General features: G+C 30.1%; 50 protein-coding genes, 2 tRNA genes and 1 pseudogene (2 of these 53 cut by a window edge). 22 read left to right on the top strand and 31 right to left on the bottom strand.

Features of this window, described 5'->3' with window-relative positions:
• The 3 genes from IPK06_15925 to IPK06_15915 form a co-directional block, all read right to left on the bottom strand.
• Nucleotides 1-288, bottom strand: the start of a protein-coding gene (locus tag IPK06_15925) for an aspartate carbamoyltransferase catalytic subunit (protein MBK7981460.1). 636 nt of this gene lie to the left of the window's left edge; only the first 288 of its 924 coding nucleotides appear in the window; its start codon is at nucleotides 286-288; its stop codon lies beyond the left edge, outside the window.
• A 19-nt stretch (nucleotides 289-307) separates the two neighbouring features.
• On the bottom strand, nucleotides 308-850 hold the full coding sequence (gene pyrR, locus IPK06_15920) for a bifunctional pyr operon transcriptional regulator/uracil phosphoribosyltransferase PyrR (GenBank protein ID MBK7981459.1): 543 nt from the start codon (nucleotides 848-850) through the stop codon (nucleotides 308-310).
• Between the two features lie 175 nt (nucleotides 851-1,025).
• A complete protein-coding gene (locus IPK06_15915) occupies nucleotides 1,026-1,307 on the bottom strand; it encodes a hypothetical protein (GenBank protein ID MBK7981458.1) in 282 nt (93 codons plus the stop codon).
• Between the two features lie 305 nt (nucleotides 1,308-1,612).
• Between IPK06_15915 and IPK06_15910 the strand changes: the two genes are divergently transcribed.
• Nucleotides 1,613-1,894 carry a hypothetical protein gene (locus IPK06_15910; protein ID MBK7981457.1) on the top strand — a complete coding sequence of 94 codons (282 nt, stop codon included), beginning with the start codon at nucleotides 1,613-1,615 and terminating at the stop codon, nucleotides 1,892-1,894.
• Nucleotides 1,895-1,956: 62 nt separating this feature from the next.
• Nucleotides 1,957-2,253 carry a hypothetical protein gene (locus IPK06_15905; protein ID MBK7981456.1) on the top strand — a complete coding sequence of 99 codons (297 nt, stop codon included), beginning with the start codon at nucleotides 1,957-1,959 and terminating at the stop codon, nucleotides 2,251-2,253.
• 307 nt (nucleotides 2,254-2,560) lie between these two features.
• Here the strand turns inward: IPK06_15905 and IPK06_15900 are convergent, their stop codons facing one another.
• Nucleotides 2,561-3,418, bottom strand: a complete 858-nt coding sequence (locus IPK06_15900) for an HDOD domain-containing protein (GenBank protein ID MBK7981455.1) — start codon at nucleotides 3,416-3,418, stop codon at nucleotides 2,561-2,563.
• A gap of 112 nt (nucleotides 3,419-3,530) precedes the next feature.
• On the opposite strand from IPK06_15900, the gene IPK06_15895 reads away from it, so the two are divergent.
• Nucleotides 3,531-3,604, top strand: a tRNA-Pro gene (locus IPK06_15895).
• A gap of 333 nt (nucleotides 3,605-3,937) precedes the next feature.
• Nucleotides 3,938-4,435, top strand: a complete 498-nt coding sequence (locus IPK06_15890; protein MBK7981454.1) for a YajQ family cyclic di-GMP-binding protein — start codon at nucleotides 3,938-3,940, stop codon at nucleotides 4,433-4,435.
• Here IPK06_15890 and IPK06_15885 read toward each other — a convergent pair whose 3' ends face one another.
• Genes IPK06_15885 through IPK06_15875 form a run of 3 tightly spaced genes read right to left on the bottom strand, consistent with a single transcriptional unit; the run spans nucleotide 4,436 to nucleotide 9,495 of the window.
• Nucleotides 4,436-5,704 (bottom strand): insulinase family protein, encoded by a 1,269-nt coding sequence (locus IPK06_15885; GenBank protein ID MBK7981453.1) that lies wholly within the window; start codon nucleotides 5,702-5,704, stop codon nucleotides 4,436-4,438.
• An 8-nt stretch (nucleotides 5,705-5,712) separates the two neighbouring features.
• Entirely contained in the window at nucleotides 5,713-6,927 is a 1,215-nt protein-coding gene (locus IPK06_15880; GenBank protein ID MBK7981452.1) for an alkaline phosphatase family protein, read from the bottom strand.
• A gap of 18 nt (nucleotides 6,928-6,945) precedes the next feature.
• Nucleotides 6,946-9,495, bottom strand: a complete 2,550-nt coding sequence (locus tag IPK06_15875) for a TonB-dependent receptor (GenBank protein ID MBK7981451.1) — start codon at nucleotides 9,493-9,495, stop codon at nucleotides 6,946-6,948.
• Between the two features lie 283 nt (nucleotides 9,496-9,778).
• Here IPK06_15875 and IPK06_15870 point away from each other — a divergent pair, with 283 nt between their 5' ends.
• The 5 genes from IPK06_15870 (at nucleotide 9,779) to IPK06_15850 (ending at nucleotide 19,115) form a co-directional block, all read left to right on the top strand.
• The gene (locus IPK06_15870; protein MBK7981450.1) at nucleotides 9,779-13,075 is read left to right on the top strand and encodes a TonB-dependent receptor; all 3,297 of its coding nucleotides are present in this window, start codon (nucleotides 9,779-9,781) and stop codon (nucleotides 13,073-13,075) included.
• Nucleotides 13,076-13,173: 98 nt separating this feature from the next.
• Complete coding sequence (locus IPK06_15865; protein ID MBK7981449.1) at nucleotides 13,174-13,659, top strand: HAD hydrolase family protein; 486 nt, start codon at nucleotides 13,174-13,176, stop codon at nucleotides 13,657-13,659.
• Nucleotides 13,660-13,937: 278 nt separating this feature from the next.
• A complete protein-coding gene (locus IPK06_15860; protein ID MBK7981448.1) occupies nucleotides 13,938-15,908 on the top strand; it encodes an OmpA family protein in 1,971 nt (656 codons plus the stop codon).
• Between the two features lie 236 nt (nucleotides 15,909-16,144).
• Nucleotides 16,145-17,704, top strand: coding sequence for an OmpA family protein (locus IPK06_15855; GenBank protein MBK7981447.1), 1,560 nt, complete (start codon nucleotides 16,145-16,147; stop codon nucleotides 17,702-17,704).
• Nucleotides 17,705-17,780: 76 nt separating this feature from the next.
• Complete coding sequence (locus IPK06_15850; protein MBK7981446.1) at nucleotides 17,781-19,115, top strand: insulinase family protein; 1,335 nt, start codon at nucleotides 17,781-17,783, stop codon at nucleotides 19,113-19,115.
• Here IPK06_15850 and IPK06_15845 read toward each other — a convergent pair.
• The 13 genes and pseudogenes from IPK06_15845 to IPK06_15785 all read right to left on the bottom strand — a co-directional run bounded on the left by IPK06_15845 (nucleotide 19,110) and on the right by IPK06_15785 (nucleotide 32,906).
• Entirely contained in the window at nucleotides 19,110-20,111 is a 1,002-nt protein-coding gene (locus IPK06_15845) for a hypothetical protein (protein ID MBK7981445.1), read from the bottom strand. The genes IPK06_15850 and IPK06_15845 overlap by 6 nt on opposite strands.
• Before the next feature lie 26 nt (nucleotides 20,112-20,137).
• Entirely contained in the window at nucleotides 20,138-20,917 is a 780-nt protein-coding gene (locus tag IPK06_15840) for an enoyl-CoA hydratase/isomerase family protein (GenBank protein MBK7981444.1), read from the bottom strand.
• Between the two features lie 11 nt (nucleotides 20,918-20,928).
• Complete coding sequence (locus IPK06_15835) at nucleotides 20,929-21,525, bottom strand: hypothetical protein (protein ID MBK7981443.1); 597 nt, start codon at nucleotides 21,523-21,525, stop codon at nucleotides 20,929-20,931.
• A gap of 11 nt (nucleotides 21,526-21,536) precedes the next feature.
• Nucleotides 21,537-21,992: a DUF2231 domain-containing protein gene (locus IPK06_15830; protein ID MBK7981442.1), complete on the bottom strand. Its 456-nt coding sequence runs from the start codon at nucleotides 21,990-21,992 to the stop codon at nucleotides 21,537-21,539.
• A 32-nt stretch (nucleotides 21,993-22,024) separates the two neighbouring features.
• A pseudogene (truA, locus tag IPK06_15825) lies at nucleotides 22,025-22,759 on the bottom strand (tRNA pseudouridine(38-40) synthase TruA).
• A gap of 18 nt (nucleotides 22,760-22,777) precedes the next feature.
• A complete protein-coding gene (locus IPK06_15820) occupies nucleotides 22,778-23,872 on the bottom strand; it encodes a DUF4837 family protein (GenBank protein MBK7981441.1) in 1,095 nt (364 codons plus the stop codon).
• Between the two features lie 58 nt (nucleotides 23,873-23,930).
• On the bottom strand, nucleotides 23,931-24,581 hold the full coding sequence (locus IPK06_15815) for a phosphatidate cytidylyltransferase (GenBank protein MBK7981440.1): 651 nt from the start codon (nucleotides 24,579-24,581) through the stop codon (nucleotides 23,931-23,933).
• Nucleotides 24,568-26,637, bottom strand: coding sequence for an ATP-dependent zinc metalloprotease FtsH (ftsH, locus tag IPK06_15810; GenBank protein MBK7981439.1), 2,070 nt, complete (start codon nucleotides 26,635-26,637; stop codon nucleotides 24,568-24,570). The genes IPK06_15815 and ftsH overlap by 14 nt, the downstream gene beginning before the upstream one ends.
• Nucleotides 26,638-26,675: 38 nt before the next feature.
• Nucleotides 26,676-27,239, bottom strand: a complete 564-nt coding sequence (hpt, locus tag IPK06_15805) for a hypoxanthine phosphoribosyltransferase (GenBank protein MBK7981438.1) — start codon at nucleotides 27,237-27,239, stop codon at nucleotides 26,676-26,678.
• Nucleotides 27,227-28,597 (bottom strand): tRNA lysidine(34) synthetase TilS, encoded by a 1,371-nt coding sequence (gene tilS / locus IPK06_15800; GenBank protein ID MBK7981437.1) that lies wholly within the window; start codon nucleotides 28,595-28,597, stop codon nucleotides 27,227-27,229. The genes hpt and tilS overlap by 13 nt, the downstream gene beginning before the upstream one ends.
• 18 nt (nucleotides 28,598-28,615) lie before the next feature.
• Nucleotides 28,616-29,086 (bottom strand): transcription elongation factor GreA, encoded by a 471-nt coding sequence (gene greA, locus IPK06_15795; protein ID MBK7981436.1) that lies wholly within the window; start codon nucleotides 29,084-29,086, stop codon nucleotides 28,616-28,618.
• A 109-nt stretch (nucleotides 29,087-29,195) separates the two neighbouring features.
• Nucleotides 29,196-32,339: a PD-(D/E)XK nuclease family protein gene (locus tag IPK06_15790; GenBank protein ID MBK7981435.1), complete on the bottom strand. Its 3,144-nt coding sequence runs from the start codon at nucleotides 32,337-32,339 to the stop codon at nucleotides 29,196-29,198.
• A 12-nt stretch (nucleotides 32,340-32,351) separates the two neighbouring features.
• Nucleotides 32,352-32,906, bottom strand: coding sequence for a DUF192 domain-containing protein (locus tag IPK06_15785; GenBank protein ID MBK7981434.1), 555 nt, complete (start codon nucleotides 32,904-32,906; stop codon nucleotides 32,352-32,354).
• A 76-nt stretch (nucleotides 32,907-32,982) separates the two neighbouring features.
• On the opposite strand from IPK06_15785, the gene IPK06_15780 reads away from it, so the two are divergent.
• The 3 genes from IPK06_15780 (at nucleotide 32,983) to IPK06_15770 (ending at nucleotide 35,842) form a co-directional block, all read left to right on the top strand.
• Nucleotides 32,983-33,825, top strand: a complete 843-nt coding sequence (locus IPK06_15780; protein MBK7981433.1) for a prolyl oligopeptidase family serine peptidase — start codon at nucleotides 32,983-32,985, stop codon at nucleotides 33,823-33,825.
• The gene (locus IPK06_15775) at nucleotides 33,825-34,301 is read left to right on the top strand and encodes an EVE domain-containing protein (GenBank protein ID MBK7981432.1); all 477 of its coding nucleotides are present in this window, start codon (nucleotides 33,825-33,827) and stop codon (nucleotides 34,299-34,301) included. The genes IPK06_15780 and IPK06_15775 overlap by 1 nt, the downstream gene beginning before the upstream one ends.
• A 176-nt stretch (nucleotides 34,302-34,477) precedes the next feature.
• A complete protein-coding gene (locus IPK06_15770; GenBank protein ID MBK7981431.1) occupies nucleotides 34,478-35,842 on the top strand; it encodes a PQQ-dependent sugar dehydrogenase in 1,365 nt (454 codons plus the stop codon).
• Here the strand turns inward: IPK06_15770 and ypdA are convergent.
• The gene (gene ypdA, locus IPK06_15765; GenBank protein MBK7981430.1) at nucleotides 35,839-36,807 is read right to left on the bottom strand and encodes a YpdA family putative bacillithiol disulfide reductase; all 969 of its coding nucleotides are present in this window, start codon (nucleotides 36,805-36,807) and stop codon (nucleotides 35,839-35,841) included. The genes IPK06_15770 and ypdA overlap by 4 nt on opposite strands.
• An 85-nt stretch (nucleotides 36,808-36,892) precedes the next feature.
• Here ypdA and IPK06_15760 point away from each other — a divergent pair, with 85 nt between their 5' ends.
• Nucleotides 36,893-37,393, top strand: a complete 501-nt coding sequence (locus IPK06_15760) for a hypothetical protein (protein ID MBK7981429.1) — start codon at nucleotides 36,893-36,895, stop codon at nucleotides 37,391-37,393.
• A 60-nt stretch (nucleotides 37,394-37,453) separates the two neighbouring features.
• On the opposite strand, the gene IPK06_15755 is transcribed toward IPK06_15760, so the two are convergent.
• The gene (locus IPK06_15755; protein ID MBK7981428.1) at nucleotides 37,454-37,702 is read right to left on the bottom strand and encodes an HU family DNA-binding protein; all 249 of its coding nucleotides are present in this window, start codon (nucleotides 37,700-37,702) and stop codon (nucleotides 37,454-37,456) included.
• 795 nt (nucleotides 37,703-38,497) lie between these two features.
• Between IPK06_15755 and IPK06_15750 the strand changes: the two genes are divergently transcribed.
• From IPK06_15750 to IPK06_15740, 3 genes are read left to right on the top strand one after another with little or no spacing between them, the layout of a single operon-like run.
• Entirely contained in the window at nucleotides 38,498-40,528 is a 2,031-nt protein-coding gene (locus tag IPK06_15750; protein MBK7981427.1) for a hypothetical protein, read from the top strand.
• 32 nt (nucleotides 40,529-40,560) lie between these two features.
• Nucleotides 40,561-43,371, top strand: a complete 2,811-nt coding sequence (locus IPK06_15745; protein MBK7981426.1) for a T9SS type A sorting domain-containing protein — start codon at nucleotides 40,561-40,563, stop codon at nucleotides 43,369-43,371.
• A gap of 3 nt (nucleotides 43,372-43,374) precedes the next feature.
• Nucleotides 43,375-43,842, top strand: coding sequence for a DinB family protein (locus IPK06_15740; GenBank protein MBK7981425.1), 468 nt, complete (start codon nucleotides 43,375-43,377; stop codon nucleotides 43,840-43,842).
• On the opposite strand, the gene IPK06_15735 is transcribed toward IPK06_15740, so the two are convergent.
• A complete protein-coding gene (locus IPK06_15735) occupies nucleotides 43,831-44,577 on the bottom strand; it encodes an RNA methyltransferase (protein ID MBK7981424.1) in 747 nt (248 codons plus the stop codon). The genes IPK06_15740 and IPK06_15735 overlap by 12 nt on opposite strands.
• Before the next feature lie 86 nt (nucleotides 44,578-44,663).
• Between IPK06_15735 and IPK06_15730 the strand changes: the two genes are divergently transcribed.
• A tRNA-Thr gene (locus IPK06_15730) sits at nucleotides 44,664-44,736 on the top strand.
• 51 nt (nucleotides 44,737-44,787) lie between these two features.
• On the opposite strand, the gene IPK06_15725 is transcribed toward IPK06_15730, so the two are convergent.
• Together IPK06_15725 and IPK06_15720 are read right to left on the bottom strand one after the other, a co-directional pair.
• Complete coding sequence (locus tag IPK06_15725; protein ID MBK7981423.1) at nucleotides 44,788-47,898, bottom strand: efflux RND transporter permease subunit; 3,111 nt, start codon at nucleotides 47,896-47,898, stop codon at nucleotides 44,788-44,790.
• Nucleotides 47,899-47,918: 20 nt separating this feature from the next.
• Nucleotides 47,919-48,983, bottom strand: a complete 1,065-nt coding sequence (locus IPK06_15720; GenBank protein MBK7981422.1) for an efflux RND transporter periplasmic adaptor subunit — start codon at nucleotides 48,981-48,983, stop codon at nucleotides 47,919-47,921.
• A 194-nt stretch (nucleotides 48,984-49,177) separates the two neighbouring features.
• On the opposite strand from IPK06_15720, the gene IPK06_15715 reads away from it, so the two are divergent.
• From IPK06_15715 to IPK06_15700, 4 genes are read left to right on the top strand one after another with little or no spacing between them, the layout of a single operon-like run.
• The gene (locus IPK06_15715; protein ID MBK7981421.1) at nucleotides 49,178-49,612 is read left to right on the top strand and encodes a PAS domain S-box protein; all 435 of its coding nucleotides are present in this window, start codon (nucleotides 49,178-49,180) and stop codon (nucleotides 49,610-49,612) included.
• Nucleotides 49,600-52,695 carry a PAS domain S-box protein gene (locus IPK06_15710; protein ID MBK7981420.1) on the top strand — a complete coding sequence of 1,032 codons (3,096 nt, stop codon included), beginning with the start codon at nucleotides 49,600-49,602 and terminating at the stop codon, nucleotides 52,693-52,695. Before IPK06_15715 ends, IPK06_15710 begins: the two co-directional genes overlap by 13 nt.
• The gene (locus IPK06_15705) at nucleotides 52,692-53,045 is read left to right on the top strand and encodes a response regulator transcription factor (protein ID MBK7981419.1); all 354 of its coding nucleotides are present in this window, start codon (nucleotides 52,692-52,694) and stop codon (nucleotides 53,043-53,045) included. Before IPK06_15710 ends, IPK06_15705 begins: the two co-directional genes overlap by 4 nt.
• Nucleotides 53,042-53,308: a response regulator transcription factor gene (locus IPK06_15700; protein MBK7981418.1), complete on the top strand. Its 267-nt coding sequence runs from the start codon at nucleotides 53,042-53,044 to the stop codon at nucleotides 53,306-53,308. The genes IPK06_15705 and IPK06_15700 overlap by 4 nt, the downstream gene beginning before the upstream one ends.
• 152 nt (nucleotides 53,309-53,460) lie before the next feature.
• On the opposite strand, the gene IPK06_15695 is transcribed toward IPK06_15700, so the two are convergent.
• Both IPK06_15695 and IPK06_15690 read right to left on the bottom strand, forming a co-directional pair.
• Entirely contained in the window at nucleotides 53,461-53,889 is a 429-nt protein-coding gene (locus tag IPK06_15695; protein MBK7981417.1) for a hypothetical protein, read from the bottom strand.
• 101 nt (nucleotides 53,890-53,990) lie between these two features.
• Nucleotides 53,991-54,866 (bottom strand): helix-turn-helix domain-containing protein, encoded by an 876-nt coding sequence (locus IPK06_15690; GenBank protein MBK7981416.1) that lies wholly within the window; start codon nucleotides 54,864-54,866, stop codon nucleotides 53,991-53,993.
• Between the two features lie 167 nt (nucleotides 54,867-55,033).
• Here IPK06_15690 and IPK06_15685 point away from each other — a divergent pair, with 167 nt between their 5' ends.
• On the top strand, nucleotides 55,034-55,498 hold the full coding sequence (locus IPK06_15685; GenBank protein MBK7981415.1) for a HEAT repeat domain-containing protein: 465 nt from the start codon (nucleotides 55,034-55,036) through the stop codon (nucleotides 55,496-55,498).
• Between the two features lie 64 nt (nucleotides 55,499-55,562).
• Here the strand turns inward: IPK06_15685 and IPK06_15680 are convergent, their stop codons facing one another.
• The 4 genes from IPK06_15680 to IPK06_15665 all read right to left on the bottom strand — a co-directional run.
• Complete coding sequence (locus tag IPK06_15680) at nucleotides 55,563-56,108, bottom strand: hypothetical protein (protein ID MBK7981414.1); 546 nt, start codon at nucleotides 56,106-56,108, stop codon at nucleotides 55,563-55,565.
• A gap of 78 nt (nucleotides 56,109-56,186) precedes the next feature.
• Nucleotides 56,187-56,570: a hypothetical protein gene (locus IPK06_15675; protein MBK7981413.1), complete on the bottom strand. Its 384-nt coding sequence runs from the start codon at nucleotides 56,568-56,570 to the stop codon at nucleotides 56,187-56,189.
• 11 nt (nucleotides 56,571-56,581) lie between these two features.
• Nucleotides 56,582-56,857, bottom strand: coding sequence for a DUF134 domain-containing protein (locus IPK06_15670; protein ID MBK7981412.1), 276 nt, complete (start codon nucleotides 56,855-56,857; stop codon nucleotides 56,582-56,584).
• A gap of 55 nt (nucleotides 56,858-56,912) precedes the next feature.
• Nucleotides 56,913-57,671, bottom strand: partial view of an HAD-IIA family hydrolase gene (locus tag IPK06_15665; protein ID MBK7981411.1) — the 3' portion only. Its footprint extends 21 nt past the window's final position; the window shows 759 of its 780 coding nt (coding positions 22-780); the start codon falls outside the window, past its right edge — the gene reads right to left on this strand; its stop codon occupies nucleotides 56,913-56,915.

The following is a 57,671-nucleotide window of genomic DNA, read 5'->3' as shown; positions in this document are numbered from 1 at the left end:
ATTTCTAACGGTATCTTTAAATGTTTCACCTTTTTTAGCGCTGCTCGTAGAAGTGGAAAAATTTAATGTATCCGCTGAAAGTCTTTTTTCTGCCAGTTCAAAAGAAATTCTTGTTCGAGTAGAATTTTCATAAAACAAATTTACAACTGTTGTTCCCTGCAATGTCGGAACTCTTTTAATCGGTCTTTCCAAAACTTCCCTAAAGGTTGTTGCGGTATCTAAAATCAATTGGATATCGTTTTTAGAAACGTCCTGCAAACCTAAAAGGTGTTTAATTTTTAATGACATTTTCCCTCTATAAAAAAAATTATTTTGGTGATTCTATTAAATAAACCGCGTCTTCATCGTCTATTTCTTTCATTTTCACTTTTACTTCTTCATTTAGCGAAGTTGGAATATTTTTCCCGACAAAGTCAGCTTTAATTGGCATTTCTCTATGACCTCTATCTACAAGAACACAAAATTGAATTGAGCTTGGTCTGCCTAAATCCATCAATGCATCTAAAGCGGCACGAGTTGTTCTGCCAGTATATAAAACATCGTCAATTAGTATTACATTTTTTTCTGAAATGTCAAAAGTTATATTTGTTACGGAAACTTCGGGCTGTTTTAATCTTGTTCTAAAATCATCTCTATATAAAGTAGCATCTAAAATTCCTAAGGGAGGTGTTTTTACGTCAATTTCAGAGATTTTATTTAATATTCTTTTGGCTAAAAATTCTCCTCGAGTTCTCATTCCAATTAAAACAATATTTTCAGAACCTTTATTTCGTTCTAATATTTCATGAGCTAATCTTGTTATTGTTCTGTTCAATCCAGATTCATCTATTACTTTTGCTTTAATATTCATATAAAAAAAATCCCCATTGACTAAAGTCGCTGAGGTCTCCTAAGTTTATGTTATTTATATTTTTCATTCCTTGGTTATCTCGCCGGATAATGTTAAAGGATTTATTTGTAAAAATAATACAAAATTTATTTTCTACAAAGCGGAATGAAATTTAAAATAAAATTTAAATTTTAAACTACCTTGATAATATTTTTTTAACTTGTCTTGTAAATTCGGTTAAAAAACCAATCCCAAATCCAATAAGTGAAAAAAATAAATCGTAAATATTGAATCCAAAGATTAATGTTGAACCAATGAAGTATGTTGAGAGTTTTGTAATAAGTATTACAGAAAAAAATATTGAAAAAAAGAAAACACCTACCAATATTGGCTTAACGAAAAATGTTTTAAATCTGCCTTTTAATTGAAAACTATCTCCAATTAAATCAAATTCAACAGTATTGCTATTTTTTTTCATTATTATGCTCCATTTTTCAGCAGAATCTTAAAAGTTAAGTAAAATTATAATCATAAAAACCAATACAAAATAAAAATATGCCAAATATCTTTTTGCATTTGTATTAGTTACTGTATTCATTTGATGTAAATCATAATATAAATTCTATAACTTACGTTAAAATAATAATTTACAAATTAAAAACAAATTTTTTTAAATATATTTTTCAAATTGAGAGAACATTATGAGAATTGCTTGTTGCGCATCACAATTTTTAATTTTTGTTACTACATATTTGGTATAGTAATAAAAACAAAAGGGAAAAAATGAACACTGAATTAGTATTTGATAGATTTGGAATGAAGTCAGCAGAAAATATTGAAGAAAAAGTAAGACTTTTCAAAAAAGTCTGCAATGATAGTTTTTTCTATTTTGGTATTTTCCTAAGTGCGTTTTTTATTATGAAACTAATTCCTTTCTTATATGGCATAATTGCAAATATTGATTTCGGTATAAATGAGGTAGTTGTTAGCTTATTAGGATTTGCTAACGTTTTCTTTATGTTTTTGATAAATAAAGTATTCCACAAAAAAACTTATGATAATTAATAATTTAATTTCCATATATTATAGAAGTTTAAAAAAAAACGGAAATATTTAAGAAACGGCTTATGCATAAACAAAATACAAAAACACAAAAAATAAATTCTGAAGGTAATTCATCTGCTACTAATCAAATAGAAAAATTTAAAACTACTAATTCCTTAAGATCTTTTTTAATTGATCATTTATCCTACGGTTTATTGGGCTTCTCTTTATTTTTTCTTTTCGCATTGTTAATAAAATTCATTTCATTTATTTTCAATTCATCGGTAAAATTTGAGATCAACTTACTTACAATTTTAATTGGCGTTGCAGGTTTTGCGCTGGCATTTGGCTTCAGTTATTTAGATTCTTTCAAAAAATAACCTGAATTTACCAGATATACTAAACTATTCACTTTATAAAACAAATAATACAATGTGTATTTTTTTATTTGAAGTTATATTTTTAATTAATTAACTTCTTTTAGAATTAATTAATTTTTCTCAAAAAGATACATTTAGTAAAAGATGAATGAAAGGTATTTAAAACAGCATGCTCTTTTTAGTTATTTTGTGATGTTATTGAAATTACATCCGGAAATTTCTAAAAGCAATTCTTTGCTGAAATTACTTTTAAACTCACTTTACTTAATAACATTAGGTCATTTTATTTTGAAACTAATTTGAATAACTAAATTCGAATTGAATCTACAGTGTCCGAAACCAAATCTGAATATTCTGAATAAAAATTAACTAAATCGTTGTGTGAATCGAAACCTAACGCGTCGCAATTATGGGTATCGAGTTGAATTCCCTGATCCCAATAACCTTTTGCGCTTCTAAATTCATTTGTTATAAAATCCGCAAGATGAACGATTGCTACTAATTCTTTATTTTCATTACTGTTATGAGGATGATGGTGATATAAAACACAATCTGTTATTGAATTTGGCAGGTTCCATTTTTTAAGCAGAAAAGCTCCAATTTCTTGATGCGATATACCAAGAGTATTTATTTCACATTCAAGAAATTTTTTATCTTCTCTTAGATTTGAAAACATAAGTTCAAATTCTTGTGGAAAATATTTTACGATTAGCTGAATTCCAATATCATGGAGTATTCCGCCGATAAATGCGTCGCCGGCTATTTCAGGAAATCCTAATCTTCTCGAAATATCTTTTGCAATTAAACCAACAGCCATTGTATGCTTCCAGTATTCTTGTTCATTAAAATTTGGAATTGGTTTAAATCTAATAGCATTAGTTAATGAAATTGCAGTAACTATTTTTTCCAGTTCACTCGAACCCATTATCATAATAGCAAATTCAAGCGTAGATACTTTTCTCAACATTCCATAAAGCGGTGAATTTGCGACCGATAATATTTTCGTTGCCATTCCTTGGTCTTTACCAATAATTTCTGAAATTTTTAAAATATTACCGGGTTGAGTCTTTATTGCACTAATTGCGTCAAACATTATTTCCGGAATTGTGGGTAAATTTTGGATATTGTTAAGTTTTGAATAAATTTGCTCTGTATTTACTTGCATTATCTCCTCTAAAATTTCTCACATCAAAATTAATTTCATTATCGTTTCAATTTTCATTTATTTTAATAAAATTAAGTCCTAAATTTCAAATGTTGATTTTAATCATATTGATCGGGGTGTGGCGCAGTCCGGTAGCGCGCTTCGTTCGGGACGAAGAAGTCGTAGGTTCAAATCCTATCACCCCGACATGAATTATGTTTTTCCATTAAATATTCTTAAAAGCTATATTGTTGGCAGGTTTTATTTGGTTACACTAATAATTTAGTTCGTGGATTTGCTGAACATAATTTCGGGCAAACTAAATCTATTGTTCTATGGAATATTATTTTTACTAAAGATTTTTTTCTAAACATGATGCTCAAAAAACTGAGTTGTTTATGAAAAAGAAAAAAATGAAATTTTCATTATTAAGTTAAATAACGGTGATTTTCAACTACCGTATTTATAATTACGGGTAACGCGTCCCAATCGAAGATCGGGAAAGTCGTAGGTTCAAAAAGAATTAAAAAGACAATAACTATGGCACAAAACTTTTCATTTGATATAGTTTCTGAAGTTGATTTTCAAGAAATTGACAACGCAATAAATCAGGCAAAAAAAGAAATTATTCAACGATATGATTTGAAAGATTCAAACACTTCTATTGATTTAAGTAAAAGTGATAAAACCATTACTTTAAACTCTAAAGATGAATACGGAATTAAAACTTCGGTTGATATTCTTCAATCAAAATTTATTAAAAGAAAAATTTCATTAAAAGTAATGAAGCTTAATGAAATTGAAAGTGCTAGCGGTGGAAGAGTAAAGCAGATAATACAACTTCAAAACGGTATTAGCAAAGAAAACGCAAAACACATTACTAAACTGATTAAGGATTTGAAACTAAAAGTTAATGCTCAAATTATGGATGAACAAGTCAGAGTTCAAGGTGCAAAAAAAGATGAATTGCAAGCTGTAATAAATTTTATACGAGATACTGACTTAGATTTTCCGATTCAATTTGTTAATTATAAATAACTATTTCTGTTTAGGAACTATTTGAAGTTCGACATAGTTATTTTCCAAAAATAATTTTGCAGCACTTCGAATATCATCACAATTCAATTTCAAATATCTATTCATATCATATTTAAATGAATTTGGTTCACCTAAATTACAGTTATAACTATTTATTTGATTTACAAGATTATCTAAATTTTGCAAAGAATATATATATGATGATTTATAACTATTAACAGCTCTTTCAAGTTCCAGTTCAGTAATTCCTTCATTAATAATCTTATTAATTTCATTAAATGTTTCTTTTTTAAGTAATTCTAAATCACAATTTAATTGAGCCGTGATTGTAATAAAAAATGCGCCGTCGTATTTTGCCGAATATTGGAATGTTGAAACATCTTGAGCAATTTGCAAATTATGAATAAGTTGCTTTTGGAGTCTTGAACTTTTAGAACCGGCTAAAATATCTGCAAGCACATCTAAAGCAGCGTCATATTCGGCATAACCTTTTTCCGATTTCCACGCAAAATATACTTTAGATAATTGAACATTATCTTCATGAATAATTTTATTTATATTTTCAAGCGTTTGAAATTCAATTTGAATTTCTTTTATTTTGTCTTGATTTGGAATTTCTTCAAAATATTTTTTGGCTAGTTTTACCGCGTTTTCTTCGTCAAAATTTCCGCCAATAACAAGACTTGCATTATTAGGACTATAATATTTCTTGAAAAATTCTTTTACATCATCTAACTCAAATTTTTCAATATCTTTCATCCAACCTATTGTAGGCCAATTATAAGGATGATTTGACGGGAATAAATTTGAAAATAAAATTTCCCAAGCCAAACCGTAAGGCTGATTGTCATAATTTTGCCTCCTCTCGTTCATCACAACGTCTTTTTGATTTTCAAGCTTTTCTTCAGTCAATGCCGGTAGTAAAAATCCCATTCTATCGGATTCTAACCAAAGTGCCAATTCCAAACTATCAGATGGTAAAGTTTCATAATAATTTGTTCTATCCATACTTGTAGAACCGTTTAAACTTCCACCAGCTTCTTGAATATATCTGAAATGCATTTCTTTAGGAACATTTTGAGAACCTTGAAACATCATATGCTCAAATAAATGTGCAAAGCCAGTTTTATTTGGAATTTCATTTGCTGAGCCGACTTTATACCAAATGTTTACCGCAATAGTCGGGAAAGAATCGTTTTTATATAAAATAACTTCTAAGCCGTTTTTTAATGTGATCTTTTTATACTCGATGTTTAATAAATCTTTCACTTAATTCCTTATTGATTTAAAATAAATTCTATTCGTTCTAATTTTCCGTCAATGTTTGATCTGGGATTAATTCCAAATATTTTTGAGAGCAAAGGATAAATATCAATATTTTGAATTGTACTTATTTGAAAATTTTTTCTGAATGCCGGTCCTTCTGCTAAAAATATTCCATGCATATCAAGTTCATTATTATCATATCCATGATTTCCTTTAGAGATTGTATTATTCATTTTTTCTAATATTCTTTTATCAACAATTGTCCATCCCAAATCAGCCATCATAAATATTGATGATAAAAAGGGATGTTTAGAGTAATGATAATATTCAGGAACTTCATCTTTGAGATAAACTTTATAATGATTTTCATTTTCTTTTAATAAACTGTAAACTTTTTTTATATCTTTTTCTTTTGGTTCAATAAACGCAAAAGTTTCATTGTTTTCAAATTTTAAATTATAATTTTTAATCAATTCTTCAATATTAATAATTTTTTCCTTTTCAATTTCTGTCATTCCATGATCGGAAACTAAAATTAAATTCACACTGTCTTTCATTTCAATTTCAATCAGTTTAGAATTTAAATACCCGATTAACGAATCCAAACGTTTTATTGATTGGTTTACTTCAAATGAGTTTGGACCAAATTCATGTCCGAATGTATCGGTATCATGAAAATATACTGTTAAAAAGTGTGGTCTTATATTTTGAGGTAAACTTAGCCAATTTATTACTTCATCTAGTCTTTCTTTATAAGGTTTACTATGATCGTAATACTCAAAATAATTCGGTCTTCTATAATCTAAATCAATATCAGAGCCGGGCCAAAAACAACTTGCTGTAATAATTCCATTTCTTCTTGCTGTTTCCCAGAATGCTTCACCTAAATACCATTTACTTTGTCTTACGCTTGCTGCATCACCTATTTTATATTTTTCACCTGTAAATGGATTTATAAAAAAATTTGCAATAATACCATGATTTTCCGGATACATTCCGGTAATAATTGAGTAATGATTTGGAAATGTTTTAGATGGAAAACAAGGTTTTAATGATTTAGCTTTTACGCCATTTTGCCGCATCATTTCCAAATTTGGAGTAATTCCCCTATCGCAGTAATCCCATCTGAATGCATCGAATGAAATTAAAATAACATAGGGTTGATTTTTCGCAATTAATGTAATCGAGAAAATAAAGATCAAAAAAGCTGTTCTTATAAATTTCATAGAATTTTAAATTATTTTTTACAACTTAAAAGATAATGAAAAATTCCACCATCTTTCTCTTCCATACCAAACTAAAGCACTTTTAGAATTATGTGCAGTTCCATCAAGCGCATCAATTATATAATCTTTATTGTTAAATATATTGAACGAGTCAAAATGTAAAATAAGTTTTTCTATGAAATGGGTATTTAAATTTAAAATTGCGGAAATATGCAAATCAGCAATAAAATAATTTGGTAGCTTCCATGAGTTAACACCTTCATCGGATTTAAAACTTCTTAAGTTTGGATTGAAATCCGCAAAGTGATTTCCATAAAATTTTACTATCGGATTTATTCTTAGTGAAAGATTTTTAAAAATATTGTTTTCATATTCAGCACTAAATAAAGCTGTAGTCATTGGAGATCCGCCGACATAAACATTCTTTACATACGATGAAACAATTGATTTTTGTGTAGGATCTGATTCCGGAGCCACGACTGCAAAAACATTATCTGTCCATTTATTAACAGCATTTGAAATCATCCCTTCAAATTTTAATGATGAATTCATTCTCCAAGTTGTAGATAATTCAATACCAATATGTCTTGAAGACGCACCTGATAAATTAAAAAAATAAAATTGGTTTGTGTTAATATCGCTTATTGTTTCACTTAATGCTTTATCTTTCCACAAAGTATAATAGATATTTGAATTAAATTTAATTTCAGAAGTTTTTAATCCATATCCCATTTCTACATTGAATATTTTTTCGTTTTTAACATTTTCATATTTATGATTTGTATAATCATAAACATTTTCCGCTAATGGTGCTTTTGAAAAATATCCAATATTAAAAAATAAATTGTTCACATTATCCAAATTGTAGTTGGTCCCAGATTTAATCGTATAACCAAAAATATCAAACCAGTTTGTTTCTCTTTGAGAATCATTACTAAGATAATTGAAATAATCTAGTCTTTTATATCCCGTTGATGAAACTGAAATATTAGCATATAAAAGAATATTATTCAATTGAATTTCGTCTTGAACAAATCCGCCGAATTGTCTAACATAACTATCCGCATCATAATCTACTTTATCGCCTTTGAATAATAATTTTTTTACATCCCAATTAACATTGCTGCTTCCTATAGTATAATCACCTCCTAACAAATTGCTGACTTCTCTATAGTTTTGGGCAGTATAATATCTTGCGTCAAGACCAGAAGATATTTCCATATTATCTTTTTTAAATCTAATATTTGAAATCAGTCCATACCAATTATGCCTATGAACAGTAAATCTTAAAGCGTTTTCCGTAAAATTTAATTTGGGATCAAAATTTGTATTAATATTATTTGAATTTTTTATCCATTCACCGTTAAAATCAATTAGTCCATTTTCAGTCCTGTTAAAATTAACCCAAGGAGGAACAGTTCCGCCGCCGTCTCCATAAGAATAATACATAATATTTGAAAGAATCCAATTTTCATCAATCTGCCAATTATGATTTAGATTAAATGTTGGTTTATGAAAAACATTATCTCTTAAATTCAACGGTTTTCCATTTAAATATCCCCAATCAGAATTAAAATTTTTACCACGAGCTTTCCATTCATCGATTGTAAGCATTGTAAGACGCTGGCCGTGTTCCTGTGATGAACCAATAGCTTGAAGTTCTAGCGAATGATTTCCATAAATTCCGCCAATAGCCAAATAATATGAGATTTCATCTACCCAAGTTTGATCTGCAAAACCATTCCAATTTTTTTTCGATAAAAAACCAGTAAGCGATAAATTCTTATTAGATAAAGTTTGAGAAAAACTGAAAGTTTTCTTTTGAAAATTTTCTGAACCTAATTCAATACTAAGTTTAGCAAAATTTTCTATTGAATAAATTCCTTTTGTTAAAAAATTAACAGAACCACCAACTGTAGAAACTGAAAATGGATTTGAACCTAAACCTCTTTGAACATTTATTCTTTCAAGAACATCTCCAATTCCTGCCCAATTTGACCAATAAATTTCTCCATTTTCAGGGTTATTAACAGGAACGCCATTTAACATTACAGCAATATTTGTATGATTAAAACCGCGTATTGAAATTTTATAATCACCCATACCACCGCCAAGAGAAGAAACAAAAATACTTGGCGAATTTTCTAAGATAAATCCTGCGTCTCTATTCCCAATTAAATTTTCTATTTGATTTTCTTCAATCTCATAATTTGCAACCGGTGTTTTTCTAAATTTTGGAAGCGAAGCAATTACAGTTGTTTGTTCAAGCAATATTTCTTTGGGAATTAATTTAACTGATATTTTTTTCTTTGGAGGAATTTCAATTTCTTTCGTAATATCTAAATATCCAAGATGTGAAAATTTGACGAGAAAATTACCTTTTTGAGAAAAGGCTAAAGAAAAATTACCACTAGAATCGGAAACTGTACCAATATTAAGTTTTGGCACATATATATTTGCAAATTCAATAGGTTTATTATCTAACGAATCTCCAATAACTCCAACAAATGTAAAACTTTGTGAAAAAACTTTGGATGCCAGCAAAAGAATAAATAATGCTTTTTTCATTTTTGAACTTTCTTACAATCATATTCAATTTCCAAAAAACCGAAAATCGTATAAATTATTGACAAAACACTTAAAAATTAAAATTACAAATTAAAAACCAGTTATAAAATTATTACAATTATTTTGAAATAATTAATTTTTTTTTGACAAATGCAATGTTAAAAAATTATTAAATCTATTTTTTATTTTGGAAAGGACAACATTTTTACAAATATTTAAGTATACAAATCATAAAAAGTCGCAAGATTTATCAAATTATTACCTAACAAAATAGGAGATATTTATGCCTCAAAAAAAATACTTTAAATTAACCTTAATACTGATAATTCTGTTTAGCTTTGGTTCGCTATTCGCACAGGTTACAACTTCGTCTATTAACGGATTAGTAACTGACGGCGACGGAAATCCGTTACCAAGCGCTAACGTTATTGCAGTTCATACGCCTTCAGGAACAACATATGGTGCTTCAACTCGTTTAGACGGAAGATTTTTTGTAGCTGGTATGAGAGTCGGAGGACCTTATAAAGTTACAGCATCTTATGTTGGATTCAAAAATCAAGTAAAAGAAAACGTTTATCTTAACCTTGGTGTATCAACAGATATCGATTTTGTTATGTCGGATGAAGGCATTCAATTAGGTGAAGTTGTAGTTGCCGGCGAAAGAAACGCTATTTTCAGTTCTGAAAGAACAGGGGCTGCAACAGCCATTACAAAAGAAGCAATAAAAGCTTTACCTACAATTACTGGTAGAATAGGTGATTATGCTCGTTTAACACCGCAATTCAGCAGAGCAGGTGTTCCTGATGGAAGCGGCGCTCAAGGTTTTTCATTTGCTGGACAAGATAACCGTTATAACAATATAGCCGTTGACGGTTCATATTTCAACAATTCATTTGGTTTAGCCGGTCAACCTGGCGACAGAACAGGTGTAGCGCCAATTTCAATGGATGCTATTGAACAATTACAAGTAAATATTGCTCCTTATGATGTTAGACAAGGCAATTTTGTCGGTGCCGGTGTTAACACAGTTACAAGAAGTGGAACAAACGACTTTTCTGGTACAGCATATTACAAATTCAGAGATGAAAGTTTAGTTGGTACTAAAGCCGGAGATATTGATTTCAATCCCGGAACTTTTAATTATAAGCAAGTAGGTGTAAGTTTAGGCGGTCCTATCATAAAAAACAAATTATTCTTTTTTATGAACTTTGAGAATGAAGCACTTACAACACCTGCTACAACTTTTACTGCAAACAACGGAAGTGATCCTGTTGCAGGAAATATGACTAGAGTTTTAAAGTCAGATTTGGATAACTTAAGTTCTTATTTAAAACAAAATTTTGGATACGAAACCGGTGGATATCAAGGATATGATTTTGAAACACCGGCAACTAGATTTATTGGAAAATTAGATTATAATATTAACGAAAACAATAAATTAAGTTTACGTTATACACATTTAGATTCAGAAACTGATGTGCTTATGTCTAACTCTTCATCATTAGGATTTGGCAGCAGAAGAACAAATTCAAACTCTATAAACTATGAAAGTTCAAACTACAGTATTTTGGAAAATATTAGATCAATTGTTGGTGAATTGAACACAAGAGTTGGCGATAATATGGCTAATAATTTGATTGTTGGTTATACCTACCAAGATGAAAGCCGTGGTTATAAGAGTGATAAATTATTTCCAATGGTTGACATTTTAAAAGACGGATCTAACTATATTTCATTTGGTTTTGAACCATTTACACCAAATAACGAACTAAGATATAAAACTTTCCAAATTCAAGACAACTTCTCAATTTACGGTGCAAATCATAATTTTACATTTGGATTTAGTTTTGAATATTACAAATCGGAAAACGTATTCTTCCCTGGATCACAGAGTGTTTATGTATATAATTCCTTGGATGATTTTTATGCCGACGCAAATTCATATTTGAACAATACAGCTTCACCAGTTACCGTTAGAAGATTTCAGGTAAGATGGTCAAATATTCCTGGTATGGACAAACCGGTTCAGCCTCTTGAAGTTAACTATGCGGGACTTTACGGTCAAGATGATTGGCATTTAAATAAAGAGTTGAAATTAACCTTAGGATTAAGAATTGACGTTCCTTTCTTTGGTAATACAGGATTCGATAATGCTCAAGCTGATGCGCTGAATTTCAAAGATGAAGATGGAAATACAGTTCACTACTCCACAAGCAAATTACCTAATGCAAACCCATTATTCTCACCAAGAATTGGTTTTAACTGGGATGTAAATGGAAGTAAGGCAACACAGGTAAGAGGCGGAACAGGTATCTTTACTGGAAAACCTGCATATGTATGGATTTCAAATCAAATTGGCAATAATGGCGTGTTAACAGGTTTTGAACAACAGGATAATACTACTGCAAGATCTTTCAATCCTGATCCTAACCATTATAAACCTACTTCAGTTAATGGTGATCCGGCATCAAGTTATGAGTTGGCATTTACCGATGAAGACTTTAAATTTCCGCAAATTTGGAGAACAAACTTAGCTGTTGATCAAAAATTACCATTTGGTTTAATTGGAACTGCTGAAGCAATTTACGGAAAGGATGTAAATGGCGTTTATTATATAAATGCAAACTTAGCCGATCCTAATACTTATTTTACCGGTGTTGATAACCGTGCAAGATGGACAACCAGCAATAGAATTAATAGCAATATAGCCAATGCAATAGTACTTAAGAATCAAGATGTTGGTTCATCTTTAAACCTTTCTGGTTCAATTGAAAAACCATTTAGCGATAATTGGTTTGCAAAAGTTGCTTACAGCTATGGTTATGCAGAAAATACAGTTGACGCAGGTTCAATAGCTTTTGGTTCATGGAATAACAATCAACATAGCGGAAATCCTAATGATCCAGGTGTTGGATATTCAAACTATTCACCGGGAAGTAGAGTTTTTGCAGCTGCTTCATATAGATTAGAATATTTTGATTTTGGCGCTACAACTTTCTCATTATTCTGGGATGGATATACTCCAGGAAATGCAAGTTATGTATTCAGCGGTGATATAAATGGTGACGGCGGTACAAGCAACGATCTTATTTATATTGCTAACGATAAATCAGAAATGAATTTTGTTGACATTGTTGATAATAGCAATAATGTTCTATTTTCTGCTAGCCAACAAGCTGATGCATGGGATTCATATATTGAACAAGATGATTACTTAAGCGAACATAGAGGTGAATATGCTGAAAGAGGTGCTGCATTCTTACCAATGGTATTTAGAGCAGATTTCAGCGTTACTCAAGAAGTGTTTATGGAATTATTAGGTGCAAAGAATTCATTGCAATTTAGAGTTGACTTCTTAAACTTCGGAAATTTACTCAATCCGGATTGGGGTGTAAATCAAAGATTTACAACTACTACTCCATTAGTTGTTGTAAAAAATGCTTCTGCTAATGCTGAAGGTGAAGTTCAATATCAATTGGCAAGAACAGGCGGTAAATTAATTTCTGAGACATTCCAGCCAACTGCTTCAATTGACGACGTTTTCAGAATTCAATTATCAGTAAGATATAGCTTCAATTAAAAGTTTTTTTAGAAACTTTTTTAAGGCTGCAAAATATTGCAGCCTTTTTTTTTATATTTAGTATTCATTGAAACCAACAATTTTAAATGGGTTTATAAATGGAAAAATTAAAGTCTCTTGACATCAAATTAGTTATTACAGATGTAGACGGAGTGCTTACTGATGGAGGATTGTATTATACAAATGATGGATTGATAATGAAAAAATTTAATGTAAAAGACGGTATGGGAGCAAGAATAATAAAAAATTTTGGCATCAAAACAGCAATTATTTCAACCGATACTTCTGAGGTTATTAGAGTTCGCGGAGAAAAGATGAATATTGATTATTTATTTTTAGGAATTTGGGATAAAGAAAATAAAATGAAGGAAATTTGTGAACTTGAAAATATTCTACCAGAAAATGTTGCCTTTATTGGTGATGATGTGAATGACATAGGTATTATAAATGAAGTTGGATTTTCTGCTTGCCCAGTTGATGCTGTAGGTGAAATAAAAAATAGAGTAGACTTAGTTTTGCAAAATAAAGGTGGAGAAGGAGTATTTAGAGAGCTTATCGATCTAATTTTATCCGCAAAAAAATAAATCGATAATTACATTTTTTACATATTTCTTATAAACTAACAATAATCAAAATTTTTGCGAATATATTAATAAAATTTTTGATTATTGTAAAAATCCTATTTATTACATATTGACTATTATTTTTTTAAATAATGATATAAAAATTTTGTTCGATAAAATTTAAAACTATATTAACTTAATTTAAGATTTTATTGTTTAATATGGATTAAGAAAGAAATATTTCTTAGTTTTTTATATAAAAATTACTAAAAATAGTAATAAACAAGTGAGGCAGCATAATGAAAAAAGTATTTATATTTTTTCTAATTTTAACCAATATATACTTTGCCCAAGTTGAAAATGAAGATAGCTTGCGAGTCTATAAAACCAGCTGGTATTTAGGCGGCGGAATAAGTTATCCTAGATATATGGCAATAAGTGATCAATCAATTGCATCACATGAAAATATTGGGGCATACCTTACACTTGGTTATAATTTAACAGAACATTTTGGTTTCAGACTTTCACCAGGATATGTAATGTTAAATTCATTCTATTATGGAAATGGTCGTGAAGAAGTCGATAATTTTGTAAACATGGGAATGATAAACTTAGAAGCACTTTATACTATTTTACCGTGTGAAAGAATTTCTCCGTTTGTTTTGATCGGATATGGAATTACGTACTTTAAATCTACAAATCCATATATGGGTAGTGTGCGTGAGGCAATGAAAGACGCCTGGGTTGGTTATCAAGCACTATTAGGATTAGGCGCCGAATTTAAATTTTTTGACGATGTAAGTTTAAAAGCCGAATTTGATTATGTAACTGCATCAAATAATAAAATTGACGGGAATGATCACATCAACGAAACAAAAGGACTTCTATTCAGCAACGGCGATTCATATATGAATCTCAAAGTTGGTATTGTTTGGTATTTTGATAGAGGAGAGAGATCAAGAATATGTGAACCATTCGGTATTAGAGAAGTCATAAAAGAAGTTCCCGTTGAAAAAATAGTTGTTGATACAGTTTATATTGAAAAAATTGTTGAAAAAGCAGTGACAAAACGTGAATCATTTGTTTTGGAAAATGTAAAATTCAAATTTGATAAAGACGAATTAACTGAAGAATCCAAAGCTATACTAAATAATGTAGCCGTTACTTTGAACAAGTTCCCTGATGAAAAAATTGAAATACTTGGTCATACAGATAGTATTGGTACAGATGAATATAATTTGGACTTATCCGAAAGAAGAGCAAATTCTGTTAAAAATTATTTGATAACTCGCGATGTAAATGGCGATAGGTTATATACGGGCGGCTGCGGAGAAAGAAAACCTGTTGCCGATAATGGAACTGAAATCGGTCGCGCAATTAATAGAAGAATAGAATTTAGTATTTATAAAGGTGTAAGTGGTAAATGCTCAAAACAAATTGAGGGTGATGCTGATATAAATGGATCAGAATTTGAAAATGCCGTAAAAAATAGTGAACAAGTTAAGATTGAAGGTGTATTCTTTAAATTCGACAGCGATGTATTAACTCAAGAATCTGAAAAAACTTTATTGCACGTAGTTGATATTCTAAAACAATATCCTAACGCAAATGTTGAGATTCAAGGACACACTGATAGCCTAGGTAATAATCTTTATAATGAGTTCCTCTCGGAGAAACGAGCAAAATCTGTTAAGAAATTTTTAGTTAAAAACGGAATTAACGAATCCAGATTATCAACAATTGGATATGGAGAATCAAAACCAATTGAAGATAACGGAACCGCGTATGGAAGAGCTGTAAACAGAAGAATTGAATTTAAAATCAGTAACTCAGATAAAATACAAATACAATCTTCAAAACCTGCTAAAGTAAATCTTGACCAATTTGGAACTTTGGAAGAAAAAGAAATTGCTAAAAGCATTGAAATGGGTGAAAAACTTGTATTTACCAATGTTCACTTTAAGACAAACAGCGATGTAATAACAAGCGATTCTAAAAAAATATTGGATAATGCTGCCAATGTTTTATCAAAAATGCCGAATGTAAATATTGAAATTCAAGGTCACACTGATAGTGATGGAAATGACCAATACAATCAGGTATTATCTGAAAAAAGAGCAATTTCTGTTAAAAATTATTTAGTACAGAAAGGAATTTCAGTCGATCGTTTAACAACTGCCGGTTTTGGTGAAACTCAACCTATTTCAGATAATTCAACCCCAGAAGGAAAAGCTAAAAATAGAAGAATTGAATTCCAAATTTCTAAGTAGCTTAACTTAATATTTATAAAATCCCTATTTTGGTTTTCGGAATAGGGATTTTTTTTAAATTATTTCCAACACCAAACCCATAATTTATACAAATCTCAAAATAAATTTTAAAAAACGTTCTTTTTTAAATAAAATTTGATTAAAATCACAATATTTTCTTATTTCTGTATTTAATTATGTTTATTCTTTAAATTTATATAATAAACAGAAGCATTTTAATATAAAATGAAAGTTATATGAAAACAAAAATTTTTCCCGCCGTTTTGGTAAGGATTATTTTTCTAATGTTCTTATCACATAATATTTTTGCCCAACCTCAGATGTGGGAAAGTTCTTGGGGAATTGGATTTGGAGGAACTTATCCTAGATTAATGGGAATTACGACACCAATGATATCCGAAGATGAAAATTTTGGATTCTATCTTGATTTAAATAGAAGCTTTAATGAAAATCTATCTGCAAGATTTAGACCTTCATTTTTGCATATGGAATCTTCTTATTATCAAGATTCCGATCAAAAAATTGTTAAAACAAATTTACTAAGCGGTAGTGTTGATTTTTTATATGAAATATTTCCGTGTTCATATATTTCTCCATATATTCTTACCGGATTTGGATTTCAAGTTTTTAGACCTACAGGAGCGCCATCAAAAAAAATTGATAAAACTCATTTTCGGTATCAGTACGATTTAGGAGTTGGACTAAAAATTTATTTAAGTGAATATTGGAAACTTAATACGGAAATTAATTATTTAACATCTTCACATAATTACTTAGACGGAAATATTCAAAAAAATGAATTGAAAGGTCTTTTTAAGACAAACGGCGATTCTTACATGACTTTCAGTTTAGGTGTAAATTGGTATTTTGAAACCGGAGAAAAATCAAATATTTGCGAAAACCCTTCCGGACTAAGAGAGAAACCAAATCAAATAATTGAACATAATACTTACATTACTAATAACTATGGCAGCGAACCAAAAGAAATAATAAAAAAAGAAATTGAACAAGTTGAAAAAATAATATTATTTGGAGTAAACTTTGAGTTTGACAAATCTACCTTTTTACCGGAATCTTATCCAATTTTAAAACATTTGTTAACAGTTTTGCAAAATCATCAAGAAATAAACATTGAAATCCAAGGACATACCGATAATTATGGAACTGATCTTTATAACATTGGACTTTCTCAAAGACGCGCAGATGCCGTAAAAAATTATTTAATAGACAATGGCATAGATTCAAAAAGGCTAATTGCGACAGGATTAGGTGAAGGATATCCAATAGCTGATAATAATTCATCAAGAGGAAGAGCATTTAACAGAAGAATTGAAATTAAAATTACCAACGAAGATAAAATAAACATTCCTCTTTTAAAACAAAGTAAAGAATCAATAATTCTTGATACAATTGTAAAGCATGAACAGAATCTGATTGCTAAATCAACTAAATTAGGAGAAAAATTAATTTTTACAAATATACAATTTAATGTTAATAGTGATATAATTACTGAATCATCCAAACATATTCTAAATGATATAAAAGAAATTTTATCCAAAATACCTGATTTTGATGTCGAAATTCAAGGATATACGGATAACGATGGTGATGAATTTTCTAATCAAATTCTATCAGAAAAAAGAGCAATTTCTGTTAAAAATTATTTAGTACAGAAAGGAATTGCTGTACATCGTTTAACAACAGCCGGCTTTGGTGAATCGAAACCAATATCCGATAATTCAACTCAGGAAGGCAAAGCTAAAAATAGAAGAATAGAATTTGTTATTATAAAATAATACTTATTAAATTACTTTATAAATCCCTATCTTGTTTTTCAAAATAGGGATTTTTTTTAATCAAAAATAAATTATTATGCTAAATAGATCAGTAAAACCTGCTCCGAACGGAATCATTAAATTTAAAACTCCAATTATTGAAAAAATAATTTCCGATAATTCTTGTAATATTTATTTTAATAAAAAGGAAACGCTTCCAATAGTTCAATTAAATATTTACATTCCTTCAGGAAGTATTTATAATCCAACGGGAAAAGAAGGCGTTTCTTATCTTACTTCAATGCTTCTTGACGAAGGTGCTGGTAATTTATCTGGTTTTGATATTTCCGACAAGCTTGAATTGATGGGCTCAATATTAAATATTAATTCTAATAAGGAATTCACGTCAATTTCTTTGCTTTGCATGAAGGAAAAATTAGAAGAATCTCTAGATATACTTTCAAAAATAATTTTACAACCGAATCTCAGCAATGACGATTTTAATAGACAAAAGCTTAAACTTATTACAAAAAATATCCAATTGGAAGACGATCCATCGTTTGTTGCCTCAACTTTATTTAACAAAACTATATTTCAAAGAACGTCTTATCAATTTCCTTCAAGCGGAACGAATAGTTCGTTAGATAATATTTCTAATTTGGATGTAAAAGATTTCTTTAACAATAATTTTATTCCAAACGGCTCATTTATAATTGTCGTTGGCAATTTAGAAAAATCCGAATGCCAGACTATTATTAATAATTATTTAAGTAACTGGAAATCCGTTGAGCGTATGACGCCAATTTTCCCAAAAATTGAGTCAAATAAAAAAATTGTTTTCTCAAGTAAGACTGATGCTGTTCAAAGTGAATTAAGAATCGGCCATTTCTCAAAGGGAAGAAATACAGAAGACTTTTATGCGCGAACAATATTAAATTCAATACTAGGCGGACAATTTTCAAGTCGGATAAATTTAAATTTAAGAGAAGCAAAAGGCTATACTTACGGCGCTCATTCAAATTATAATTACAATGCTTTGGGAAGTACTTTTTTGGTTTCAACATCGGTTAAAACAGAAAATACAGGCGACGCTATTAAAGAGATTCTTTATGAATTGAACGAAATTAAAAAAGATATTAAACAAAGTGAAATAGATTTTGCGAAATCTTATTTAATAAGAAGATTCCCGTCAATGTTTGAAACTTATTCACAAATTGCTTCAAACATATCGTTAATTCCTTTATTTGATCTGCCGGAAAATTACTTTGAAACTTACGTTGATGAATTGGATAAAGTTACTATCGAAGACGTGTTAAAAGCAGCAAATGATAATATTGATTTTAATAAGTTGCTTATTACGGTTGTTGGAGATGAAAATTCAGTTAAAGATCAATTAAAACAATTTGATGAATTTGAATTAGAAAATTTATAAAAGTGTAGAAGGATTTACAATCCGATCCCCTCTTTTCATAATTTGTGTAAGTTCATCCTGGATTAAAAACCAATCATCAACATTTATTCTGAAAGTTTTAGCTTGACCGTTTTTCATATTACTCAAATGAAATCTGAATATTGATTTTAATTCTTCTGAATTTTCACCTTTCAAAAAAGTTAATCTATTAAAAAAAACCAAGCTTCTATTCCTTTCGGTCAATTTTTCATCAATTATTTTTTGAATGTTTTTATTTATGCCGGTATTATTTTCATCAATAAAAAATATTCTCGGAGAGTTAAATGACGAAATAATCCTTTTAATATTTGATTTAATTTCCGGTGTTTCAATATCATCAGATAGATCAAAATTCAAATTATCCGAATCATCGTCTAGCTCAATAAAGTATTCTTTTTTTGCTTTAATAAGATTTTCAGCAACTATAGTAGAATTAACTTCTAAAGGTAAAACGGCGCCAAAATGAATTGGATTTTCTGTCAGTTCGTTAAATTCCGCTTCGTTTAACTCTTCCACATTCTGAAGTATAAATCCTATAAAGCAAAAATCTCTAACCAAATTTTCTTCATTTTTAAAATCGGCAATCAATTTAATAATTTTACCGGATTCAATAATTAAATTGGTCAACCCATTTATTTTTTCTTCCGAAGAACTAATTACAACCGGCTGATTGGTAAACTCAATATTAATATCTTTAATTATTTGTGCAATCGGAACATCTTCGGGCAATCTAACAATCAAACTGTTTTTCAGTGAATCACTTTTACCATTTTGGATTTTGCCGTTTGTTATCCAATTTTCACTTATTCCATAATCCGATAAAACTTTTAAAAACTTTTCATCAATAATTCTTTTACTAATTGAATCAGATTTATTTGAAGGCATACTTATATTGACAAAGCCGAGTAGAACGTTCAATAACAACAGAAAAACAACAACCGAAGTCAGAATGTAAATTATTTTTCTTTTAGTAATCATTTATAAACTACTGAATATTATGTACTTTATTCGTTTGTAAAGTTTGGATTTCTTTTTTCCAAAAAGGCAAGTGTGCCTTCTTTGAAATCTTTTGTGTTACAGCATTTTGCAAATAACTCAGCTTCCAAATTCAACCCGTCTTCCAAATTTAAATTATTACTTGTTTTAATTGCACTTAACGCGGCATTTACGGCTAATTGTCCTTTGGAAGCTATTTTATTAGCCAATGTTTTGGCTTCCAACATTACATCTTCTGGCGCTGCAATTTTATTAACAAGACCTATTCTATAAGCTTCTTCGGCGTCAAACAAATCTCCGGTTAGAATATATTCAGCGGCTCTTCCGGAATTAACCAATTTTGTAAATCTTTGTGTGCCGCCGTAACCGGGAATTATTCCCAAGTTAATTTCCGGCTGACCGAATTTTGCGCGGCTACTTGCAATTCTTATGCTGCATGCCAATGCTAATTCACATCCGCCACCTAAAGCATAACCGTTTATAGCTGCAATTACAGGCTTACCGCAATTTTCAATTTTACTGAAAACATTCTGACCAAACAGCGAAAACTCTTTTCCGCTTTCTAAATCGCAACTTCTTAATTCTTTAATATCAGCGCCGGCAACAAATGCTTTATCTCCGGCACCTGTTATAATTATAACTTTTGAACTATCTGATTTTATTTCGGTAAATATTTGATCTAATTCCTTTAGCAGTTCATTGTTAAGCGCATTTAACTTTTCGGGACGATTTATTTGAATTAATAAAATATCATCGTCTGAAGAAACAATTATATTTTTAAATTCCATTTAAATTTTCCTTATAATGTTGCGGCTACAGGAATTGTTATTCGTAAATCAAGATAGACAAACTGGTATTGGTACAAATAATTATAACCGGCTGAAACATCCATAAGAAAAAGAGACAACCCAACGCCGGCATGAAACCCAAATTTAGAAAAGTTATTTAATTGATTTTTTTTTCCTAAATCAATTTTATACTGACTAAATTCTGTGATATATGCGTAGGAAATTCCACCTTCAATAAATGGCATTAGAAGAATTGCATCATCAACAATAGGTTTGAAAAAATATTTTGAACCAATATCTGCTGTGAATAATGAAGAATTTAAAGTGGAAAAATCAGAAGTCTTATAGTAATTATAATTACCATAATAAATTTGGTAGCCTAATTTTCCGTAGAAAAAAACCGGTAGGAATTCAATATCTGTATAGGAAATTGCAGCATTAAAACCGGGACCAATATCATTTTTTCTGCTAAATTCTCCAATAGGAAATCGTGGTCCTACACCAAGTGTAAAAAAGGCGCCTTTTGCACTATGGCCATTATCATTTTGAGCAACTAATAACCCTAAAACAAAAAAGAAGATAAAAAAAATATGTTTATAGAAATTCATTTTATTCGAATCTATTTGAGCAAATTTGTTCCAATACCAAATTCATATACTAATCTGCCGCCAATTTTGGATGTGGTAAATATTAAATAAAATCCTAACGCAGCAAAAATAACAAATAAATAGTTTAATTTAGATTGATTTTTCTTTTTTAATATTATGTAAGTTTTCAATACGAGCAGAAAGAAAAAATACCACAATGTTAATGTCGCAAAATATTCATGATATCTAATTTCGTTTATTAAAGATTGAGAAATTGAATTATTTTGCGTAATTGTTTGAAATTCCATGTTGCCCGTTAAAACCGAAACCGTAGCGCTTAAAACTCCAATTACTAAAAAGAATAACGAAAGCTTTTTTAGTTCATCTTTTCTGAAAAATTGACTAACGATTTCTGTTAAACAGTACAATGTAAAAAATGCTATTGGAAAATGTATGGTTAGCGGATGAATATCTTCTAAAAATTTCATAATAAATGCTTTCTATATTATAGAATTAGAGATCAGTATTGAACTTTATATAAATATAGTCCTTTCGCAGGAACAGCTTCACCTGCTGAATTACGATTTTTCTGCATTAATACATCTTGGATAAAATTTTCATCTAAATTATTAAATACTGAAAATAGCAATGTTCCTACAATTGTTCTTACCATTCCATGTAAATATCTATTGGCTTGAACCCTAAAAATTAAAAACTCTTTTGTTTCTTTCCAATTGCAATTGTAAACGATGCAAATTTTATTCTTTGTCTCGGTGTTTGCTTTACAGAATGATGTAAAATCGTATTCGCCAATAATTTTTTTTGAATGAAGAATTAGTTTATCAAAATTAATATTTCTGATCTGAGGATAATTATATGAATAATTTTAATAAAATGGATTTTTATACTTGCTGATCAAATAAATATAAGTTCTTTTTTTTGCGTCAAATCTTGCGTTAAAAGATAATTCAGCAAATTCCATTTTTGTAATTGCAATTGATTTTGGCAAGATACAGTTAAGTGAATGTTGGAATTTAAAAATTGGAATTTCTCTTTCCAGCATAAAATTAGCAACTTGTCCAATTGAATGAACACCGGCATCGGTTCTGCCGGAACCAATTAAATCAATTTTTTCCCGCGAAATTTGATTAACGGCTTTTGATATTTCATCTTGAATTGTGTTTCCTTCGGGTTGCGACTGCCAACCAAAAAAATTTGTACCGTCGTATTTAACGGTTATTTTATAGTTAGGCATATTAAGTTTTAAAGAATATTAATCATTCAAACTTTCTAAAATATCTTTTTTAACTTCGGGCTCAATTTCATTTTCAGTTTTAAAACTGTGAAGTAAAACATCAACTTCCTGCAAAATACTTTTCTTAAAATATTTTGGAGCAAAAACAGACGCATCGAGCATATAAATTCGTCTAGTTTTTTCATCATAGAAAGTATAATTAATAAATGGACCTCCACCGCTTTGATTATTGAATCTCCATAAACCTTGTGTCATTATTGAATACTTTCCGTTAAAATTAACTTCCGATTGCATTTTGTAATCATCATATAGTTCAACATAAGCAGAATCATTTGTTGTTCTATAAAACTTTTCAGTAATTTTATTTCGTTCAGCGGTTATCGAATCCATATTTAAAAATTCCGGAGTTTCACTATCTTTCCAATGCACAAAAATCCATCTCTCCATATCAGAATTTACACCTCGTCTAAGCCAAACAAAATTATCTTCTTTAGATTCCAGCGCAAGCTGATAATCCGCTTGCATATAAATCATCCAACCGTATTTTGTTAATAAATTTGCTTCAACTTTTTTTTGTTCAAAATTTTTATTATAAAGTCCTTTAGCCATTCTTTTATTTGAAGCTTCCCTAAAAAAATAAAACAAATCATCTTTCTTTTCCGCAATTTGTTTTTTTAGTTTTTCTATTGAAGGCGCGGTTAAAATCATAACTAATTGGTTTGTTGCCCAAAGGTCGTATTTGTTTATTACAAAAACCGAATCGTCTTCTATTAAGCGCTTTACTTTTTCATCAATAATAGATTCCAAATAATTAGAAGTAGGCATCTTTGTACCCAAACTGGCAAGAATGACAATATTTTTCTGCATTTTAAATTTTTGAAGTTCGTCAAATCTTTTTCTTTTAATTTCAAAAAGTTCTTCCGGCTGAGGTGTATAAATTACTTTTCCGAAAGCTTCTTTAATTTTTCCTTCAACTTCGGAATAGTCCGCTGAATCGGCTATAACAAAAATCTCGTCTTCTTCGCCTTTTGCTTGTTTTTTAGTATCGCATCCTTGGAATAAAATAAATGATAATGAAATTGAGAATAAAATTAATGTCGTTTTTGTTTTCATAAAATTACAAATTTGATTTTGTTTATTATTTAACATTAGTGAATTTATATTGTTCCTCTTATATCAAATTAAGATTCGGCAGAAATAAATAATATAAAATCCACATCGATAATCCAATAGAAATAGGAATAGTCAAATTATCATCAGCCCAACCGTAAGAAATATTTTCTATAACAGCACCTATTGCACCCGCAAATATACCAATTAAATATTCACTCAGATCCCCATTTACCTTAGGTGTAAAAAGTACAACAATAATTCCAAATACAAAAAATGCAAAAGTACCTTCAAAGCTTTTTGAAAGGAATTTATGTTTACCGAATTTACGTCCTATCAATGCAGCGGCAATATCACAAATAATTAGCATTGTAAATGATGTAATGAAAATTATCTTTGGAAAAATCCATAATGTAAGCGTTGCGGCGATAAAAACATAGGATGCGCCATTCAAATTTTTCTTTTTCAAGTCATTTTCATGCTCTCGCATAATAAATCCGAAAAGATTCATTATCATTTTATTTAAAGATGGAATATAATATCTGCTGAAATCGACTAAAACCGAAACAAAAGTTATTGGTATTAAAATAGTCAGTGCTTCATGTTTGGAAATAAAATTGTAGATAATTGGAATTGAAAGTGAACAAAGGTGAATGCTTTTTCTTAGCAATTCACCTTTAAAATTAATTGAGCCGTTATCAGTTGAGGTCATTTTCAGATGCTGAATTTGTTTGATTGGAAGCACGATTATTCTTTTCTTCCATCATTTTTTTTACATGTTCCGGTATTTCAATTTCTTTTTTTGGCGGAGCTTCATTACCGTTTTTTCTTGCCGGAGGTAAATTTTCTCCTTTAAGAATTTTATTGATTTCATCGGCATCAAGAATTTCTCTCTCAAGTAATTCTTCGGATAATTTATGAAGTTCTTCAATATTTTCCGTAAGAATTTTTTCGGCTCTAATCATTCCTTTATTAACAATTGCACGAACCTCTTCGTCAATATCCTGCGCGGTTTTTTCGCTGTAATCTTGATGTTTTGTTACTTCTCTGCCTAAGAATAATTCCTCTTCATTTTTACCGTAAGCCAATGGTCCTAATTTTTCACTCATTCCCCATTCGCAAACCATTTTGCGTGCTATATTCGTAGCTTTTTCTATATCGTTTCCAGCTCCAGTAGTAAATGCGTTGAATACAATTTTTTCGGCTGCTCTTCCGCCCAACGCATACGCAATCATCGCTTCCAAATATTCTTTTGAATATGTATGTTTTTCATCTACCGGAAGATAAGTAGTTACTCCAAGCGCTCTTCCTCGTGGAATTATTGTCACTTTATGTACAGGATCTGATTCGGGAATTTTCAATGCAACAAGAACATGACCAATTTCATGATAAGCCGTTGTTCGTTTTTCCTTTTCGGAAATTATCATACTCTTACGTTCCATACCCATCATTACTTTATCTTTCGCGTCTTCAAAATCATCCATACTTACGGTAGTTTTATTTTGTCTCGCTGCTAGTAAAGCTGCTTCATTTACTAAATTCGCTAGTTCGGCGCCTGCTAAACCAGGAGTACCTTTTGCTAAAACGTTTAAATCAACTTCAGGAGCAAGTGGAATTTTTCTGGTATGAACTTTAAGAATTCCTTCTCTACCATTAACATCGGGTCTGTCAACAACAACCTGCCTGTCAAACCTTCCCGGTCTTAATAATGCCGGATCCAAAACATCAGGTCTATTAGTTGCGGCAATAATTATAACGCCGTTGTTTTGTTCAAATCCATCCATTTCAACCAGCAAAGCATTTAAAGTTTGTTCTCTTTCATCGTGACCGCCGCCTAAACCGGCTCCTCTATGTCTGCCCACAGCATCAATTTCGTCGATAAAAATTATACAAGGCGCATTCTTTTTTCCTTGATCAAAAAGATCTCTTACTCTGCTTGCGCCAACTCCGACAAACATTTCAACGAAATCCGCACCGCTAATAGAGAAAAACGGAACTCCTGCTTCACCTGCTACCGCTCTTGCCATTAAGGTTTTTCCAGTTCCGGGAGGACCCAATAACAATACACCTCTTGGAATTTTACCGCCGAGTTTTTGAAATTTTGATGGTTCTTTCAGAAATTCAATTATTTCCTGCAATTCCAATTTTGCTTCATCTGCTCCTGCAACATCTTTGAAAGTAACTTTAAGAGAAGATTGCGAGTTTAATTTTGCTCTGCTTTTGCCAAAATTAAAAATTCCTCTTGTTCCGCCCGTTCCTCCGCCCTGCATTCTTCGCATAATCAGAACCCAAATTCCAATCATTAAAATCCAGGGAAGAAAACTAATTAATACTGTAAACCATTCATTTGATTCAAGAGTGAAATTATATTTTATTCCTTTTTCTTTCCAAACTGATTGCTGCTGCTCAATAATTTTTTCAATAATTACTGTGCTGATTTTATTTGTTACAACTGTGTTTTTTCCTACGTTAACATTTTGTTCTGATTTTAACTTTATTTGCAGCACGTAATTATTGATTTCCGATTTTATTACGTTTATTTCACTTATCTTATTTTGTTCTAAAAGAGATTCGTAAACACCGTAATCAACTTCAGTAGCTTCGCCTCTATTTGTATTCAGAAATTGCATAACAATTACAGCTGCAATGATAACTGCTCCCCAGCTAAAAACAGATTTAAGAATTTTTGACCAATCAAAGTCGCCGTCGGGTTTTTGAGGTCCAAATCCTTTATTCTTTTTAGGGTTATTATTTTGTTCGTTTGCCATAAATAATTTATTAAATGGTTTATACATTTATTTCTCCGTCATTCACTTAGCGCAAAGATTGAATTCAAATTTCTATATTTTTGTGCATAATCCAATCCGTATCCAATAACAAATTTATTTGGAATTTCAAATCCAATATAATCAATTTTCATTTTATTTTTTAAGCTTTCCGGTTTCACTAAAAGACTTACAATTTTTACGCTTGCAGGTTTATAGTTTTTCAAAATATTTTTAATAAATTGGATAGAAAGTCCGGTATCAACAATATCTTCTACAATTAATATATGTCTTTCATTTATATCTGCGTTTAATTCTTTAATTAATTTAACTTCTCCGCTGCTTATCTTAGCATCTCCGTAACTGGAAAGTTTAAAGAAGTCGATTTCAATATGAATATCAATTTTTTTTACAAGATCAGATAAAAAAATAAAAGAACCATTCAAAACACCAATTAAAATAGGAAGCTTTCCCTGGTATTCCTTTGAAATTTGCTCGCCTAATTCTTTAATTCTATTTTGGATCTTTTCTTCGGATATTAATGTAACGAATTTCTCGCTGCCAACCCAAATTTCACCTTTTTCATTTTCAACTATTTTAGACATATTTTTATCGCACATTTTGTTTTTTCTGTAATTTTATAATTTTCACTTATTCGATGTCCCAATAAACAAACAACTTCATTATTGTTTATCAGAACCATCGTTTTTTCTTTTTCTGAACCTGGAATTTTTAAATCAGTTAAAACATCAGAGATTTTTTTTGTTCCTCTCATTCCTAAAAGTTTGATTTTATCTCCGATTTGCCATTTCCTTAAAATGAGTTCATCTTTAATGCAATCGCCGGAAATTATTTCTTCATATTTTGATTTTTCAGATATATTTGGAATATAATCTATTTTTTCAATTATTAAACTTTTTCCATTTACCTTGGTTTTGGAATCTAATTTCAAATAAATTAAATCATTTTTCGACTTAATTTTTCTTTTAATTAAAATTTTACCGTTTTCTTTTAATGCAGTAAATTTTTTATTAAACTCTAATTTTTTCCCGGTTTGAGCACCAATTAGTTTTTCAAACTGTAAAAAATCGTTAAAGTTAAATTCAAGTTTAAGTTCTTTTTCAAATATCAGTTTTAAAATTTCACCAAAAATTTCTTTCGGATATTTTTCGAGTTTAGTTAATTCAATAATAAATTCATTTTTATGCCTCGAAAAAATTTCACTATACACCTTTTCGATGAAAAAATTTAAAGATATATTTTGATTTCTCAATACTTCAGACGAATTCAATACGGTTTCGTTCAAAGACGGATTAATCTTTTTCAGCATTGGAGAAATCTCATTTCTTATATAATTTCTTCTGTACGATGAATCAAAATTCGTTGAATCAATAACAAAATCAATATTCTTATTTTTTAGATACTCTAAAATTTCAGATTTTGAAATACATAAAAACGGACGAATAATGTATTCTCGTTTAACAGAAATTCCGCTTAAACCTTCAATTCCGGTTCCGCTAACAAAATTTAAAAGAACGCTTTCTAAATTATCATCAATATTATGAGCCGTTACAATAAAATCAGAATTATTTTTTTTTAAAACTTCATCAAATTTTTCATAACGTATAATTCGCGCGGCTTCTTCAATTGATAACTTTTTCTTTTTCGCAAACTGTTTAACATTTGCGCTTTCACAGAAAAAATTTATTTGCCAATTCAAACATAGTTTTCTGCAAAAATCTTCATCTCTTTTTGCTTCAGCTCCGCGTAAATTATGATTTACATGAACGGCTGAAATTTCAATCTGATATTTTTGCTTAAACTTATTAAGAAAATAAAGGGCAAATACCGAATCGCCGCCGCCGCTTAATCCAATCAATATTTTTTTTGCACCATTTAGCAATTGATGTCTATTTATAAAATTTATAACATCCTGTTCAATTGTTTTTTGATGCTTTTTCAATTTTTATAAAAATTTCACTTATTCAATTTTAAGGATTTCAAATTTAATAACTCCTGCAGGCACTTTAGCTTCAACAATTTGACCTTTTTTTGCGCCCATTAAGGCGCTACCAACCGGAGAAGTTAACGCAATTTTACCGTTCTGCAAATCCGCTTCTTCTTCAGAAACCAATGTATATTTATAACTTTTCTTATTATTCAAGTTCTGTACTTCAACTGTTGAAAGAATATGAACTTCATCATCAGGCAATTTAGATGTATCAATTACTTTTGCTTTTGCAAGCATTTCTTCCAACTTACTTATTTTAAGCTCCAAATGTCCCTGCGCTTCTTTAGCCGCATCGTATTCGGCATTTTCAGATAAATCACCGTAAGATCTAGCTTCGGCAATTCTTTGAGCCATATTTTTTCTTCCATTGGTTTTTAGATCTTTTAAATCTTTTTCCAATTCATGTAATTTTTCTTGACTTAAATAAACAAAGTTTGCCAATTACTTTCTCCTATTTTTATGGCTATATAAAAAAAATTGCCATCGCTTTCGCAATGGCATGCATAAAATTAATAAAATTTAACGTTGTAAACAAGAAAATGAATATTTCTTAAGCCGACTCAAACACTTCCTTAACTCTGCAAAAAGAATTAAAATCGCAATAATTACATACCTTCTCTTCGCGATTTTCGAGTTGTGATAAATGAAAATTTCCTCTTTTTATTTTTTCGTGATATTGCAAGACCTTATCTTTGGTAGAATTTAAAAGTTCTTCATTCAATAATTTTTTTTCTTCTAATGACATCTTTCCTCTTCCTTTCAAATTGATAGGAAATTTGCCGAATTTTTCATCCTTAAAGTTCAATGAATAAATGATCATATCATTTGCGTTATAATCAATGTTTTCGCTTTCCGTTAAAATTTGTTTTCCGGCAATTAAATAAACGGGAAGCTGAAGAGATAAACCGTCAAATAATTCTTGTACTGTTGGTCTCTTACCTTTTAGTTTATAATCAATAATATTAAACTGAGCTTCGTTTACATCAACGTCAATTCTATCAATTGTTCCTCTTAATTTAACATCTCCTATTTCTACATTTTTGTTAAAATTGTTTTTTCTACTGGCAACATTCCCAAAACTATTTTCAAAAAATTTTGGAGTAAAACTTGACGCATCTTCTGTTTCGGATATCAAAAATTTGTATAAAATAGATAACTCTTTTTTTCCTTCGATGCCGAAAATTTTTTCTTTTTCAAAAAAAGCCAATGGTGAATTAAGGTTCAATGCAGTTATTTTATTTTCCGCTATTTCAAAAATTATTTTTTTCAAATAATTAAATTCGTCAGAGCCTTCATAGTTTAGCGGAATATTCTCATCAATAACTTTTTTATAGAAATCATATAAAATTGAATGTAGAATATTACCCAATTCCAAAGGTTCAATTTCTTCAGTTGGTTCTTCAATAGGTTTAATTTTTAAGACGCGTTCCGCAAAATATTTAAAAGGACACTTTGCAAAAGTTTCTAATTGAGATATGGAAAATTCTCGCTGAGAAATTTCATCTAAAAATTTTGTGATATTTTCACTTTTTGAATTTATAAACCCGTTGTAATTATCTTCATAAAGATAATTTTTCGTTCTTAGTTCTCTAATTTTATTTTTCTTTAAAATGCTATTGGAATCAATACCTGCTTTTGAAATTTCATTCAGTAATATTTCATTATTTTCATTTTGACCGAATTCTATTAACAACTCTTCTTTGGAAAATATTTTATTTATTTCCGCATTATAGTATTCTGTTGTTTCAAATACATTTTCAAGATCAGTCATAAAAGTAGATTCAACAAGTTCTGAATCTTTATCGTACTTTGGTACTGAAAGATAAAGCTGCTCTTTCCAAGAGCATAATGTTTGATAAAAATGATATTTTTCCTCAGTTTGATGAATTTCTTCCTGCTTGCGGAATGAACCCGAAAAAAATATTTCCGGCGAATATTTTGTCGGGAAATCACCATCGCATAAGCCGCCTAAAAAAAGATAATCAAAATTCAAACCTCGAATTTCATTTAACGAAGTTACGAGAACTCCGTAATCAGATTTTTCCTTTACATTAAATCTCGCCCAATTGCAAATACTTCTAATTTGTTCGGTGTAAAAACTCAGCGGATATTTTTTGTCATTTTCATTTTCTCTTTTAACCAATAAGAGAACTTCATTCAAAGTTTTTAGTAAAACCGTTAAAGCTTTAATATGTTCTTCTTCTTGCCCGTTTCCATCATCCAAAACCGTGCAAGGTAATTTTAAATTCAAAAGTACTTTTGAGAAATTCTGTAAAAATTCATCAATTGTATTTTTTTTCTTTAAGGGAATTAAAGCAGAATCTATTCTTTTTATATCCATTAAAGCTTTATTATAATTTTGCAAAATTGAGTCTTGATCTTTAATCGAAATTCTTTCGTCGTATTTAAGTAATTTCTTTGCGTCTGAAATAACCTGTTCCCAATTACTTTTTCCCAAGGTTATCTTCAGCTCATTTGCGATTGAGATTAAATTGTTCAAATCAACATTTTCGATTTTTATAAATCCATTTGTCAAAATTCTAAAAAGATCGTTATAATGATAATCCCCTTCTATCAATTCCAATAAGCTAATTGATGCAATTACAGGCGGAGAAGATTTGAGTGAAATTCTATCGGTTAGATTTAGCGGAATTCCGTACTTTTTAAAAATATCTCTTACTTTGCTTGAATAATTACCAACTATGTTAAAGACTACGCAAATATTTTCCGGCAGAACTTTTTTTTCAATTATCAATTCCTTGATAATCTTTGCCGTTGTTTCAATTTCATCGTTTCTGTTTTTTGCGTTTATTCTTATAATCTTGTCTTTAAATTCAAAATTTTTCGAATCAATTTTTGTAAATAAACCATTCTTGAGTTTTTCTCTAAATTTGAAATCCTTTTCAATAATATTTTGTTTAAATTCATTAAAGCCAAGCTGAGTAAGTCTGATATAAATTTGACTTAAATGACTGAATAAATTTTCATTTTCTATTGCATAATCAAATGAAATAGCCATATTAGATTTTACAACTTGGTTCAACTTTTCAATTATTTCAATTTCCAAATTTGTAAACTCATCAAAACCATCTATTATAATAGAGTTTACATTTGGGAAAAGTCCGCTGAATGCATGATCAAATTGACTATATGAAATAGAAATAACGTCGCTGTATATATCTCCTATTTCGTACGCAGATAACTTTCTGCATTTTTCAGAATAAGAACTGTAAATTAAAGCTATATCCGATGCCTTTAGTTTTTCACTTCCTTCCAATTTTTCCGATTCACTTAATAATTTTTCGGGAGAAATTCCATGTCGCTTATATTCCGAAATCACATTTTTAATTTTATCCAATGTGCCGAACGGAATTCCATTTGAATATGCGGCAAAATATTTCAGCTCTAATTCATCAGAAGTTTCTTTTATTAGAACCGAGGAAGCGGCTTCACTCAATATTACAAAGGGTTTAAGTTGCTTTAAAATTTTGGAATTAATTGTAGTGAATGTTTCAATATTAATTTTTGTAACGGGTGAATTTGTAAATTTGCTGATTATACTTTTCTTTAATTCTCTTAATCTTCGGTTGGTCGGAACAAGAATTAATAGATTTTCAATTTCAACCAACGGAAATTCAGATTCTAAGATTTGATCGATTGATAATGTAAAATTTTTATTCTTTGATAATATCATTCAAAATAAAAATTAATTGACTTTTCTAAATAAGACTTTATCGCCCACAACAATATTATGTTTTTTTGTATATTCGGCGTTAACTTCAACAACATATTGAGCCGGTCCGGTAGATGGCAGAGATTCCAATGAAAACGGCGTCGTATGGTTAAATATTGTTACTATTTCCAAATTTTTATTAACGTAAATTATATCCAAAGGAAGAATAGTGTTTTTCATATAAAATGATTGAAATTCCTCAGTTGGAAAAATAAACAACATTCCCTGGTTTTCATTCATTTCTTTCCTAAACATTAATCCGGTAGCTCTTTCAATTTCGTTTTCTGCAAATTCTACATCAATTGTAGAAACAAAATTTCCGTCTTTTTTCTGAAAAGTCAGTTCGCCTTCTTTTTTAAATTTATAAGTTTCTTCGTTGTTTGCCGCATGCGAAGGATTAATATGTGCTTTTGGTTTTAACAAATTTGAAAGAAGTAAAATAATGAATGCAATGATAATAACTACAACAAGAATTTTATAGACATTACTTTTTGAATTTAGAGAATTATTTTTTTGCTGTTTTGTCATCTTTTAATAAGTTAAATTTTAGAATTATTTTTAATGTTTAAAATTTATCGAAAATGTTTTAAATCTTTATATAAAAATGATAATTGAAAGAAAAATAATTGAGTTTACTCAAAATCAAACTAAAATTTTAAAAACCGGATTTGGCAGGTCATCGATTGATGATACTGTACTTGAAAAAATAGTTTATATTTCGGACGGATTAAAAGTTAAAGGATTTGCCGCATATCCCAAAATAATTACCGATAAATCACCTTGCATTATTTGGTGTCGAGGCGGCTATGGAAACGCGGGAATTTTAGATAATTTTTACGCCAAAGGAATTCTTGGACAGATAGCAAGCTGGGGCTATTTGGTTTTGGAAAGCCAATACAGAGGAAACGACGGCGGTGAAGGCAAAGATGAATTCGGCGGAAAAGATTTAAATGACATTTTAAATTTAATTCCTCTTGCGAAAGAATTTGAATTTGCTAATACCGATATTTGGGGAATTGAAGGTTGGAGTCGCGGCGGATTAATGACATATTTAACATTAACGAAAAACCATGATTTCAAAGCGGCTGTTTCCGTTGCCGGAATTTCAGAAGTCGAATGCAGTATGACAGAAAGTAATTTTATGAAAAAGTTAATTAGTTCTCATCAAGAAATAATTGATGAAAATTTTTGCAGATCGAGAACGATTTTAAATAATTTGGATAATTTCAGTAGAGAAACACCTATTCTATTATTGCATGGATTAAAGGATGAAAGAGTTCCGGTCCATCATTCTGTTGATCTTTCAAAAGAATTACTTAAGTTAAATATTGAGCATAGACTAATTCTTTTAGAAAATGGCGATCATTTTCTAAAATCACATAAACCGGAAGTAGATGAGTTTAGAAAAAATTGGTTTAAAAAATATTTAAAGAATGGAGCAAAATAATGGCAAAAAAATACTGGCTTGTTAAATCGGAGCGTTCGGAATTTTCAATTGATGATTTGGCAAAAAGTAAAAACAAAACTACTTATTGGGATGGAGTGAGAAATTATCAAGCGAGAAATTTTTTGCGTGATGAAATGAAAAAAGGCGAACTCGTTTTATTTTATCACAGCAATTCAGAGCCGAATGAAATTGCTGGAATTTGCGAAATTGTAAAAGAAGGTTATCCTGATTTTACCGCATTTGACCCAAAAGATAAACACTTTGATCCGAAAAGTAAAAAGGAAAATCCGGCTTGGATAATGGTTGATATTAAATTGCTGAAAAAATTCAATAAACCTGTTTCGCTTTCTGATTTGAAGAATAATACGAAATTAAGTAAAATGAGACTTCTGCAGAGAGGCAACAGGCTTTCTGTAATGCCGGTTGAAGAAACTGAATTTAATGAAATATTAAAAATGGCTGAAATTTCCCTTTAAAATATTAAAATAATTTCATGATCTTCTTTTGAATTTAACTCAAAATTCTTACCCACTCAAATTTCCGACAGAAACGGAGAAAGGCATTCAATGCGAAAGTTAAAATATATTTTAATGTTAAGTTTATGCTTCATCAATATTTCATGTGAAAGCGAAAAACTTCCGAAAAGTCGGTCATTATTAATGCATTCCCAAATTTAACTTTTGAAAATCCAGTAGATATTCAAACACCCGAAGATGAAACCGATAGAATTTTTATTGTATCTCAAAAAGGTAAGATTTTTGTTTTTCCAAATGACATGAATGTCAATTCAGCGGATTTATTCTTAGATATTTCAGAAAAAGTTCTTTTCGGCGGTGAACAAGGTTTGCTTGGTTTAACTTTTCATCCGGATTTTAAATCAAATGGAAAGTTCTTTGTGGATTATGTTGCGGATAATCCGAGAAGAACTGTTGTTTCATCATTTACCGTTTCTAAAGATTTAAATACGGCAATTCCTGAAAGCGAAGAAATCATTTTGGAAGTTGAACAGCCGTTCTCTAATCATAACGGCGGACAAATTGCATTTGGTCCCGATGGATATCTTTATATCAGTCTAGGTGACGGCGGGTCAGGCGGCGATCCAGGAAACAGAGCACAAGATTTAAAATCATATTTAGGAAAAATTTTGAGGATTGATGTAAACAAAAACGAAAACGGAAAATTATACGGAATTCCATTTGATAATACATTTAAAGGAAACACACAAGGATACTTGGAAGAAATTTATGCTTACGGATTAAGAAATGTTTGGCGTTTTAGTTTTGATGGCAAACATAATCTTTGGGCAGCTGATGTTGGTCAAAACGCTTGGGAAGAAATTAATATTATTCAAAAAGGCGGAAATTACGGATGGAGAATCATGGAAGGATATCACTGTTATAACCCAAGCAGCGATTGCGACACAACAGGGTTAATACTTCCAATTTGGGAATATGGTCATAATGAATCTGGCGGATATTCTATTACCGGAGGATATGTGTATGAACGAAATGATATTATAGAATTAACAAGTAAATATATTTATGCCGATTTTGTAAGCGGCAATATTTGGTCATATGATTTATCTTCCACACAAAATAAATTAATAACTAAAATAAACGGACAAATATCAACATTTGGAACTGACGGTAATCAAAATCTTTTTTTTGCCGATTACCAAAATGGAACTATTCATAAATTCGTCGGTGAAAATGTCAGCTCAATTGAAAATGAAATCAATCCGGAGTTTGTTCTTTATCAAAATTATCCAAATCCTTTCAATCCGACAACCACTATTAAATATTCAATTCACTCCGTTAATGAATATAATTCCAATTTTGTTCAATTAATTATTTTTGATGTTTTGGGAAGAAAAGTTAAAACGTTGGTTAATAAAATTCAAAATCCCGGAAATTATGAAATCAATTTAGACGCGTCATTATTACAATCGGGAATTTACTTTTATAAATTAACTGTCGGCAGTTTTTCTAAGTCAAATAAAATGCTTTTGCTGAATTAAATATTCTTCAAAATATGTTTCATTATTTGCGGAGCATGAACTCTTGCATTTTCAATAAACCATTTGCTTGTGTTCATTCCGCCGCAAACAACTCCCGCAAGATATAAACCTTTAATATTTGTTTCGTAAGTCTTACTGTTGAATTTGGGAATTTTAAATTCTTTATTGGAAAATTTAATTCCGATTTTTTTGAGAAACTCATAATCGGGTTTATAGCCGGTCATTGCCAAAACAAAATTATTCTTTAATTTTACTTCACCATTGGGAGTATTTATTACAATATCTTTTTCCTTAATTATTTTCAATGTCGAATTAAAATATGCTTTTATATCTCCATCTTTTATTCTGTTTTCAATATCAGGTCTTACCCAATACTTTACATTCTTTTCCAACGCATTGCCTTTAATTATCATTGATACTTGAGCGCCTCTTCTAAAAGTTTCAAGTGCAACGTCAACAGCCGAATTGCCGCCTCCGATAATAGCAATTTTTTCATAAGAATACGGATGCGGCTCATGGTAATAATGCTTAACCTTAGTCAGTTCTTCGCCCGGAATATTCATTAAATTAGGATGATCATAAAAGCCGATGGCAATAATTACTTTGCTTGCACAATATTCACTTTTATCCGTTATAATATTAAAACTGTTTTCCGATCTATTTATTTGATCGACTTGTTCATAAGTTTTTACATTTAAATTCCATTTATCTTTAACTCTTCTATAATATTCAAGAGCTTCAGATCTTGTTGGTTTTATTCCGTGTGAAATAAAAGGAACATCGCCGATTTCCAATCTTTCAGATGTTGAAAAGAAAATCATATTTGTAGGATAATTGTAAATTGAATTTACTAAACAGCCTTTTTCAATTAAAATGTGAGATAGATTGTTTTTTTTAGCTTCAATAGCACACGCTAAACCAATTGGACCTGCGCCGACAATCGCGATATCAAAATTTTGAATCATAATAATACTTTTATGTGATTGAAATTTCTTTTAATATTTTTGTAATTAAATATAATTATATACAAAGTAAATTGATGAATGAAAAATGAAAACATTTAAATACACTCTTTTCTCCAGATTATTTTACAAATATTCCATAATACCCGTTAATTTAATTCTTGCAGTTTATATTTTAATATCTCTTCTGTCAATATCAAGTGACTGGAGGTATATTTTCCCGCTTCTAATTAAATTAATTCTGTTTTACATCTTCAATAGATTTTACATTCGCATGTATAAAAGTTTTCCATTCACAATTGAAATAAACAACGAAGAAATGATTTGCCATGATTTCATTTTTACTAAAAGAAAGGTTGAAATAAAACACAACGACATTACCGACATAACAGGTGGGCTTTTTGCGGGAAGATCTTATACTCCGATTTACATATTTACGAGTAAAGAAAAAGTTGGTATTAGTCCTCATTTAAAGGATTATAACGAACTGCTAAAAATAATACTTACCAATGTTACAAAAGAGGTTTATATGAAATCGCTGAGTAAGATTGAAAAGAACACCATTATTACCTCAAAAAAGAAAAAGTAAAAATAGCTTTAAAATAAAAAGTCCGGCCTAAACCGGACTTCATTCTTCATATAATCATAATTATTTTGTTGGAAACACTGCATCTTGTAAAGCTTTACCAACTTTGAATTTAACTTTATTCTTAGCTGGAATTACTATAGCTTGACCGGTTGATGGGTTTCTTCCGTTTCTTTTTTTAGTTTTACCGGTAGAAAATTTTCCAACTCCTGGTAATGTAAAAGTTTTCTTTGCGTTAACAGCAATAAGACTTGCAAGTTCATCAATAAAAGCATTAGCTGTTTTTTTAGTTACTTCCAATTTAAAAGCCATATGATCAACAATATCACCCTTTGTATAAGGACCTTTTGGAGCTGCAGGTTTTTTTACAGCAGGTTTTGGAGCAGCAACTTTTTTAGAAACAGCACTTTTAGCGGCTAATTTTTTAGCAGCTGTTTTTTTAACTGCTTTTTTTGGAGCGGCTTTTTTAGCAGCTTTTTTTGGAGCAGCTTTTTTAGCGGCTGGTTTCTTTGCAGCTACTTTTTTTGTTGCGGCTTTTTTAGCAGCAGCTTTTTTAGCGGCTTTTTTTGGAGCGGCTTTTTTAGCAGCTTTCTTTGGTGCAGCTTTTTTAGCAGCTGGTTTCTTTGCAGCTACTTTTTTTGTTGCGGCTTTTTTAGCGGCTAATTTTTTAGCGGCTGTTTTTTTAGCAGCTTTTTTTGGAGCGGCTTTTTTAGGAGCAGCTTTTTTAGCAGCTACTTTTTTTGTTGCAACTTTTTTAGCTGCAGCTTTTTTTGGAGCGGCTTTTTTAGCGGCTTTCTTTGGAGCAGCTTTCTTAGCAGCTTTTTTTGGAGCTACTTTCTTTACAGCTGATTTTGCTTTTGCCATTTTTTTTCCTTTATAGATTGTTAGTTAATGAATGCACCGAAAAAATAATTATTTTATTTATTAAAAAAAAATATTTTTGAATTTTTTTTTAAACTTATTTTCCCCTTGTTGTATCTATAGTTTGCGCTCTTTGATATAAATCCAGAAATATTTTTCATTGAACTGTTAAAAATCTTTTTCAAGAATTTTAATTTGGATATTTATTTTAACTAAATTTAACATCAAGAAATAATCGATATGTTAATGAAAATATTTAATGCTGCAATTTTACTTTTACTTTTTTCGATCAGATACAATGCTCAAACAATTAATATTGACAGCGTTATAACGCCTATCAGTATTGGGGATAGCACCAATGTTGCTGATTCATTGAAGAATGAAAAGAGTCGGCCGAAACTATTTTTAAAACCTTATCTTAATACCGCTGCAGATTTGCTGAAAACATTTTTGATTGGCAAAAAATCTTTGGATTACGAAAATTACAGATCAGCACAAAATTTTTTAATGTATTTACCGCTTACTGCTCAGTATGATTTTAATGTTTTGGGAAGCTCAAATATTCCTTCATTATATTTTCAGAAAAATAAAAATCTTTCAATTACCCAAAATAATTTTTCATTTTCCAACAGTTGGAATGGTTCCAATGATCTGAGCTTGATACAAAATGAAAATGTAAACTCATTGGAAGTAAGTCCGCTTTCAAGAGGATTTATATCAAACAGTATCGGCGCGGCAGCAAATCTGAACATTGTTACACAGGACAGTATCACTTACAAACCGATTACAAGAATAAGATATTACCAAGCTCCGGATGACGAAGGATTCATTGATTTTTTGTTCGGCGTTCTTATCACCAAAGATCTTTATCTAAAATATCGACTATCAAATGAGTCTTATACCGGTAATTTTAAAAATTCAGTATATGGTGTTTGGAAATCAGATCTAACTTCTATTTACAGATTAAGCGACAGCATTTTCGTAAAATTGAATTATTATCATCTGAAATCTAATTCGGAATTGAGCGGCGGGATTAATTTGGAAACGCTTGAGAATAATTCGGTTTCATTACTAGATGGACTTTATAATTCAATTTCAACTGTGAATTTTGAAAATAGAACAAAGACAAATAAAATTAATAACGTAACCGCTACATTTTATGGGATATTATTACCAAACAGTTTTTCTAAATTAAGTATTATATACAGCGGCAATGAAGAAAAGTTTAAGCAATATGATGATTCAGCTTATCCTGATAGTATTAGAATCTCTAATGTTAATAAATATTCAAAATATTTTTTGTCATTGAATCATCATCAGCAAATTAATGATCTGGAGTTGGATTTTACTTTTGATTACGATTATAATGACTATTCTATCGATTATTACAATATTTATTCGAAAAGAAAAAGCTATGCGCTAAGCGGATTGCTGAACTATAAGCTTTTTGACAGTATCTTGATTCCCGCTGTTTATACGAGAATAGGAACTTATGAAAACCAATATGTTAATGGATTGGGTACCGACATTACACTAACTGCTGCGGGCAATCTTAAGTTGAAGTTTGGCACTTCAATATTTATGAAACCATATTTAATTTCCGAACTATATTCACTTCCCATCTCTTATCAAAATAAAAATTATATTTCCAATTACTTTTTCACAACTGAATATACCTCCGAAATTATTAAATCGTCATTGACATATTTTTCCATCAATGAAGATAATTCACCTGTACCGGTTTTCAATAATGAAAATATTCAGTCAAAAGATGCAAAAATTATTTTTCCTTATGCTGAGAAAGTTAAAACTGCGGGATTCAACATTTACTCAAATCTGAGTTTTTGGAAAGTGGAATTTTTAATTAATGCAAACATTCTCACTTCAGAAATATCAAATTCTCTTCCCAAAGACGGAAAGTATAATTTATTTTCCGGAATATATTATAGAGACAAACTATATAATAACAATCTTGATCTGAAGACGGGTTTTAATTTTTTCTATAATGATAATCTCAGTAATCAAATTTACGATTTTCAGATTATGAGATCATCAAACTATTTTATGAATAGTAATAAGCTTTCAGCATTTAAAACATATTCCGTTTCAAATACTCCTTTCAGAATTGATTTTACCTTGGCAGGCAGAATTCAAGATAGGGCGACATTCTATTTTGCTTATGAAAATATTTTTGCCCGCAATTATTTTATTATTCCTTATTATCCAATGCCATCCGGCGGTATTAAGCTTGGCATTTCCTGGGATTTGTTCGACTAATATTTTCATATTTAATAATTTACGGAACTTAAATGAAAAAGTTTGCAATTGTAATTTTTATAATTTTCGGCAATACATTATACTCACAGAAATTTTCCACATTACCGGAATTTCCTACAGAAACGGATATTATTGAGATCACTTTTAATATTAGTGAAATGACAAGAAAAGACCTTTCAGATTATAGCGGAACAATTTATACTCACACCGGACTAAATACAAACTTGGGATCTTGGCTTCACGTTATAGGTTCATGGGGAAATAATAATACTCAACCTTCATTAACCAAAGTTTCCGATAATGTTTATAAATTGACGATAAGCAATCCAAGAGATTATTACAGTTTAAACAATACCAATGAGCATATCACTTCTTTGAATTTTGTATTAAGAAGCGCCGATGGAACAAAACAAACAGAAGATCTGTTCATTCCAATTTATGAAGCGGGATTAAATATAAAAATTATTGAACCTCAGTCGCTGCATATTTATCCATTATCAGGCGAGGAAATACCGATTAAAATAACATCTAACGATGCAGACAGCTTAAAGTTATTTTTGAATAATGAACTTATTTCATCAACGGCAGGTGATACTTTAACTCAAACAATTGTCGCCGATGGCACGGGAAGGCAGTGGATTAAATTTATCGCTGTTGGAAATAATGAAACCTATGCGGATTCTATTTATTTCATAATTAGAGAAAATCTTACAATTGAAGAATTGCCTGAAAATATTCACACTGGGATAAACTATATTGACGGCAGTACAGTAACTCTTGCAATTTTTGCTCCTCATAAAAAGTTTATTTACGCGATAGGCGATTTTAATAACTGGGAGTTTGATCCGGCTGAATCAACTGACTGGGAATTTAATCCGAAATATTATTTTAAAATTACTCCTGATAGTTCAATCTTTTGGCTTACTTTAGAAAATCTGAATGTTAATCAAGAATATAGATTTCAATATTTAGTTGACGGGAATTTAAAAATTGCCGATCCTTATTCCGATAAAATTCTTGAAGAAGAGGATGATCAAATAAGCAATGAAACTTATCCAGACTTAGTTTCTTATCCTTACGATAAAACAAACTTTTCAGTGTCCGTATTTCAAACTTCTCAAACTTCTTTTGACTGGGAAGCAAATAATTATCAACGACCAAATAAAAACAATCTATTAATATATGAATTGCTTGTAAGAGATTTTGTTTCGTCTCATAATTATAAAACATTGATAGATACATTGGATTATCTTCAAAAATTAGGAATAAACGCCGTTGAACTTATGCCGGTTAATGAATTTGAAGGAAATGAAAGCTGGGGTTATAATCCTTCATTTTACTTTGCGCCGGATAAATATTACGGAACAAAAAACGACTTGAAAAATTTTATTGATGAATGCCATAAACGAGATATAGCGGTTATTATGGATATTGTCTTAAATCATATGTATGGAAGATCATCATTTGTAAGATTATATGCTTCAGGAGATTATGGTCCGGTAACAGCGGAAAATCCTTGGTTCAATTTAACTAGTCCTAATCCCGTTTATTCATGGGGATTTGATTTGAACCACGAAAGTATTGAAACACAAAAATTAGTTGATAGAGTTACAAATTACTGGCTTTCTGAATTTAAATTCGACGGATTTAGATTTGATTTTACAAAAGGATTTACGAATAAAACCGGTGACGGAAACGGTTTCGACCAATCAAGAATAGATATATTAAAAAGAATGTCTGATAAAATTTGGGAAACCGATTCAAATGCTTATGTTATTTTGGAACATTTTGCGCCAGACAGCGAAGAGAAAATATTGACCGATTACGGAATGATGGTTTGGGGAAATTTAAATTATGCTTATAATGAAGCAACTATGGGATATAACGAAAACGATAAATCAAATTTCAGCAGAATATCTTATAAGAGCCGGGGATTTACAAAACCAAATTTGGTTGGATATATGGAAAGTCATGATGAAGAGAGACTTATGTATAAAAATATTCAATACGGAAACGCAAACGGAAATTATATTATTAAAGATACAACCACTGCATTAAGTAGAATTAAACTCGCGGCTTCGTTTTTCATACTTGTACCCGGTCCAAAAATGATATGGCAGTTTGAAGAGTTGGGTTATGATTACAGCATCGAATATAACGGCAGAGTTGGGAATAAACCAATAAAATGGGATTACTTTGAAAACATAGATCGTAAAAGTCTATTTAAAACTTTTTCATCTCTCAACTATTTAAAAAGAAATTTTAATATTTTTTCGACATCAAATTTTACTATTTCCGCAAACACTTTCACAAAAAGAATTCTTTTTGACACCGACACGATGAAAGTAATAATAATTGGAAACTTTGATGTATTTGATAAATCTATAAATCCCGAGTTTACTAATAACGGTATTTGGTATGATTTTTTTAATAATGATTCTATAAATGTCACAAATACTTTATCTACAAAAAATTTAAAACCTGGCGAATATCATATTTACTCGACTAAAAAACTTATAAATATTTGGCAGGATACAACTCCGCAGGATACTACTAAAATACCTGAAAATATTGAACTGAAACAAAATTATCCCAATCCTGTTCATAAGAAAACAAAAATAACTTATTCAATTCCTGAAAATATTTCAACCGATCAAGTTTTGGTTTCATTGAAAGTATATGATATTTTGGGTAAGGAAATTGCTTCATTGGTAAATTATAAACAGCCTTCGGGAATTTATGAAGTAAATTTCAATGCTGAAAATTTAGCGTCCGGAATTTATTTTTATACATTAAAAGTCTCTGATTTTTACGAAACAAAAAAAATGATCTTAATAAAGTAATTGATGAAAAAATATTTTGAAAATCTTTTTGAATTTAATTCATGGGCAAACGATAAAGTTATTGAAAAGATAATGCTGCTTAATAGCTCTGAAGATGAAATTATAAAATTAATGAGTCATATTATTTCGGCTCAAGATACATGGCTTGAAAGAATAAAAGGCAAACAAAATTATTCAATAGATATTTGGGAAATTTTCACTATACAAGAATTGCAGATATTATCCGATAACAGTTCTAAATCATGGAAAAAATTTATAAAAAAAATTAATGCTTCAGATATGGAAAAAATTTGTATTTACAAAAATTCAAAAAGGAAGATTTTTAATAATCAGTTTCATGATATTTTCACTCATGTTATAAATCATTCGTCCTATCACAGAGCGCAAATTAATTTATTACTAAAATCAAAAAATATAGGACCCGCAGAAATTGATTACATTTTATTTGAAAGAGAAAAACTAAATTTTTGAAAGTATAATTGCTGCGGCCGCAGAAACATTTAACGATTCAATATTTCCTTTTGGCGGAATAGTGATCTTTATATCGGAAAGATTCGCGATTTCCTTAGTAGGACCAAAGGCTTCACTTGAAAAAATTATTGCCGTTTTTTTTTCAAAGTTTACATTTCTATAATCAGTTCCATTCATGTCCGCAAGATAAATTTTATAATTCAGCGATTTCAAACTTTGAATTTCGATTTGTAAATCTACATTTTCAAAAATATTAAGATTAAACACGCCACCCATACTTGATCTTAAAACTTTCGGATTGTACAGCTCCGCACAATCTTTGCTTAACAGAACAGCCTTAATTCCAAACCATGCACAAGTTCTTAAAATTGTTCCGACATTTCCCGGATCGGAAATATTATCTAAACACACAACTACATTTTCATCGTAAATTTTTTCCTCATTTTTTGGAATTTCAAAAACCGCGGCAATGCCTTGGGGACTTTCAGTAGATGAAATTTTTTCAATATCTTTTTTATTTAAAATTGTCAGCGGAATTTTATTATTGTTAATAAGCTTTGTAAATTCGGGAAAATTGTCTTTAAATTCTTCGGTTATATAAATAGAATGGCAATTAAATTTACTTTTTATACCTTCTTCAATTAATCTTCTGCCTTCAACAATAAATTTTCCTTCGGAAGTTCTATACTTTTTCTGCAAAAGTTTGCTTAAATATTTTATATCGTTTTTTAACATTTAGGAAATTAACAATTTTTTCAATTTACAATTTATAATATTGCAAAAAATTATAAAAAATATTAGATTTGTTGACCTAAAAAAATGCTGGTGTAGCTCAATTGGTAGAGCAGCTGACTTGTAATCAGCAGGTTGCGGGTTCGAGTCCCATCACCAGCTCAAAAAAGCTCGGAATTTACATTTCGAGCTTTTTCTTTTTAAATATTCAATTTATTTGGTAACCAAAAGGTCTTCGTCTTCAATATTTAGTAAATCTTCTAAACTCTTTTCTGCTGTTACATTGCTTACAGTTTTTTTCTTATCGGATAAATATGAATAAATTGCCGGAACAATAAACAAAGTTAATCCAGTCGAAAATATCAATCCGCCAATAACCGCTATTCCCATAGAAACTCTTGCTTCGGATCCAGCGCCAAGCGCCAGGGCAATTGGCAAAGTACCTAATATTGTTGAAAGGCTCGTCATTAATATCGGACGAAGTCTTAGTCTTGCCGCTTCAATTACGGCATCGATTGTATTAAGTCCTTGAGCTTTTTTCTGGTTGGCAAATTCAACAATTAATATTCCGTTTTTGGTTACAAGTCCAATTAGCATGATCTGTCCAATTTGACTGAATATATTCATAGTTTGATTAAAATACCATAGCGCAAAAACTGCGCCGGCAATAGCAAGCGGAACGGTAAACATTATAATCAAAGGATCTCTAAAACTTTCAAACTGCGCGGCAAGTGTTAAGTAAATTAAAATCAATGCTAACAGAAAAGTAAACAGTAAACTTGAAGAACTTTCTTTAAAATCTTTTGACGCGCCTTCTAAAGATGTAGAAAATCTATCATCAAGAACTTTATCGGCAATTCTGTCCATTGCAGAAATTCCGTCTTGAATTGTTTTTCCTGGAACTAAACTCGCCGAAACCGTAGCGCTTACATATCGGTTAAATCGGAATAATTGCGGCGGACTGCTTTTTTCTTTAAGCGTTATTAAATTATCTAATTGAATCAATTCACCTCTAACATTTCTAACATAAAGTGAAGACAGATCTAAAGGTTTATTTCTATTTTCCTTTAGAACTTGCCCGATTACTTGATATTGTTTTCCATTCATAACAAAAAAACCGAATCTTTGTCCGCTATAAGCCAGCTGCAAAGTTTGAGCAATATCTAAAGCGGAAATTCCCAATTGGCGGGCTTTTGTCCTATTAATCTCAACAACAATTTCAGGTTTACTGAATTTTAGATTAACGTCAACGTTTGCAAATGTAGGATCATCTTGAGCTTCATTTAAAAACTTTGGCACAACTTCTTTCAGCGATTCAAAATTAGGAGCTTTGATTACATATTCTACAGGAAGTCCGCCTCTCCTGGTAGAAATTGACTGACTTTGAATAACGAATGATCTTGCGTCGCTTAAGTCTTTCATCATATATGTAATTTTTTCAGCAATTTCTTGTTGGGATTTATTTCTTTTTTTAGGATCAACCAAAGTTATTCTTACAAAACCTGCATTTGTTCCGCGTCCTCCACCTCCGGTTAGTGAGATCATTGCATCTGATTCTTTGATGGAATCCTGAAGCATGTTTAACGTCTGCATTATATATCTGTCCATCAATTCATACGATGTACCTTCCGGCATTTTACTTTCTATTCTTAATTCGCCTCTGTCTTCAATCGGCGCAAGTTCGGATTGAAGATTTGCGCCTAATATAAAAATCATACCGAATGTAATTACCATAATTACAATAGCAAGCCATCTTTTATTCATAAATGAAGCAAGCAGATTTTTATAACCGATCTCGAGCGATTTAAAGAAAGGTTCTGTTTTATTGTAAAACCAATTCTGGCTTTTATTATGTTTTAATATACGCGAGCTTAACATTGGAGTTAATGTAAGAGCAACAAACGAAGAAATTACAACAGCGCCGGCAATTACAACTCCAAATTCAACAAACAGTCTTCCTGTAATTCCCTGCAAAAACATAATTGGAAGAAAAACCGCCACCAATGAAATTGTTGTAGAGATAATAGCAAAAAATATTTCAGATGTTCCTTTTATTCCTGCTTCTATCGGATTTATATTTTCTTCAACTTTTCTATAAATATTTTCCAAAACAATTATCGCGTCATCAACTACTATTCCAATTGCAAGAACAATCCCCAACAAAGTTAATACATTGATTGAAAAGCCGGCAATGTACATAATAAAGAATGTTCCAATTAGTGAAACCGGAATTGCGATTATAGGAATTAATGTAGTTCTCCAATCCCTTAAAAACAAAAAGATAATTAAAATTACTAAAACGAATGCAATCAGTATAGTTTCCTTAACTTCGGAAATTGAATTTCTTATATATTTGGTTACGTCAAAACCAATTCCCAATTCAATATCAGCTGGTAAGTCTTTTTTAATTTGATCAATTCTTTTGTAGAATTCATCGGCGATTTCGATGTAGTTTGCGCCGGGTTGAGGAATTAGAACAACACCAACCATTGGAATTCCATCGCGTCTTAAAATTGATTTATCATTTTCGGGATATAATTCCGCGAAACCTACATCTTTAAATCTTACAATTGCGCCGTTATCTTCTTTAATTGTAAGATTGTCAAAATCTTCAACTTTAATCAAACGACCTAATGTTCTAACTGTCAATTCGGTATTATTTCCTTCAATAATTCCCGAAGGCAGTTCAATATTTTCTTTATTCAATGAATTTCTTATATCCAGCGGCGTTATATTATATGCCGCAAGTTTAGCCGGATCCATCCACAAACGCATTGAATATCTTTTCTCGCCCCAAATCATTACTTGGCTTACGCCTGAAATTGTTTGAAGTCTTTCTTTAAAGGTATTTAAAGCAATATCTGATAATTCCAACAAAGTTCTTGTATTACTTTTAACATTTAAAAAAACTATTGGAACGGCATCCGCATCTGCTTTTGCGACAATTGGCGGATCAACATCAGCAGGCAGATTTCTTTGGGCTCTAGATACTCTATCTCTAACATCATTAGCGGCAGTTTCTAAATCGACATTTATGTCAAATTCCACAGTAATATCGCTTCTTCCGTCTCTGCTTACAGAAGTTAATGATCTAATTCCGGCAATACCGTTAATTTGTTCTTCTAAAGGTTCTGTAATTTGAGATTCCACAACATCGGCATTTGCCCCAACATATGTAACGGCAACACTAATTATTGGCGGATCAATACTCGGATATTCACGAATTCCTAAATACGTATATCCAATTAAGCCGAATAAAATAATAACAATAGACATAACAATTGCAAGAACCGGACGACGAATACTTATTGATGATAAACTCATAATGTTCTTTCGATATAAACTTAAATTATAGATTTAATTTTGATTTGCGAATTTGGTCTTAACTGAATAATTCCAGAAACTATTACAGAATCACCATTTTCAATTCCATTAATTATTTGAATATTTTTTTCAGTCCTAATTCCGGTTGATACTTTTTGCGGAACTGCCTTCCCGTTTTCATATAAAAATACCTTCTCACCTTCAATATCGGGCACAAGCGCATCGGTTGGAATAAGCATTGCATTGGATATATTATTTAGAATAATGTTAATTTCAACATAAGCACCGGGCAAAAGAACTCCATTATTATTTTGAGCAACTGCTCTAACTAATATTGTTCTTGTAGTTTGATCGATTTTCGGTTCAACGGCATAAATTCTTCCGTTAAAATTCATATTAATATTAGGTATTGTAAATTCTATTGCTTTGCCTTCTTTAATTTCGCTGTAATATTTTTGAGGAACTGCAAAATCTATTTTAATTGGATTTATACTTTGTAATGTTGCAACTTGAGTTTGAGGTGTAATGTATGTTCCAATACTTACGGAACGCAATCCGACAATACCATCGAACGGCGCGTGTATTTCAGTTTTGGCAATTTGTGCATTTGTGAATTCTATATCAGCTTTAATTGTATTTAATTCGTTCAAGACTACATCGTATTCCTGTTGACTTGTAAGCTGTTTTTCCAAAAGCTGTCTGGAACGAAATTCTTTATCCTTGGTAAATTCTAATTTTAAAATATTTTTCTTAAGCGTAGCCTGCAATTCTGCGTCATTAATCTTTAAGAGCAGATCGCCTTTTTTTACCCTTTTCCCTTCTTCAAAAAGTATATTTGTTACTTTTCCGGAAGATTCGCTTCTGAGCAAAACTTCTTCATTTCCCATTAGGGTTCCATTCGAAAAAATTTTGTCCTGCAATAATTCCGGTTTGATAATTTTAATATCCGCTAAGACCGATTCCTTCTTTTCAACATCAGCTATTTTACTATCTTCATTTTTGCTCGTAAAATTAATCTTTGGAAGGAAAATCAATAATAAAATTATCAATACTGCGGCATAGGTAATAATTTGTTTTTTTTTCATTTTTTTCTTCAATAATTGTAAAATCACTTTCTAAAATTAGTAAATATTATAAAACAATCTTGGCACTAATTTATCATAATAAAAATTTATTTCATTTTTTGACTCTTTAGAGTTAGAAAATTGTTCTAAATTCTTATAATTTTTATTTATCAATTTTTATTACCTATTTCAATAGAAAAAATACCGAGCAATTTATGAAAGAGAAGCTTGAAAACCTTTCGAAAAAAGAGTTAATAGACAAAATTAAATCACTTTCAAAGCAAATTGAGAACTCAAAAAAAACAAAAGCAGAAACGAAAGACATCAATGCAAAAAACTCTGCCTTTTTCAAACAAAAAAACTTGGATTATTATGATATTTTCAACAACTCTGTTCAAGCATTATATATTCTAGATAATAAAGGTAGTTTTATTGATGTAAACAAAGCGGCAGAAAAAATGTACGGTTATCCGCGAAGTCATTTTAGAGGTAAAAATGCCGAATTTATTGCAGCGCCTAATAGAAATGATTTACAATTAGTTTGTCATTATGTAGCTGAAGCTCTTAAAGGTAATCCTCAGCAATTTGATTTTTGGGGAATTAGAAAAATGGTGAAATTTTTCCTAAAATTATTTCGGTGCATAAAATAAACAACATTGATATTGATGCCGTTGTTGCCTATGGAATAGATATTACTCAAAGAAAAAAAATTGAATTACTTTTAGAAAAAAATGAAAAATATATAAACACTATTTTTGACAATGCTCCGGTTGGTATTGGTGTTGAAGTAAATAAGAAAATAAATAAGGTTAATTTAAATTTTTCTCTGATGACGGGATATTCGGAAAAAGAATTAATCGGGAAATCACTTAGAAAATTATTTTCTTCCAAAAAAGAATATGAAAGGATTTCAAACGGAAGTAATGGTAATTTATTTGAAAATAGCAGCTCAACATTTGAAACTAAATTTCTTAAAAAAGATGGTAAAACTATTGATGTTAAACTCACGCTTTCTTTAATAGATAAAAATAACATTGATAATGGATTATTATTTTCTGTTGTGGATATAAGCGACCTAAAATATTCCGCGAAACAAATATCTGACAGTGAAAAAAAATACAGAATGCTGGCGGAAAATATGCAGGATGTTATTTGGACAATTGATTTAAAAGGTTATGTAACATATGTAAGTCCTTCATTTAAAAATGTAACTGAACAAATGCCCAATGAAATTTTAGGGCAGAATATTAAGAATTTCGTAAATCCGGAAGATTATCTGAATATCAAAAAAAAGATCGATATTTTTCAAAAATCTGAGACAGAATATCCTCATTGGGAAATTGAATATTTAAGAAAAAATAAAAACAATATTTGGATTGAAACGAATGTATCAGTTCTAAAAGATGATAATAAAAAAACAATCGGATTTATTGGAGTTTCCAGAAATATCGATTCAAGAAAAAATGCTGAAATTGCGTTAAAGGAAAGTCAGAAAAAATATTTAGAACTTTCCAGATTATTAGTCAGCATGGCAGATAACATAGCTGATTTGATTTGGGCAAAAGACAAAAATGGAAATTTTATATTTACGAATAAATCTTTTTCAAAGAATTTTTTAAATGCCAAAAATACAAAAGAACCGATTGGTAAAAACGATATGTTTTTTGTAATGAGAGAAAGACAATCGCATCCTAAAAATCCCTTCTGGCATACTTTCGGAGAACTTTGTGTTAATTCGGACGCAATAGTAATCAAAACAAAAAAAGCTGGAAGATTTGATGAATTTGGAAATGTAAAAGGAAAGTTTCTTTTCTTGGATGTTTATAAAGCGCCTTTATTTGATGAAAGCGGGAAATTAATTGGAACTGTGGGAAGTGCCAGAGATGTAACAAAAGAAAAAGAATATGAAAGAAAGTTAATTGAAAGTGAAGAAAAATACAGACTGCTTTTTGAAAATATGAATGAAGGAGTTTTTTATCAGTCTTCAAATGGAATTTTAACTGACGCAAATAAATCAGCTTTAAAAATATTGGGTTTAAAAAAATCCGAATTTATTAAAACTAATTCTTTTGATAAACGGTGGATCGTAAAAGATAAAAATAGAAATATACTGCCACCGGAAAAACATCCTTCAATGCTTGCGTTAAAAACCGGCAATAAAGTTTTGAACTATGAATTATATTTTCAAAATAATAATACCAATCAGGAAAAATGCTTAATTATAAATGCAATTCCTCAATTTAAAAATTCTGAAAAAGATCCATATCAGGTTTTTGTTACAATCCATGATATTAGTGAAATTAAAAAAGCCCAGCAATTAATTCTAGAAGAGAAAGAAAAATTCAAATTATTGTTTGATAATATGAAAGCAGGTGTAGCAATATACGATGTAACTAAAGACAACAATAATTTTATTTTAAATGACGTAAACAAAGCCGGTCTTCAAGCCAACAATGCGGAGAAATCATCCATACTAAATAAAAAAATTACTTCAATTTTTCCTGAAATCAAAAAAAGCGGTCTTTTAAAAATATTTAGAGAAGTAAATAAAACAGGAATTCCTCAAAATTTTCCGCTTAAAATTTATGATGGTGATAAAATTATTGTATGGATTGATCATTATATTTCTAAACTAACAAATAATCAAATTACGGCTATTTTCCGTGACAACAGCGCAGAAATGAAGGTACTTGAAGCTTTAAAAGAAAGCGAACAGAATTTACGCGCGGTTCTTGACGCTTCGCCGGATATAATTGTACTTGTGGATAAAAATGGAAATTTAATCGAATCCAATGAAAAATTGGAACAAGCTTTGGGAGTTAAACGAAAGGAAATAATAAGTTCGGATATTTTTCAAAATTTTGATAAAGATGTTAAAGATATAAGAACCGAGGTTTTTAAGAAAGTACTGAAATCAAAAAAACGTTATACTTACAAAGATGTTTCCAATCGCAAAGTCTGGCAAAATACAATTGTACCGATTTTGGATGACAAAAACTTGGTAAGCAGATTAGCTGTTTATACTTCGGATGTTACTGAAAAGGAGAAGTACGAATCAAAACTTAGGGAAAGAAACGAAAGTTTACGTAATTTATCAAAATATATAACAAACATAAGAGAGGAAGAAAGAAAAAAAATTGCCAGAGAAATTCATGATAATTTGAGTCAAATTTTAACTGCAATTAATATGGACGTCTCATGGATAAAAAATCTGCTGCCTGAAAATTTAGCAGAAATTAAAGATAGATTTATGCCATTGTTGAAATTAATTGACAATGCCATTCTTACTGTTCAAAAAATTAGTACACAATTAAGACCGGGAATTTTGGATGATCTGGGACTTGTAAATGCAATTGAATGGCAAGCAAATGAAATTAGAACCAAAACTCATTTAAATATAAAATTGGAATTACCGGAAAATGAAATTGAACTTTCCGAAGAAAAAAGAATAGCTTTGTTTAGGGTTTTTCAAGAATCGATGTCAAATGTTATCAGGCATGCAAACGCCAAAAATTTAAAAATTATTTTAAAGCCTAACTTAAATACGTTATTTTTACAAATTATTGATGACGGAATTGGAATTCCGCTTGAAAAAATAAATGACAATAAATCCTTTGGATTGCTTGGAATGAGAGAGAGAATTTTAGCAATAAATGGCAATATAGAATTTGGAAATAATCCAAAGGCGGGCACTTACGTAAATATTTCAATTCCAATAAAAGAGCAAGAATGAAAATTTTAGTTGCCGATGACCACTCAATTGTTAGAAAAGGATTAATACAAATAATCTCTTCAATTCCGCAAGTTACTTTAATAGATGAAGCAGAAAATGGAAAAGAAGTTCTGGATAAATTTGAAAATGGGAAATATGAACTTCTTATCCTCGATTTATCGATGCCAATACTTAATGGTTTTGACACATTAAAAATACTTCTTAATAAAGATCCGGAAGTTAAAGTATTAATTTTAAGCGTTTATCCGGAACATCAATTTGCAATTAAGACTTATAAGCTTGGAGCTTATGGTTATTTAAATAAAAACGCGGCTCCAATTGAATTAAAAAAGCAATTGACCAAATTTTGAGCAATAAAAAATATCTGAATAAAAAAATAGCGGAACAAATATTATTTGTTAATGAATTCGACAAACCGATTCAAGAAAAGCTTTCAAAAAGGGAATTCCAAATTTTACAGTATTGCACCGAAGGAATTTCGTCGAAAGAAATTGCTGAAAAATTGCTGATTAGCCCCAAAACCGTAAGTACCTATAGAACACGAATTTTACAGAAATTACAAATTGATAATTTTGCCCAGATGATTTATCAATTGAATATTAAAGAATTGTAAGAAAAATCTTACAAACTTTTAAGATTTTTTTTCCCATTATTTTTTATACTATTATTTAGTTTTTTTTGAAATTTATTTAATTTCAAAATATTGGGACTGAGATAAAACTTAGTTCTAGGGGCACATTTCGGGGGAGTTGTGCCCCTGCTGTTTTAAACAGATTTGTCCAAGAATATACCGTTCGTGGTTTCTTGAGATTTAATTAAACTTTGCAGAAAATTGTCAAACTCTTCATCTGTAATTTCATTATTGTCTTTCTTTGACAGATAATCTTTTATCAAATCCAAAGTTTCTTTATTGTCAACATTTGATTTTTGAGGCGGCATTTCGGGCGGTTTCATTCCCATTGGTTTATCAAATCCCGCATCTTCCATTATTTGTTTCATATCCTCTCCTGGTCCAATTCCCGAACTTTTTATCTCGTCTAGCATTATTTTCCAATCATCTTCACTCATATTCTTCGGATCATAATTTGAGATAATTTCTTTTAGACTGGTTTTCTGATCATCGGATAAGGTATTATTAACTTTCATATTCGGATAAAAAATTCCGCTGCTGCTACTGCTTACGTTGCTTACCATTTTGTCCTCTTTTGTTATTGTTAAATAATTTTGTCGCTTTATAATCGATTTCCAAATATTCGACTAAATGGTAAGAACGCGACTTTTAATGGTCAAAATTTTTATTGATTGGATATTCTGAATTCCAGTGGAGTTTGACGAGTAAACTTTTTGAAGAATTTGTTAAAATTCGTAGGATCGCTGAATCCAACTTTATAACTAATCTCTTTAACCGAAAAATTTGTGTGGATAAGATGACGTTTTGTTTCAATTAAAATTCGATCTTCAATTAATTGTTTTGCTGTTTTATTGTAGTATCTTTTTGTTACTTCATTTAACCTTTTTACATTTATAAATAATCTATTCGAATAAAAAGAAACATTTTTTTCAATGTTATAACTGGAATTAAGCAAAGTATTGAATTCCGAAATAATTTTTACGTCGGGCAAATAAAATATTTCATTTTGTTTTTGTTGTTTGTATTGTTCAATTATTTTGAGGAGCAGGATATTTAAAAAGTTTTCGGAAATTGATTGCTGAATTTTGTTTACTTTTTCACCAGGTTTACAGCATAATTCTTTTGAATATTTAATTATTTCAATTATTACACTATGGCTGAATTTTAATTTTGATAATTTGGCGAAATCGAAAAAATAATCTTTATCAAAATCGTTGTCCTTCAGACTAATGCCGCCGTTTACATAACTTTTAGAGAATAAAATAACCATTCCCTTTAAATCATTAATGTTTTCAAACTTTTGTATTTGGCCTTCGGAAAATAAAAAAATTGAATTTGGTTTTGCGTAAAAATGATTGATGTCCACCCAAACTTCCGCACTTCCGGATTCTATAATAATTATTTGATTTGAGCTTACACGATTCTGGTCGTTTAAAAATTTACTTTTATTCAAATTATAATCACTGAATTCCGCTGCAAAAATTTTAGACAAGGTATATTCGCTATCATTTTCAATTATCGGCATAATAATAAAAATCACAAAATTAATTTTATAATTAGTATGACAGCATATCTGCAACTTTAGTTTAAAGTGTAATGAATTTATTTTACGGATAGTGTAAAAATTTTTCTCTATCAAAACTTTTAAAAGAGAGCTTCGTCATAATCCTTGAAGACAGAAAATAATATTTAACAAACGGAGGGGTTATGAAGAACTTAAGCACTATGGCAATTATTGTTCTATTATTCCTTTTTTCTACTGCGACATTCGGTTTTTCGGAAAAAAAATATAAACAAATTGAAGACAATTTACTTGTTGGAATCAATACCGAAAATAGAGGTTTACAAGTAAGTTGCGCATTTTTCCTAGGCGAACTTAAATCGGAAAAAGCATTAATTCCGCTGCTTAAAATGCTTAAAAGCGGAGCGACAGAAGAAGAAAGGATAATTGCGGCATTATCACTTTGCAAAATCAGATCTGAGCAGGGTATGTTTGCGGTTAAACAAAGAATTAAATACGATGAAAGTGAGAGGGTACAAAAGTTGTGTTCTAAATTCTACAGTTGTTACTTAGCTAATAAAAACAAATCAAATATGAATGTTGATCCTTACGAGGTTGCTGATTTAAATTTGGAATTTAATGGGATTAAGCTTGCAGATTTTGCAAAATAAAAAGTTTATTGAACGGTTGTTATAATGTATATTTTCAAACAACCGTTCTCTCCCCTTTTGGAAATTATTTAAATGAATAATCAAAACCTAGATCCAACGCGCTGTAATTAAGTGTTGCAATTCCAAGTCTAACGCTAAAAGCCATTTTGGTATTCAGCCAATACCTCATACCTGCTTGCGCTCCAACGCATAGACCACCTTTTTCACTATTGCTTATATCGGCACCTTCCACAAGAATTTCTTTATTTACTTCCTTAAAATCGTAGGCAATAAATAGTCCTGCCCAAGGATCTAATTTTTCATTTTTTAATTTGAAGTGATAATTTGACTGAAAACCAAATAAGATATTAGAATAGCTCCATTCAACTTCAGGAAAATCTTCGGTATAACTCCAAGCTCTAAATATTCCGCCGATGCCAAATTTCCCAATAATTTCTTGGTTATCATTTTTTAAATTTATTCCATATTCATGATTGATGCCAAGCTGAACCGTGGAGCCGAGAAATGAAAAGCCAAGTGATGGTCCTGAAGTATGCATTTCAGCCTGAAACTGACTGAAAACTTTTGAGGAAGTTATTAAAAAGATAAATATTAAAATTTTAAATCTCACTAACTTTACCCTGATTTGGTTAACTACAAAAATATAAAAAATACAGCAAACGTATTGATAATTTATTTTTATACTTTATTAGTGCGAATGGCAGCTCCCGTTTTCATTTATTTCTAATTTTCCTATTGCAAATTTTGACGCGGCTTCTTGGGCAATTTCTTCATTTGTAAAAATCAGTTCTTTATTGCTGCTTTTGAAATCTTCTTGCAATCTCCAGCCTGCCGATTGGCAGATTAAATGCGAACAATCATGCAAGCCAGCTATTAAATTTGAATGTGTAGATGCGTGGTCGTGACTATGTGAATGTGCACCGTCAGTATGCTTGTGATTTGTAAAATTGTTATCACGCTTTTCAGTACTAATGATTTTCTTATCAGAAATCTCAAAAATCAAAAATCCATTACATCTTCCTACGTGACCTGTAACTGTTCTAAAATCGTCTGTTGCTATTGCAATTTTCATATTTACCTCTATTATTTATTAATTTTAATCGCCTTTCCCATTATCATGGATTCGGCAATTTTATTTCGTGCACTTTTAATTATTCTACCAAATGTTGCTCTGGAAATTTTCATTTTTTTTGCCGCTTCTTCGTGAGATAAATTTTCCAAATCCGCTAAATTAATAGCTTCAAATTCATCTCTTTCCAAGTTGATTTCTTCAAGCAATCGAAGAGGAATTCCCTGAGGTTTGTAATAATAAACTACTGGATTACAAAATAAACATCTGTTTTTTTTTGGTCTTGGCATATTTTATAATGAGCATATGCTCAAAACTAATTACAAAAAAAAATATTTGCAAGAGTTATTTAATTAAATTTTTAACCGAACCAATTTTATATGTAGGTTCAAATTTTGAAAGATGCGCTACGTCTTTTGTTATTCCCGTTGAAACCAACGCGGTATCAACATTAAATTTATTACCCATGGCAATATCGGTTTCTAATCTGTCGCCAATAATTAAGCACTTTTTTGCCGGAATCTTAATTAATTTCATTATTTCATCAAACATATATTTGGACGGCTTTCCGAAATTTTTTTGAAGTTTTCTATTTGTTCTTTTTTCCAATGCGGAAATTGTTGAGCCAGCATCTAAAATTTCTCCGCCTTCAACGGGACAAGTATTATCAATATTTGCCGCAAAAAATTTAGCACCACAATCTAAAGCCTTACCGGCAATTTCCAATTTTTTATAGTTAAGGGTTCTATCCAATGTTACAATTATCAAATCTATTTCATGAGGATTTTCAGAAAATTCCAATCCGGCTGATTCAATTTCTAAAATGAATTTTTTTTCCGCAATTGCATAGAATTTTTTCTTCGGAAATTTTGTTTTCAGTATCTTTTTTGCAATCAATGTTGCCGTAAGTATTTCTTTTTTATTTATATCAAATCCATTGGAATGCAATAAATTGAAATAATCATCCACACTTCCGGTTGTTTTATTAGATATAAAAACGGTCTGCTTGTTTAAAGATTTTATTGTGTTTATTACTTTTGCCGCACCGGGTATAATTTTATCTTCCAAATATAAAGTTCCATCCAGATCAAAAATAAATCCATC

This window comes from Ignavibacteriota bacterium, assembly GCA_016713565.1.
Classification (GTDB): Bacteria; Bacteroidota; Ignavibacteria; order Ignavibacteriales; family Melioribacteraceae.
This window is presented reverse-complemented; position numbering and strand designations above follow the sequence as displayed.

Coding starts and splice junctions, on each gene's coding strand:
- pyrR (MBK7981459.1), bottom strand. CDS start 850: ATGAATATTAAAGCAAAAGTAATAGATGAATCTGGATTGAACAGAACA.
- IPK06_15915 (MBK7981458.1), bottom strand. CDS start 1,307: ATGAAAAAAAATAGCAATACTGTTGAATTTGATTTAATTGGAGATAGT.
- IPK06_15910 (MBK7981457.1), top strand. CDS start 1,613: ATGAACACTGAATTAGTATTTGATAGATTTGGAATGAAGTCAGCAGAA.
- IPK06_15905 (MBK7981456.1), top strand. CDS start 1,957: ATGCATAAACAAAATACAAAAACACAAAAAATAAATTCTGAAGGTAAT.
- IPK06_15900 (MBK7981455.1), bottom strand. CDS start 3,418: ATGCAAGTAAATACAGAGCAAATTTATTCAAAACTTAACAATATCCAA.
- IPK06_15890 (MBK7981454.1), top strand. CDS start 3,938: ATGGCACAAAACTTTTCATTTGATATAGTTTCTGAAGTTGATTTTCAA.
- IPK06_15880 (MBK7981452.1), bottom strand. CDS start 6,927: ATGAAATTTATAAGAACAGCTTTTTTGATCTTTATTTTCTCGATTACA.
- IPK06_15875 (MBK7981451.1), bottom strand. CDS start 9,495: ATGAAAAAAGCATTATTTATTCTTTTGCTGGCATCCAAAGTTTTTTCA.
- IPK06_15870 (MBK7981450.1), top strand. CDS start 9,779: ATGCCTCAAAAAAAATACTTTAAATTAACCTTAATACTGATAATTCTG.
- IPK06_15865 (MBK7981449.1), top strand. CDS start 13,174: ATGGAAAAATTAAAGTCTCTTGACATCAAATTAGTTATTACAGATGTA.
- IPK06_15860 (MBK7981448.1), top strand. CDS start 13,938: ATGAAAAAAGTATTTATATTTTTTCTAATTTTAACCAATATATACTTT.
- IPK06_15855 (MBK7981447.1), top strand. CDS start 16,145: ATGAAAACAAAAATTTTTCCCGCCGTTTTGGTAAGGATTATTTTTCTA.
- IPK06_15850 (MBK7981446.1), top strand. CDS start 17,781: ATGCTAAATAGATCAGTAAAACCTGCTCCGAACGGAATCATTAAATTT.
- IPK06_15845 (MBK7981445.1), bottom strand. CDS start 20,111: ATGATTACTAAAAGAAAAATAATTTACATTCTGACTTCGGTTGTTGTT.
- IPK06_15840 (MBK7981444.1), bottom strand. CDS start 20,917: ATGGAATTTAAAAATATAATTGTTTCTTCAGACGATGATATTTTATTA.
- IPK06_15835 (MBK7981443.1), bottom strand. CDS start 21,525: ATGAATTTCTATAAACATATTTTTTTTATCTTCTTTTTTGTTTTAGGG.
- IPK06_15830 (MBK7981442.1), bottom strand. CDS start 21,992: ATGAAATTTTTAGAAGATATTCATCCGCTAACCATACATTTTCCAATA.
- IPK06_15820 (MBK7981441.1), bottom strand. CDS start 23,872: ATGAAAACAAAAACGACATTAATTTTATTCTCAATTTCATTATCATTT.
- IPK06_15815 (MBK7981440.1), bottom strand. CDS start 24,581: ATGACCTCAACTGATAACGGCTCAATTAATTTTAAAGGTGAATTGCTA.
- ftsH (MBK7981439.1), bottom strand. CDS start 26,637: ATGGCAAACGAACAAAATAATAACCCTAAAAAGAATAAAGGATTTGGA.
- hpt (MBK7981438.1), bottom strand. CDS start 27,239: ATGTCTAAAATAGTTGAAAATGAAAAAGGTGAAATTTGGGTTGGCAGC.
- IPK06_15790 (MBK7981435.1), bottom strand. CDS start 32,339: ATGATATTATCAAAGAATAAAAATTTTACATTATCAATCGATCAAATC.
- IPK06_15785 (MBK7981434.1), bottom strand. CDS start 32,906: ATGACAAAACAGCAAAAAAATAATTCTCTAAATTCAAAAAGTAATGTC.
- IPK06_15780 (MBK7981433.1), top strand. CDS start 32,983: ATGATAATTGAAAGAAAAATAATTGAGTTTACTCAAAATCAAACTAAA.
- IPK06_15775 (MBK7981432.1), top strand. CDS start 33,825: ATGGCAAAAAAATACTGGCTTGTTAAATCGGAGCGTTCGGAATTTTCA.
- ypdA (MBK7981430.1), bottom strand. CDS start 36,807: ATGATTCAAAATTTTGATATCGCGATTGTCGGCGCAGGTCCAATTGGT.
- IPK06_15760 (MBK7981429.1), top strand. CDS start 36,893: ATGAAAACATTTAAATACACTCTTTTCTCCAGATTATTTTACAAATAT.
- IPK06_15755 (MBK7981428.1), bottom strand. CDS start 37,702: ATGGCTTTTAAATTGGAAGTAACTAAAAAAACAGCTAATGCTTTTATT.
- IPK06_15750 (MBK7981427.1), top strand. CDS start 38,498: ATGAAAATATTTAATGCTGCAATTTTACTTTTACTTTTTTCGATCAGA.
- IPK06_15745 (MBK7981426.1), top strand. CDS start 40,561: ATGAAAAAGTTTGCAATTGTAATTTTTATAATTTTCGGCAATACATTA.
- IPK06_15740 (MBK7981425.1), top strand. CDS start 43,375: ATGAAAAAATATTTTGAAAATCTTTTTGAATTTAATTCATGGGCAAAC.
- IPK06_15735 (MBK7981424.1), bottom strand. CDS start 44,577: ATGTTAAAAAACGATATAAAATATTTAAGCAAACTTTTGCAGAAAAAG.
- IPK06_15725 (MBK7981423.1), bottom strand. CDS start 47,898: ATGAGTTTATCATCAATAAGTATTCGTCGTCCGGTTCTTGCAATTGTT.
- IPK06_15720 (MBK7981422.1), bottom strand. CDS start 48,983: ATGAAAAAAAAACAAATTATTACCTATGCCGCAGTATTGATAATTTTA.
- IPK06_15715 (MBK7981421.1), top strand. CDS start 49,178: ATGAAAGAGAAGCTTGAAAACCTTTCGAAAAAAGAGTTAATAGACAAA.
- IPK06_15705 (MBK7981419.1), top strand. CDS start 52,692: ATGAAAATTTTAGTTGCCGATGACCACTCAATTGTTAGAAAAGGATTA.
- IPK06_15695 (MBK7981417.1), bottom strand. CDS start 53,889: ATGGTAAGCAACGTAAGCAGTAGCAGCAGCGGAATTTTTTATCCGAAT.
- IPK06_15685 (MBK7981415.1), top strand. CDS start 55,034: ATGAAGAACTTAAGCACTATGGCAATTATTGTTCTATTATTCCTTTTT.
- IPK06_15675 (MBK7981413.1), bottom strand. CDS start 56,570: ATGAAAATTGCAATAGCAACAGACGATTTTAGAACAGTTACAGGTCAC.
- IPK06_15670 (MBK7981412.1), bottom strand. CDS start 56,857: ATGCCAAGACCAAAAAAAAACAGATGTTTATTTTGTAATCCAGTAGTT.